The 56,146-nt window shown below is 62.0% G+C and carries 54 protein-coding genes and 1 pseudogene; 28 read left to right on the top strand and 27 right to left on the bottom strand.

What is annotated here, in order from left to right:
* The 6 genes from PQR67_RS35105 to PQR67_RS35080 form a co-directional block, all read left to right on the top strand.
* The coding region (locus tag PQR67_RS35105; protein WP_408467385.1) for a hypothetical protein at positions 1–299 on the top strand (299 nt) is incomplete at its 5' end.
* Positions 300–412: 113 nt separating this feature from the next.
* Entirely contained in the window at positions 413–1,960 is a 1,548-nt protein-coding gene (locus PQR67_RS35100) for an aldehyde dehydrogenase (RefSeq protein ID WP_408467384.1), read from the top strand.
* Between the two features lie 123 nt (positions 1,961–2,083).
* Positions 2,084–3,475, top strand: a complete 1,392-nt coding sequence (locus tag PQR67_RS35095) for an aspartate aminotransferase family protein (protein WP_408467383.1) — start codon at positions 2,084–2,086, stop codon at positions 3,473–3,475.
* 353 nt (positions 3,476–3,828) lie between these two features.
* On the top strand, positions 3,829–4,188 hold the full coding sequence (locus PQR67_RS35090; RefSeq protein WP_408467382.1) for a hypothetical protein: 360 nt from the start codon (positions 3,829–3,831) through the stop codon (positions 4,186–4,188).
* A gap of 202 nt (positions 4,189–4,390) precedes the next feature.
* Positions 4,391–4,732 carry a hypothetical protein gene (locus PQR67_RS35085; protein ID WP_408467381.1) on the top strand — a complete coding sequence of 114 codons (342 nt, stop codon included), beginning with the start codon at positions 4,391–4,393 and terminating at the stop codon, positions 4,730–4,732.
* A 2-nt stretch (positions 4,733–4,734) separates the two neighbouring features.
* On the top strand, positions 4,735–5,619 hold the full coding sequence (locus PQR67_RS35080; protein ID WP_408467380.1) for a 4-hydroxy-tetrahydrodipicolinate synthase family protein: 885 nt from the start codon (positions 4,735–4,737) through the stop codon (positions 5,617–5,619).
* 67 nt (positions 5,620–5,686) lie between these two features.
* Here the strand turns inward: PQR67_RS35080 and PQR67_RS35075 are convergent, their stop codons facing one another.
* Together PQR67_RS35075 and PQR67_RS35070 are read right to left on the bottom strand one after the other, a co-directional pair.
* Complete coding sequence (locus PQR67_RS35075; RefSeq protein WP_408467379.1) at positions 5,687–6,265, bottom strand: lytic transglycosylase domain-containing protein; 579 nt, start codon at positions 6,263–6,265, stop codon at positions 5,687–5,689.
* A gap of 160 nt (positions 6,266–6,425) precedes the next feature.
* Complete coding sequence (locus PQR67_RS35070) at positions 6,426–7,139, bottom strand: Crp/Fnr family transcriptional regulator (RefSeq protein WP_408467378.1); 714 nt, start codon at positions 7,137–7,139, stop codon at positions 6,426–6,428.
* Positions 7,140–7,230: 91 nt separating this feature from the next.
* On the opposite strand from PQR67_RS35070, the gene PQR67_RS35065 reads away from it, so the two are divergent.
* Complete coding sequence (locus tag PQR67_RS35065) at positions 7,231–7,770, top strand: Mpo1 family 2-hydroxy fatty acid dioxygenase (RefSeq protein WP_408467377.1); 540 nt, start codon at positions 7,231–7,233, stop codon at positions 7,768–7,770.
* 29 nt (positions 7,771–7,799) lie between these two features.
* Here PQR67_RS35065 and rarD read toward each other — a convergent pair whose 3' ends face one another.
* Entirely contained in the window at positions 7,800–8,696 is an 897-nt protein-coding gene (gene rarD / locus PQR67_RS35060; protein ID WP_408467376.1) for an EamA family transporter RarD, read from the bottom strand.
* Between the two features lie 605 nt (positions 8,697–9,301).
* Between rarD and egtD the strand changes: the two genes are divergently transcribed.
* Positions 9,302–10,285, top strand: coding sequence for an L-histidine N(alpha)-methyltransferase (egtD, locus tag PQR67_RS35055; RefSeq protein WP_408467375.1), 984 nt, complete (start codon positions 9,302–9,304; stop codon positions 10,283–10,285).
* A 65-nt stretch (positions 10,286–10,350) separates the two neighbouring features.
* Here the strand turns inward: egtD and PQR67_RS35050 are convergent, their stop codons facing one another.
* Positions 10,351–10,644 (bottom strand): acylphosphatase, encoded by a 294-nt coding sequence (locus PQR67_RS35050; protein ID WP_408467374.1) that lies wholly within the window; start codon positions 10,642–10,644, stop codon positions 10,351–10,353.
* A gap of 162 nt (positions 10,645–10,806) precedes the next feature.
* Between PQR67_RS35050 and hpnA the strand changes: the two genes are divergently transcribed.
* Together hpnA and PQR67_RS35040 are read left to right on the top strand one after the other, a co-directional pair.
* Positions 10,807–11,817 carry a hopanoid-associated sugar epimerase gene (hpnA, locus tag PQR67_RS35045; RefSeq protein ID WP_408467373.1) on the top strand — a complete coding sequence of 337 codons (1,011 nt, stop codon included), beginning with the start codon at positions 10,807–10,809 and terminating at the stop codon, positions 11,815–11,817.
* A 204-nt stretch (positions 11,818–12,021) separates the two neighbouring features.
* The gene (locus PQR67_RS35040) at positions 12,022–12,594 is read left to right on the top strand and encodes a hypothetical protein (protein ID WP_408467372.1); all 573 of its coding nucleotides are present in this window, start codon (positions 12,022–12,024) and stop codon (positions 12,592–12,594) included.
* Positions 12,595–12,686: 92 nt separating this feature from the next.
* On the opposite strand, the gene PQR67_RS35035 is transcribed toward PQR67_RS35040, so the two are convergent.
* Together PQR67_RS35035 and hpnC are read right to left on the bottom strand one after the other, a co-directional pair.
* Positions 12,687–13,859 (bottom strand): glycosyltransferase, encoded by a 1,173-nt coding sequence (locus PQR67_RS35035; protein ID WP_408467371.1) that lies wholly within the window; start codon positions 13,857–13,859, stop codon positions 12,687–12,689.
* Positions 13,859–14,725 carry a squalene synthase HpnC gene (gene hpnC / locus PQR67_RS35030; protein WP_408467370.1) on the bottom strand — a complete coding sequence of 289 codons (867 nt, stop codon included), beginning with the start codon at positions 14,723–14,725 and terminating at the stop codon, positions 13,859–13,861. The genes PQR67_RS35035 and hpnC overlap by 1 nt, the downstream gene beginning before the upstream one ends.
* A gap of 362 nt (positions 14,726–15,087) precedes the next feature.
* On the opposite strand from hpnC, the gene ispH reads away from it, so the two are divergent.
* Entirely contained in the window at positions 15,088–16,032 is a 945-nt protein-coding gene (gene ispH / locus PQR67_RS35025) for a 4-hydroxy-3-methylbut-2-enyl diphosphate reductase (RefSeq protein WP_408467369.1), read from the top strand.
* Between the two features lie 10 nt (positions 16,033–16,042).
* Positions 16,043–17,197 carry an adenosyl-hopene transferase HpnH gene (hpnH, locus tag PQR67_RS35020; RefSeq protein WP_408467368.1) on the top strand — a complete coding sequence of 385 codons (1,155 nt, stop codon included), beginning with the start codon at positions 16,043–16,045 and terminating at the stop codon, positions 17,195–17,197.
* A gap of 154 nt (positions 17,198–17,351) precedes the next feature.
* Here hpnH and PQR67_RS35015 read toward each other — a convergent pair whose 3' ends face one another.
* On the bottom strand, positions 17,352–17,957 hold the full coding sequence (locus PQR67_RS35015) for an MlaC/ttg2D family ABC transporter substrate-binding protein (RefSeq protein ID WP_408467367.1): 606 nt from the start codon (positions 17,955–17,957) through the stop codon (positions 17,352–17,354).
* Between the two features lie 212 nt (positions 17,958–18,169).
* Between PQR67_RS35015 and hpnN the strand changes: the two genes are divergently transcribed.
* Positions 18,170–20,785 carry a hopanoid transporter HpnN gene (gene hpnN / locus PQR67_RS35010; RefSeq protein ID WP_408467366.1) on the top strand — a complete coding sequence of 872 codons (2,616 nt, stop codon included), beginning with the start codon at positions 18,170–18,172 and terminating at the stop codon, positions 20,783–20,785.
* A gap of 2 nt (positions 20,786–20,787) precedes the next feature.
* The gene (locus PQR67_RS35005; protein WP_408467365.1) at positions 20,788–21,774 is read left to right on the top strand and encodes an MlaA family lipoprotein; all 987 of its coding nucleotides are present in this window, start codon (positions 20,788–20,790) and stop codon (positions 21,772–21,774) included.
* A gap of 342 nt (positions 21,775–22,116) precedes the next feature.
* On the opposite strand, the gene PQR67_RS35000 is transcribed toward PQR67_RS35005, so the two are convergent.
* From PQR67_RS35000 to PQR67_RS34970, 7 genes are all read right to left on the bottom strand, one after another.
* Positions 22,117–22,848, bottom strand: coding sequence for a phosphorylase (locus PQR67_RS35000; RefSeq protein ID WP_408467364.1), 732 nt, complete (start codon positions 22,846–22,848; stop codon positions 22,117–22,119).
* A gap of 3 nt (positions 22,849–22,851) precedes the next feature.
* The gene (gene shc, locus PQR67_RS34995; protein WP_408467363.1) at positions 22,852–24,888 is read right to left on the bottom strand and encodes a squalene--hopene cyclase; all 2,037 of its coding nucleotides are present in this window, start codon (positions 24,886–24,888) and stop codon (positions 22,852–22,854) included.
* Positions 24,885–26,156, bottom strand: coding sequence for a hydroxysqualene dehydroxylase HpnE (gene hpnE, locus PQR67_RS34990; protein ID WP_408467362.1), 1,272 nt, complete (start codon positions 26,154–26,156; stop codon positions 24,885–24,887). Before hpnE ends, shc begins: the two co-directional genes overlap by 4 nt.
* Positions 26,157–26,160: 4 nt before the next feature.
* Positions 26,161–27,009, bottom strand: coding sequence for a presqualene diphosphate synthase HpnD (gene hpnD / locus PQR67_RS34985; protein ID WP_408467361.1), 849 nt, complete (start codon positions 27,007–27,009; stop codon positions 26,161–26,163).
* A 249-nt stretch (positions 27,010–27,258) separates the two neighbouring features.
* Entirely contained in the window at positions 27,259–28,197 is a 939-nt protein-coding gene (locus tag PQR67_RS34980) for a sensor domain-containing diguanylate cyclase (protein WP_408467360.1), read from the bottom strand.
* Positions 28,194–28,817 (bottom strand): chemotaxis protein CheC, encoded by a 624-nt coding sequence (locus PQR67_RS34975; protein WP_120345190.1) that lies wholly within the window; start codon positions 28,815–28,817, stop codon positions 28,194–28,196. Before PQR67_RS34975 ends, PQR67_RS34980 begins: the two co-directional genes overlap by 4 nt.
* Positions 28,810–29,178 carry a response regulator gene (locus PQR67_RS34970; protein ID WP_120345191.1) on the bottom strand — a complete coding sequence of 123 codons (369 nt, stop codon included), beginning with the start codon at positions 29,176–29,178 and terminating at the stop codon, positions 28,810–28,812. Before PQR67_RS34970 ends, PQR67_RS34975 begins: the two co-directional genes overlap by 8 nt.
* A 679-nt stretch (positions 29,179–29,857) precedes the next feature.
* On the opposite strand from PQR67_RS34970, the gene PQR67_RS34965 reads away from it, so the two are divergent.
* A complete protein-coding gene (locus PQR67_RS34965; protein ID WP_408467359.1) occupies positions 29,858–32,146 on the top strand; it encodes a hybrid sensor histidine kinase/response regulator family protein in 2,289 nt (762 codons plus the stop codon).
* Between the two features lie 208 nt (positions 32,147–32,354).
* Positions 32,355–33,416, top strand: a complete 1,062-nt coding sequence (locus tag PQR67_RS34960) for a hypothetical protein (RefSeq protein ID WP_408467358.1) — start codon at positions 32,355–32,357, stop codon at positions 33,414–33,416.
* An 84-nt stretch (positions 33,417–33,500) separates the two neighbouring features.
* On the opposite strand, the gene PQR67_RS34955 is transcribed toward PQR67_RS34960, so the two are convergent.
* The 4 genes from PQR67_RS34955 to PQR67_RS34940 form a co-directional block, all read right to left on the bottom strand.
* Positions 33,501–34,055, bottom strand: a complete 555-nt coding sequence (locus tag PQR67_RS34955; protein ID WP_408467357.1) for an NADPH-dependent FMN reductase — start codon at positions 34,053–34,055, stop codon at positions 33,501–33,503.
* Between the two features lie 277 nt (positions 34,056–34,332).
* Positions 34,333–34,602 carry a DUF6723 family protein gene (locus PQR67_RS34950; RefSeq protein WP_408467356.1) on the bottom strand — a complete coding sequence of 90 codons (270 nt, stop codon included), beginning with the start codon at positions 34,600–34,602 and terminating at the stop codon, positions 34,333–34,335.
* 11 nt (positions 34,603–34,613) lie between these two features.
* Entirely contained in the window at positions 34,614–34,898 is a 285-nt protein-coding gene (locus PQR67_RS34945) for a hypothetical protein (protein WP_408467355.1), read from the bottom strand.
* 526 nt (positions 34,899–35,424) lie between these two features.
* Positions 35,425–35,556, bottom strand: coding sequence for a hypothetical protein (locus tag PQR67_RS34940; RefSeq protein WP_408467354.1), 132 nt, complete (start codon positions 35,554–35,556; stop codon positions 35,425–35,427).
* Positions 35,557–36,019: 463 nt separating this feature from the next.
* Between PQR67_RS34940 and PQR67_RS34935 the strand changes: the two genes are divergently transcribed.
* Positions 36,020–36,628 carry an RNA polymerase factor sigma-70 gene (locus PQR67_RS34935; RefSeq protein ID WP_408467353.1) on the top strand — a complete coding sequence of 203 codons (609 nt, stop codon included), beginning with the start codon at positions 36,020–36,022 and terminating at the stop codon, positions 36,626–36,628.
* The gene (locus PQR67_RS34930; protein ID WP_408467352.1) at positions 36,615–36,818 is read left to right on the top strand and encodes a zf-HC2 domain-containing protein; all 204 of its coding nucleotides are present in this window, start codon (positions 36,615–36,617) and stop codon (positions 36,816–36,818) included. Before PQR67_RS34935 ends, PQR67_RS34930 begins: the two co-directional genes overlap by 14 nt.
* Positions 36,819–36,921: 103 nt before the next feature.
* Here PQR67_RS34930 and PQR67_RS34925 read toward each other — a convergent pair whose 3' ends face one another.
* Together PQR67_RS34925 and PQR67_RS34920 are read right to left on the bottom strand one after the other, a co-directional pair.
* On the bottom strand, positions 36,922–37,212 hold the full coding sequence (locus PQR67_RS34925; protein ID WP_408467351.1) for a DUF1272 domain-containing protein: 291 nt from the start codon (positions 37,210–37,212) through the stop codon (positions 36,922–36,924).
* Positions 37,213–37,366: 154 nt separating this feature from the next.
* Positions 37,367–38,743, bottom strand: coding sequence for a GntT/GntP/DsdX family permease (locus PQR67_RS34920; RefSeq protein WP_408467350.1), 1,377 nt, complete (start codon positions 38,741–38,743; stop codon positions 37,367–37,369).
* Positions 38,744–38,967: 224 nt separating this feature from the next.
* Here PQR67_RS34920 and PQR67_RS34915 point away from each other — a divergent pair, with 224 nt between their 5' ends.
* Positions 38,968–39,951 (top strand): sulfonate ABC transporter substrate-binding protein, encoded by a 984-nt coding sequence (locus PQR67_RS34915; RefSeq protein ID WP_408467349.1) that lies wholly within the window; start codon positions 38,968–38,970, stop codon positions 39,949–39,951.
* Positions 39,952–39,980: 29 nt separating this feature from the next.
* On the opposite strand, the gene arsC is transcribed toward PQR67_RS34915, so the two are convergent.
* Positions 39,981–40,340, bottom strand: coding sequence for an arsenate reductase (glutaredoxin) (gene arsC, locus PQR67_RS34910; RefSeq protein WP_408467348.1), 360 nt, complete (start codon positions 40,338–40,340; stop codon positions 39,981–39,983).
* 327 nt (positions 40,341–40,667) lie between these two features.
* Here arsC and PQR67_RS34905 point away from each other — a divergent pair.
* The 3 genes and pseudogenes from PQR67_RS34905 to PQR67_RS34895 all read left to right on the top strand — a co-directional run.
* Positions 40,668–41,153, top strand: a pseudogene (locus PQR67_RS34905) (M24 family metallopeptidase); the annotation flags it as partial.
* A 543-nt stretch (positions 41,154–41,696) separates the two neighbouring features.
* Positions 41,697–42,359 (top strand): ParA family partition ATPase, encoded by a 663-nt coding sequence (gene parA / locus PQR67_RS34900; protein ID WP_028195981.1) that lies wholly within the window; start codon positions 41,697–41,699, stop codon positions 42,357–42,359.
* Positions 42,360–42,383: 24 nt separating this feature from the next.
* Positions 42,384–43,427, top strand: a complete 1,044-nt coding sequence (locus tag PQR67_RS34895; protein ID WP_408467347.1) for a ParB/RepB/Spo0J family partition protein — start codon at positions 42,384–42,386, stop codon at positions 43,425–43,427.
* Between the two features lie 81 nt (positions 43,428–43,508).
* Here the strand turns inward: PQR67_RS34895 and PQR67_RS34890 are convergent, their stop codons facing one another.
* A complete protein-coding gene (locus tag PQR67_RS34890) occupies positions 43,509–44,858 on the bottom strand; it encodes a replication initiation protein (RefSeq protein WP_408467346.1) in 1,350 nt (449 codons plus the stop codon).
* A 1,967-nt stretch (positions 44,859–46,825) separates the two neighbouring features.
* On the opposite strand from PQR67_RS34890, the gene PQR67_RS34885 reads away from it, so the two are divergent.
* Positions 46,826–48,031: a DNA-binding protein gene (locus PQR67_RS34885; RefSeq protein ID WP_408467345.1), complete on the top strand. Its 1,206-nt coding sequence runs from the start codon at positions 46,826–46,828 to the stop codon at positions 48,029–48,031.
* 88 nt (positions 48,032–48,119) lie between these two features.
* Here PQR67_RS34885 and PQR67_RS34880 read toward each other — a convergent pair whose 3' ends face one another.
* From PQR67_RS34880 to PQR67_RS34870, 3 genes are all read right to left on the bottom strand, one after another.
* Complete coding sequence (locus PQR67_RS34880) at positions 48,120–49,187, bottom strand: tyrosine-type recombinase/integrase (RefSeq protein WP_408467344.1); 1,068 nt, start codon at positions 49,185–49,187, stop codon at positions 48,120–48,122.
* Between the two features lie 64 nt (positions 49,188–49,251).
* Positions 49,252–49,650, bottom strand: coding sequence for a DUF2471 family protein (locus PQR67_RS34875; protein WP_408467343.1), 399 nt, complete (start codon positions 49,648–49,650; stop codon positions 49,252–49,254).
* A gap of 105 nt (positions 49,651–49,755) precedes the next feature.
* Positions 49,756–50,382, bottom strand: a complete 627-nt coding sequence (locus tag PQR67_RS34870) for a helix-turn-helix domain-containing protein (RefSeq protein WP_408467342.1) — start codon at positions 50,380–50,382, stop codon at positions 49,756–49,758.
* A gap of 175 nt (positions 50,383–50,557) precedes the next feature.
* Between PQR67_RS34870 and PQR67_RS34865 the strand changes: the two genes are divergently transcribed.
* Entirely contained in the window at positions 50,558–51,757 is a 1,200-nt protein-coding gene (locus PQR67_RS34865) for a glycine C-acetyltransferase (RefSeq protein WP_408467341.1), read from the top strand.
* A 13-nt stretch (positions 51,758–51,770) separates the two neighbouring features.
* Positions 51,771–52,802: an L-threonine 3-dehydrogenase gene (tdh, locus tag PQR67_RS34860; protein ID WP_028195988.1), complete on the top strand. Its 1,032-nt coding sequence runs from the start codon at positions 51,771–51,773 to the stop codon at positions 52,800–52,802.
* Between the two features lie 79 nt (positions 52,803–52,881).
* Here tdh and PQR67_RS34855 read toward each other — a convergent pair whose 3' ends face one another.
* Positions 52,882–53,532, bottom strand: a complete 651-nt coding sequence (locus PQR67_RS34855) for a YceI family protein (RefSeq protein WP_408467340.1) — start codon at positions 53,530–53,532, stop codon at positions 52,882–52,884.
* 109 nt (positions 53,533–53,641) lie between these two features.
* Here PQR67_RS34855 and PQR67_RS34850 point away from each other — a divergent pair, with 109 nt between their 5' ends.
* The 3 genes from PQR67_RS34850 (at position 53,642) to PQR67_RS34840 (ending at position 55,590) form a co-directional block, all read left to right on the top strand.
* The gene (locus tag PQR67_RS34850) at positions 53,642–54,343 is read left to right on the top strand and encodes a TetR/AcrR family transcriptional regulator (RefSeq protein ID WP_408467339.1); all 702 of its coding nucleotides are present in this window, start codon (positions 53,642–53,644) and stop codon (positions 54,341–54,343) included.
* Positions 54,344–54,356: 13 nt separating this feature from the next.
* On the top strand, positions 54,357–54,836 hold the full coding sequence (locus PQR67_RS34845) for a nuclear transport factor 2 family protein (RefSeq protein ID WP_408467338.1): 480 nt from the start codon (positions 54,357–54,359) through the stop codon (positions 54,834–54,836).
* Positions 54,837–55,071: 235 nt separating this feature from the next.
* On the top strand, positions 55,072–55,590 hold the full coding sequence (locus PQR67_RS34840; protein ID WP_408467337.1) for a hypothetical protein: 519 nt from the start codon (positions 55,072–55,074) through the stop codon (positions 55,588–55,590).
* Between the two features lie 366 nt (positions 55,591–55,956).
* Here PQR67_RS34840 and PQR67_RS34835 read toward each other — a convergent pair.
* A partial coding sequence (locus tag PQR67_RS34835) for a hypothetical protein (RefSeq protein WP_408467336.1) occupies positions 55,957–56,146 on the bottom strand: 190 nt, incomplete at its 5' end.

Below are 56,146 nucleotides of genomic sequence, written 5' to 3'. Positions count from 1 at the left end.
GTTCATGGCTCTTTATCCGTCTACCCATCGACGCGACACACGTTTTCTGTGCACGCGGCTCTTGCAACATGCCGTTCCTGACACCGCGAATCGTCGAGATGCAAGCGGCCTGTGGCGAACGACGGATGGAGCGTAGCATCGCGGATTTATTGAATAAAAATAGTTTTCCTACCTTATGGATAGTTTTTTTAGATGCAAAATTCTCCCCTTCCTCCTCGCCTATGAATGCGTGTTCGCAATCTGATCCTGCGTTCGAGGAACAGATCATTGAAAGAAACTGGAAAGGGATGCAACTCTGAAAATGGATAGGAAAAACAGATGCAATGAACAGCAAATATGTTCTTTCCCGTCCCTTTTTGTTAATCGACAGTAGGGCTTAGAACAGTAGCTGTCTCGATCATCGATACACGAGATGGACAGGCCTGCCTGCCCTTCTCCAGACCGGAGTCATTCCTTGAGTCATTCTTCAGCTGATATTCGCAACCATGCGGACTGGCGGCGCCTCGCCGCGGACATTCGCCCGCGAGCCCAGGCCCACATTGACGGCCGCTTCACGGACGCCCAGGACGGCGGCACCTTTGACGCAATCAATCCGGCGACCGAGACGGTGATTGCCAAGGTTGCATCATGTAGCGCCGCAGATGTGAACGACGCCGTTCGTGCTGCCCGTACTTCGTTCGATGCAGGCCACTGGTCGCGTTGTCCGCCGGCGGAACGCAAGCGCGTCCTGTGCCGGTTAGGTGCGTTGATTGCGTCCCACGGCGCGGAGCTTGCGCTGCTCGACTCGCTCAACATGGGCAAACGCGTGGCCGACGCGTTCGACATCGACGTGCCGGCTGCCAGCAGCCTGTTCTGCTGGTATGGCGAAGCGGTGGATAAATTGAATGGCGAGGTCGCGTCGACCGATCCGGGCAACCTCGCCGTTGTCACACGGGAGCCGCTCGGCGTAGTCGGCGCGGTCGTGCCGTGGAATTTCCCGCTCGATATGGTGGCCTGGAAAATCGCACCCGCACTTGCAGCAGGCAATAGCGTCGTGCTCAAGCCCGCGGAGCAATCACCGCTGTCGGCTCTGCGTCTTGCAGAACTCGCACTCGAGGCCGGGTTGCCACCGGGCGTGCTGAACGTCGTGCCCGGGTTCGGCGAGACGGCGGGACGCGCGCTCGGATTGCACCCCGACGTCGACGTCCTCGCCTTCACGGGCTCGACCGCTGTCGGCAAGAAATTTCTCGAGTACGCGGCGCAATCGAATATGAAACAGGTCTGGCTCGAATGCGGCGGCAAGAGTCCGAATCTGGTTTTCGACGACACGGACGATCTCGATCTGGCGGCCCGCAAAGCGTGCTTCGGCATCTTCTTCAATCAGGGCGAAGTGTGCTCGGCCAATTCACGACTGCTGGTGCAGCGCTCGATCCATGATGAATTCGTCGATCGCCTGATCGCCCATTCGCGCGACTTCATGCCGGGCGACCCGCTCGATCCTGCCAGCGGCATGGGTGCCATCGTCGACCGTACGCAGTTCGAGCGGATCAAGGAATGGATCGCGCGAGGACGCACGAGCTCGACGCTGGCGACCGGCGGCGGGACACGGCTTGTCGACGGCAAGGGGTATTTCATCGAGCCGACGATCTTTGTCGGCGTGAGCGCAAACGATCCGATTGCGCGGGAGGAAATCTTTGGGCCGGTCCTGTCGGTTCTCACATTCGACACCGAGGACGAAGCGATCGCGCTCGCCAACGATTCGATCTACGGGCTCGCCGCCTCGGTGTGGACCGGCGGCCTGTCACGCGCGCATCGCGTGGCGTCGCGCTTGCGCGCCGGCACGGTGTCCGTCAACACCGTCGATGCCCTCAGCGCGCAAACCCCGTTTGGCGGTTTCCGTCAGTCGGGGTTCGGCCGTGACCTGTCGCTGCATGCACTCGATAAATACACAGGGCTCAAAACGACGTGGATCAGTTACTGAGCCGGCGATCAACGCCCTGAGTCAACTCTGCATTGAGCCTGAGAGCACAGTCCGGGTGCGGGCGATCCGCCACACCAGGACGTGAGAGGCGAAATCTGTCCGTTACACAAAGGAACCTTGAACATGAACGCTCCTGATTTTCCGCACCGCGCCACTCGCGACTACCAACAAAGCGATGCAGCCCATCACCTGCACGCCTTCGTCGATCAGAAAGCCCTGAACGACGAAGGGCCGCGCGTGATGGTTCGAGGCGAAGGGGTCTATCTCTGGGACAACGACGGTAATCGCTATATCGACGGCATGTCCGGCCTCTGGTGCACCAACGTCGGTTACGGCCGCCAGGAGTTGATCGACGCAGCGTCGCGGCAAATGAAAGACCTGTCGTACTACAACATGTTCTTCCACACCACGCACCCCGCAGTGATCGAATTGTCGGAGCGGCTCTTCTCGCTGCTGGGCGATCGCTTCAGCCACGTCGTGTACACGAACTCCGGCTCGGAGGCGAACGAAGTACTCATTCGTACGGTCCGTCGCTACTGGGACATTCAGGGCAAGCCCGGCAAGAAGGTGTTGATCGGGCGAATCAACGGCTATCACGGCTCGACGGTCGGCAGCGCGTCGTTGGGCGGCATGGCCTTCATGCACGAGATGGGCGACCTGCCGATTCCGAATGTCACGCACGTCGACGAGCCCTACTGGTACGCGAACGGCGGCGACCTGAGTCCTGAAGCATTTGGCAAGCAGGCAGCGTTGTCGCTCGAAAAGAAGATTCTCGAACTGGGCGCGGACCGGGTCGGCGCGTTTGTCGCCGAGCCATTCCAGGGCGCGGGCGGCATGATCTTCCCGCCGGACGGCTACTGGCAGGAAATCCAGCGCATTTGCCGTCAGTACGACGTGCTGTTGTGCGCGGACGAAGTGATTGGCGGTTTCGGTCGAACCGGAGAGTGGTTCGCGCATCGGCATTTCGGCTTCGAACCCGATCTGATCTGTATTGCGAAGGGTCTGACGTCGGGCTATGTGCCGATGGGCGGTCTCGTGATGAGCCGGCAGGTCGGCGAGGCACTGGTTGAACAGGGCGGGGTCTACGCGCACGGACTGACCTACTCAGGTCACCCGGTCGCGGCGGCGGTCGCGCTGGCCAATCTCGATGTGCTCGCGAAGGACCGCCTGGTCGAACGCACGAAGAACGATACCGGCCCGTATCTGCAGAAGGCATTGCGTGATGCATTCGCCGATCATCCGTTGATTGGTGAGATCCAGGGCGTGGGCGCCGTGGCCGCAATACAGTTCGCGAAAAATAAGGCCACCCGCGAGCGCTTTAGTAACGAAGCCGAATTGACCTGGCATAGCCGGACTGTCGGCTTCGAACTGGGCGCCGTGGTGCGCTCGACGAACGGGCGGTTGATCGTCGCTCCGCCGCTTGTGATCGACCATGCGCAAATCGACGAACTGGTCGACAAGATGCGCCAGGCCGTGGATGCGACGGCACAGAAGGTACTCGGCAATAGCCGTTGATCCTGTTCCGCGCGTTCCCGTCACTGCGCCCCTGCTCCTTCGTGCAGGGGCGCAGGATCGCCAAGGATGAACGAGCAGCCGACTGATGCGTCCGCGTCGACGTGTAGAACCTGACGACCGTGCCCGGCGTCGTCAGGCACCTCTGGTGCACCCGCACCGCACCTCAAACCAGACCTCCTGCAACTCCTCCGCGGAAACCGCCTTCGGTGATTCAGGATCCCGATATGTATCCGCCGTTACGTTTTGTCACCAGAGCACCGTCAACTGCTGTCTTCCGGCCAGCGTTAAACCGGCAGCGCTGAGACATTTCAGCCGCGACACAAAGAACAACCGGTTCAACCAGGAGTTACATCATGAAGACGCTTTTCGCCGCACTCGCTTCCGCTCTCGTCGTGTCGACCGCATTCGCACAAACCGCAGCGCCGTCGGCCGCGCAACCCGCGCAAACGCAACCCGCCGGTCAAGCGAATCTGAAGGCGAGCACCGCCGTGCAAACCGGCGCCACGACCGAAGGCGCCGCGACAACGAAAGCGCCGGCCAAGGCGCATGTGAAGAAGGCCGCCGCCACGCATACGGCAAAGGCGCACAAGACCACCAAGAAGACCGCTGTTGAACCGACGGCCAGCAAGACAAAGACGGAGAGCGCGAAAGAGGCCAGCAATGCCCCGGCAAAAGCCGACGGCGCAAAAACCGACGCGACAAAGACGCAATAACACGTGATCGGTTTTCGGCACGCACCGGCCAGGCATGCGTAGTTAATCGAAGCCGAACTGTGCCGTTCAGGGAGGGCGAGTCTGATGACTCGCCTTTTTTTCTTTTTTCGTTAACCCCCCCAATTTTTGCACTGCGTTTACCCGTAGACGTCTAATCTCGAACTGTCTTGATCAACCATGGCGTCAACGAACGCCGCATTAAATGGCCCTCACGCAATCCATCGACAGTTTCGACACGCAGCCGCTCGGCGCGCCGCCGGTCCGACGCAACAATGTCATTCCCTTCCCCGCGGCGCGCGCCCGCTTGCAGGTCACCCTGCCCCACCCCACGCACGATCTTCCCGGCACCCAACTCCGCGCATTGCTTCATTCGCCGCTCGGCGTGTACGTGGTCAGCACCGAGGCCGTGCGCGAAGAAGTACGCGTACAACTCGACATCGCGCTCGACGATCTCGACTTCACCTTGCATACGCTGATTTCCACCCTCCCCGCTGCACTGATCGGACCTCTGAAGCGCCGCCACGCCGTCGCAAAGGCGAGCTAATCATGTTTTCAGGTATCTGGTTGCCTATCGTCACTCCATTCCGCAATGGCGAGGTCGACGTCGACGCATTACAGCGTCTCGCGGACTACTACCTGCGCACGGAAATCAGCGGTTTTGTCGCCTTGAGCACGACGGGCGAAGCCGCTTTGTTACAGGAATCCGAACGCCTCACCGTGTTGCAGGCGCTGACCGACGTCATCGGCTCCCGTTTGCCGATGCTGATCGGCGTCGGCGGTTCGAATACGCGCGACGTCCTGCACGATATTCAGCGCTATGAGCGCTGGGACTGTGCGGGTTATCTGGTGTCCGCGCCATCGTACGTATGTCCCGATCAGGCCGGCGTGCAATGGCATTTCGAACAGGCCGCACTCGCCACCGAACGCCCCATTGTTTTGTACGACGTGCCGCATCGGACCGGTGTGGCGATTGCGCCCGACACCGTTGCGCGCCTGGTCGAGTATGGCAACATCGTCGCGATCAAGGAATGCGTCAAGGAGCACTTCAGCAAACTGCGCGGCCTGCCGATCAGCGTGCTGTGCGGCACCGACGAAGCATTGGACGATTGTCTGCACAACGGCGGCACAGGCGGCATTCTGGCCAGTGCGCATGTTTGCGCGGATCTTCTGGTTGCGGTACAGGAATTGATCCGGGCCGATCGCGAACCGGACGAACGCAATCTGTTCGCCAGCTTGCTGCCTGTGTTGCGCCTGCTATTCGCCGCGCCCAACCCTTCCGCGATCAAAGCGATGCTGGCGTTCGACCACGCCATGACCGACGAAACACGCATGCCGATCACGCGCGCTTCGGCGCAACTCGTCGAGCGCCTGAGCACCGCGCGCGACAGGTTGCAAGACCTGCGCGCCGAGTTCGCCGGAGCGATGAGCTAAAGCGCCCAAGCGCTAAAGCAGCAACAAGAAGGTCCGGGAACGAACCCATGCGCCACGAATGCGTGAATCATTCGTGGCGCAAACTTGCGTCCAGGCGCTGCATCCGCAGCACGACACGGCGCGCGTAACCGCGGCCGCCGCCGCTATAGCGAAGCAGTGCGGCGTCGAGATCGCCGCCGCTCTCGTCGAGGTAGCCACGCAAAATGGTCGTGCCGATCCGCACGTTGATCGCCGGATCGGACAAATCGGTTGTGTCCGCAATCAATTGCGGATGCGCGGCCGGCAAGACCTGCATGAGCCCGCGCGCACCTGCGTTGCTGACCGCGTGGCGATCGAAACTCGACTCGACCGACATCACGGCAAGCAGCAATACCGGCGAGATGGCGTGACGGTCGGCTTCGATCAACACCGCGCGCGCAATTTTCATGGATTCCATGGGCGCCACGCGAAACTGCGCGCGCAGCATGGCGGTGATATCGCTGAGCGCCGGCAGGCCGGGCTCAGGTGTTGCGTCGCTCGCGGCAGTCGGAGCGGAAGACGCCAACTGCGCGTCGGCGCCTTGCGACGCTGCCGCAAGCGCGAAGACGATCACCGTGAGCATCGCCTTCAGGCCGAATTTCGGACCAAGGCCTTGTTGTGTTTGCACACCATCCAGAGCGCTATTTCCATGCATATTTTCGCTTCCTGACCGGGGTGGCTCGACCTTACCGGGCTTGGTGTAGCGAATCGCCAAAGAAATAGGGGTGCGCCGTAAAATGCTTATAAAGACGTGTAGTCGTGCGCGACCTCGACACGACGCGCTTCGATCATTCCGCCGCCGGATTCAGATCGGCTAGCGCGCTGAGCTTTTGCACATCGGTGATTTCGATTTCCGCATAGCGCAGCTTCAACGCGCCCTGCGTTTCGAATTGCTTGAGCACCTGATTGATCGTCTGCCGCGACAAAGCCAGCATCATCGCCAGGTCCTCCTGCGGCACCTTGAGTACACGCCGCATGGCGCCGGGTTCGCCGTAGCCGCCTGCCATCAGCAATAAGCGGCGTGCCACGCGCTGCGCGGCGGGCAACAAGGCGGCTTCTTCAATAGCGTCGAAAGCGAGTCGCAGTTTTTGCGTCAACAGCAAGCCGAAGGCGTGCCAATACTCGGGCGTGCGTTCTAGCAGCGCGGCAAGCGCGGCGCGCGGCACATGAAACAGTGCGGAATCGCGCTCGGCATACGCGTCATGGGTTCGCGGGCGATTATCGAACAGGGCGATCTCGCCGAACCAGTTGACCGGTTCGATGACCGCAAGCAGCGCTTCCTTGCCGGCCGAACTCGCCGCACCGATCCGCACCAGGCCGTCGAGCACACAATAGAGGCCATCGTCGGAATCGCCGCGCGTGAAGAGCCGTTCACCCGCCGCGAGGCGCTCGACACGCCCCGCCTGGATCAACTGCGCCTGCATGGCGGCGGGCGCCGAGCGAAACCACGCGCTGCGCTCAAGCAGGCGGCCAGGCTCATTCGACGAAAAACTCGCAGTCATAGGACGGCATCCGTGCCCAATTGTCGGCTACCCGATGGTTTCAATTTGCGCTGCCCGCGATTATGCTGACTTTGATTGAGGAGCGGCATCCATGAGAACGCTGACACAACAGCTTACGCAATACGCGGCCTACCATCGTGACCGGCGCAATATCGCCACGCATTTTGTCGGTATTCCGATGATCGTGCTGGCGCTGGCGGTGTTGTTGAGCCGGCCGGTTTTCGGCTTCGGCTCACTGCCTTTTACCTTGTCGCCCGCGTGGGTGCTGTTCGTTGCGGCAACCGTCTATTACCTCGTGCTCGACGTGCCGCTCGGCGTGATGATGGCCGTGGTATCGGTACTGTGCGTCGCATGCGGACAGTGGCTCGCCGCGCAGGCTACGCTCACCTGGCTTGCCTCGGGCATCGGACTCTTCGTGGTGGGCTGGGTGTTTCAGTTCATCGGTCACGTTGCATACGAGCATCGCAAGCCGGCATTTGTCGACGACGTGATCGGTCTGCTGATCGGACCGCTATTCGTGCTCGCTGAAGCGTTGTTCAGTTTCGGCTGGCGGCCAGCATTGCGCGAAGCGATCGAGGCGCAGGTCGGCGCGACGCGCATCAACGCGGATCACGCCGCGGCGCATCGCTGAATCGCGGTGCCTGATTCTGCGGCCCGAGGTCAACGCGGCGCAAGCCGAACGAGCTGCACACTATGCAACGCCGTCAGCGCAACCGCGATCCAGATCGGAATGTACGTCGCCAACTGCGCGGCATTGAGTGTCTCGCCAAGCAAGGTGATCGAGACAAACACGAGCAACACCGGCTCGACATACCCAAGGATGCCGAACAACGCGACCGGCAATAAACGGCTCGCCTTCAGATACGAAGCGAGCGCAATGGTGCTGAGCGCGCCGAGCCCAGGCAACAGCAGGCACCACATGTCGATGCGCCCGCCAATCATCGCCAGCGACCCGCCAATGAAAATGAACACAGCCGCCGCCGGCAACAACAGCGCCATTTCCACCGTGAACATGGCGAGCGAATCCTGATTGATTTTGCGGCGCAGCACGAAATAAGGTGGATAGCCGAGCGCGACGAGCAAGGTGGGCCACGAAAAGGCCCCCGTCATCCACAATTCGTGCGCGACGCCCAACGCGGCGCAGATAACAGCGAGCCACTGCAATCCGTCGAGACGCTCGTGATAGTAGAAACGACCCACCAGCACCATCACGAGCGGCAGCAGAAAATAGCCGAGCGAGACTTCGAGCATGCGCCCATGCAGCGGCGCCCATAGAAACACCCACAGTTGCGCGCCCAGCAGAACGGCGCTGACAACCATCGCCACGCCGAGCCGCGGCTCCGTCACCATGCGGTAAAGAAGTTGCCGAAGAATAGGCAGACGTTTGCGCAGCACGATCAGCACCAACGCGCCGGGCACGGTCCACACGACACGCCACGCGAAAATGTCGAGACCGCTCAACGGCGCGAGCAGTTTGACGTAAGCGGACAGTAAAGCAAACATCGCGGACGCACCGACGGACAACGCGATTCCGCGCTTTGGGTCATACTGGTTCATTGCGCGGCCCGTGATGCAATCGCCTTGGCGCGCGGTGCAGGTAGGTGCGGCGCAGCAACGGGCTGCGCGCCTCGAATTGTTGTCATTGGAAGTGGCGTCTCTCAATCTGGCACTGCGTCTGGCAATGCGTCTGGCAGTGCGGCTTGCTGGGCGAATCAGGCGCAGCGTTTTTATCTTCGATCGGCAATGCAAGCGGGCATTCTAGACGGGTTCACGACCAACGTGCCCGCTCGCACATGGCAATCAGCAGCAATTTTTCCCGTGCGCATCGTGCGCGAATGCACTAGAACATAACTTCACGCGCGCCAGGCGAGTCCGCAACTGCAACGCTGGCAATTTCCCGCGCAGTTGCTCAAGCGCGAAACTTGCTTCGAAGTCTCGCGACACCGTTTGCAACGTCATCCGGAACGTCCCGGAAATCCGGCGCAACGATCAGCCGTCATTTGCAACTGTCATCCGCAGCATCAACGAGCCGGGCCGGCAAAGGCAGTCCATGCGGACCGGACCAGCCCTTCTTTCCCGCGGCATGCATCAACTGCGTTTCACCGCGCATGCCGCCGCCCGGCCTGCAATCCCGCTCATCGAATGTGACTACTGGAGCCAGCATGACCCAGCCAGCCATCTCGCACGACGCATCGCCCGATCTATTCCGTGCAACCTTCGCCGCCGACGTACGCGCCGGACTCACGCACAGCCCGCAGAAAGAACTGCCGTCGAAGTATCTGTATGACGAAGTCGGCTCCGCGCTGTTCGAAGTGATCACCGTGCTGCCCGAATACGGCGTGACGCGCGCCGAAGAACGGCTGCTCGCCCGGCACGCGGCGGATATCGTCGCGCATCTGCCGCACGACGTGACCGTCGCCGAACTGGGCAGCGGCAGCGGCCGCAAAACGCGGCGCATTCTGGAGGCGCTGTGTAAAAAGCGCCCCACTTCTTACTGCCCGATTGAAATATCGCGCAGCGCGCTGCAGTTGTGCAGACGCGAACTGGGCGACATCGAGCGCATCTCGATCGTCGGTTATGAGCGCGATTACCTGGCGGGACTGGCCGAAGTAAGCAAGACCCGCGCGGCGGACGAGCGCTTACTCGTGCTGTTTCTCGGCAGTACGATCGGTAATTTCGGCAGACTGGCGGCGACGCGTTTTCTGCGCGATATCCGCAACATGCTGGCGCCCGGCGACGCGCTGCTGCTCGGCACGGATCTGATCAAGCCAACCCCGGTACTGGTGGCCGCCTACGACGACGCGATCGGTGTGACCGCGTCGTTCAATCTGAATCTGCTGGCGCGCATCAACCGCGAACTCGATGGCGATTTTCCGCTCGACGCGTTCGAGCACGTCGCGCGCTTCAATCCGGACGCGCGCAGCATCGAGATGCATCTGCGTGCAAAGCGCGATGTCACCGCGCATGTGGGCGCCGCGCAATTGACGGTCTCGCTCAAGGCAGGCGAAACCATCTGGACCGAAAGTAGCCACAAATATCGCGTGGACGAGATGCCCGCGATCGCCGATGACGCGGGCTTCGTGTGCAGCCATCAGTGGATCGAAGATGGCTGGGGCTTTGCGGAGAGCTTGCTGGTCGCGCGTTGAATGCGGTTCGGCCGCTCAGTGCTGCTCAGTGCTGCTCAGTGCTGCTCAGTGCTGCTCAGTGCTGCTCAGTGCTGCTCGAAACGTTCGAAGCGCTTTTCGGTGGCGCGCTCTTCGCCGGTCACCTCGGTGACGCGGGCCGCCGGCGGCCCGTGACGCAGCCATGACAGCATCCGGTCGACCTGGTTGGCCGAACCCTGCAACATGGCTTCGACAGAGCCGTCGTCGAGATTCGCCACCCATCCCTTGATACCGAGCGCGTGGGCCTGCCGCACAGTGGCATGGCGAAAGCCCACACCCTGCACGGTGCCATGCACCCGCACGTAATACGTTTCGATCCGCTGGTCCAGATCCGGGGCCATGCCGTCTTCTCCATACATTCTTTCAAGCCGGCATTCTAGTCGCGTCGCGACGAGAATGCTCGGCCGCGTCTCAGTTCGCCTGTGCGCTTAGGCCTCATGGCGCGACACGCGGCACGCGCGACACGTACAATCCGTCGACTGTCACGCAGGGAAGCAAACAGAATGACCGAACAGAATCGCGATCTCGTGCTCGTGACCGGCGCATCCGGCTTCGTCGGCTCGTCGGTGGCGCGCATTGCGCAGCAGAAGGGTTTCAAGGTGCGCGTGCTGGTGCGTGCCACCAGTCCGCGCAAAAACGTCGAGGCGCTGGACGCGGAAATCGTCGTCGGCGATATGCGCGACGAAGCGTCGATGCGCAACGCGCTGCGCGGCGTGCGCTATCTGCTGCACGTGGCGGCGGACTATCGTCTGTGGGCGCCGGACCCGAGTGAAATCGAGCGTTCGAATCTCGAAGGCACCGAGGCGACCATGCGCGCCGCGTTGAAGGAAGGGGTCGAACGCATCGTCTACACGAGCAGCGTGGCCACGCTGAAAGTCACCAGTTCCGGCCAATCCGCCGATGAAACCTCGCCGCTCAATGCCGATCAGGCGATCGGCGTGTACAAGCGCAGCAAGGTGCTCGCCGAGCGCGCGGTGGAGCGGATGATCGCCGAGGACGGCCTGCCGGCCGTGATCGTCAATCCGTCCACGCCGATCGGCCCGCGCGACGTCAAGCCGACGCCGACCGGGCGCATCATCGTCGAAGCGGCGCTCGGCAAAATTCCGGCGTTCGTCGATACGGGACTGAACCTCGTGCACGTGGATGACGTGGCCGCCGGCCATTTTCTCGCGCTCGAACGCGGCAAGATCGGCGAACGCTACATTCTCGGCGGCGAAAATCTGCCGCTGCAGCAAATGCTCGCGGATATCGCAGCGCTGACCGGCCGCAAGGCGCCGACGCTGAGTTTGCCGCGCTGGCCGCTTTATCCGCTCGCCGCGGGCGCCGAAGCCGTCGCCAAGATCACAAAGCGCGAACCGTTCCTCACCGTCGACGGTCTGAAGATGTCGAAGAACAAGATGTACTTCACGTCGGCGAAAGCGGAACGCGAGCTTGGCTATCGCGCACGGCCCTATCGTGAGGGCTTGAGCGACGCGCTCGACTGGTTCAGGCAAGCCGGATATTTGAAGCGCTGACAAAGCCCTGACGCGGGCCGGATAAACAGCGCAATCGGCACCGGGCCGGCTGGGCGGCATCAGCCAATCAGCCAAGGTCACGCAGGCCATGCCGGGTATTCCGGCGTGGCCTACACGCACTTTGTTACAACGTCACTGTGTTTGCGACAGGTAAAAGCCTACGCGCAGCAGGTAAAATCGTAGGTCTTACCAGAGAAACCTCGCATGAATCTTCACGAACAGCTCGGCGCGCTGGAAATGGGCGTCGATCAGCTCATCCAGGCTGTCGTGGCCCCGCAGGCCGAAAACACCCCCGAGACATCCGCAGAGGTCGCAGCGCAAGAAGCGCCGGCGGTCAATCACGTCGCGTCCGAATCGCAAGCGCAGAACAACGTTGCGCCTGAAACCGCAAGCGCGGCGGCAGAAGCCGCAGAGCCTGCACCTGCGCCCGCCGAAGAACCGGCCGCCCAGTTGCAAGCCACGCTCGAAATCAACCGCCCGGCACAGAACGAAATCACGATGACCATCGGCGGTCAGACAGTGGCGCTGCGCGCGGAGCAGATCGGACAGTTGATCGAGGAATTGTCGAACGCACGCGCCTCGATGACGCCAGAACCGCCGCCGGGCATCCCGCCGGGCTGGCACTTCGTCTCGACGAAAAATCCCGTCATGGCCGTGCAGAAACAGTCGAATGGCGATCGTCTGCTGGTCATGCGCCATACCGGCCACGGCTGGGTGCCGTTCACGTTCTCGCCCGACATGGTGATCCAGATGTACATGATGCTCACCAAGGCCTGACGCACAGGTCGACAGCTGCGGTCATGTAAAAAAAGCGGCGCTCTCTGAGCGCCGCTTTTTTATTCATCCGACAAATTGTGCACACAAGCGTCTCAACGCTCCTGCACCGGCGCCTGCACGCGCGCCTTCCATTGCCCGCCCTTGCCGCGCCAGTAGCGCACCGCCGAGGCAAACGTCGCACCGACATAGAACAGCGCCACCAGCGGCAGAAACGGCGCCCACAGCGGCGAGCGGCGGTAATAGCTGAGCATCGGCGCATACGCACAGCACATGAGCGCCCAGGCGAGCCATGCGGGCCAGCCCAGCGGTCCCAGCACCAGCGCGGCCACTGGCGGCATCAGATAGATGATCGTCATGCCCAGCAGCGTGCCCACCAGCAGCAGCGGCGAGTAATGCAACTGCGTAAAGGCCGTGCGCGCGATCATGTTCCAGATATCGCGCCAGCTATCGTAAGGGCGCAGCGACACGCTGCGCGCCGCCACATCCAGACGGATCGGATGACGCCCCGTGCCGCGATGCTTGATTCGCGCGGCAAGGCTGCAATCGTCGATCAGCTCGGCGCGAATCGATTCGATGCCGCCCGCTTCTTCGAGCGCACTGCGCCTGACCAGCATGCAGCCGCCCGCGGCTGCGGCCGTACGGTTACGCGGGTTGTTGACCCACGAGAACGGATACAGCTTGGCGAAGAAGAACACAAACGCCGGAATCAGCGCTTTCTCCCAGAACGAATCGCAGCGCAGACGGACCATCAGCGAAACGAGGTCGCGCTTTTCCGCATCCGCACGGGCCACGAGTTGTGCGACGGCGTCCGCCGGATGGCCGATGTCGGCGTCGGTCAGCAACAGAAAGTCTGCGGGCAGGCCGAGCGTGCGTACCGCCTCGATCCCTTGCGACTGCGCCCACACCTTGCCGGACCAGCCCGGCGGCAGCGGTTTCGCGCCCAGCACGGTCAGACGATCCGGGCATTGCAACTGCAACGCGGCCGCGCGGGCGGCGTCGGCGGTGCCGTCGGTGCTGTGGTCGTCGACCACGATCACGTGGAATTCGCCCGGATAGTCCTGCTCGAGCAGGGTGGTGACCGCTTGCGCGATCACATCGACTTCATTGCGCGCCGGCACCACGGCGGCAACCGCAGGCCACGTTTCACGCGGTTCGAGCGTAAGCGCCGCAGCGGGACGCGCCCGCCAGAAACCGCCGCGCGCGAACAGCAACACACACCAGATCAGCAGGGAAAGACATGAAAGAAGAAACAGAACCACCGCCATTAAGCATTACCCTCGAGTGAACCCGCTTCTACGCCGACGCGCCGCGACAGGCGCATCACCACCGTGCGTACCGCGACGACGCACCAGTCAAAAGTGTTGAGCACCGGCCGCACGCGAAACACATCGTAGCCGGCCTTTTCGATCCGCTCGAGGATGCGCAGGCCGCCGTGGATGGCGCCGCACAACTCGATGCCCAGCCGCCCGGGAATGCGCAGCGCGAGCGGCGCGCCGCGTACCAGCGTGGCCCGGACAAACGAAATCTCGTAGGTCATCAGCTTGACCCAGGCATCGTCGACGACACCTCTCGCGATCTGCGCCTCGGTCACGTTAAAGCGCCGCAGATCCGCGAGGGGCAGATACACGCGGCCTTTTTTCCAGTCGGCGGCGACGTCCTGCCAGAAGCTGATCAGTTGCGCAGCCGTGCAGATCGCATCGGCATCGGCGAGATTTTCCGGCGTGGCGGCGCCCACCAGATGCAGCATCAGGTGTCCGATCGGGCTGGCCGAGTGGCGGCAATAGTCGAGCAAAGCGGCCCGGTCCGTGTAGCGGTTGTTGTCGATGTCCTGACCGCAGGCGTGGAGCAGGTCGTAAAACGGCGCGAGCGGCAGTTTATACTGCGCGATCACGCCGGCGAGCTTGCCGAACAGCAGCGGGTGCACCGGCGCCACGCGCCGCTGCGCGACCGCATCGAGGCCGGCGCGAAAGTCGGCGAGGCGGGCATGCCGCTCGGCCGGGCTCCAGTCGCCTTCATCGGCAATGTCGGCGGCGGTGCGGACAACCTGATAGATAATGCCGATAGGCGCGCGCAGCGCCTTTGGCAGCAACGCGCTCGCGACCGGAATGTTTTCGTATTGATCGACGTCCATCCAGCGAGCCTCGAAACCATTTTGTAATGCGGCCGCAAACGTGTGCCGCAGGACCCCGTAGTTTAAGGGTTCCGCCAAACCAGTGCAGCGCGTAATCATTACCAACCGCGCGTTGCCACCTGCGCATTGCCGCATTCACCATGCATAGGGTCCCCGCCTTCGGGCCCGTGGCGCGGCGGCGGCCCAACACCCTGACAGGCCTGTCAGAGCAAAGCCGGCCTGATAGCGTTAGAATGCGCGTTTGGTTTTGCTGTACCGGCTCGTCGCCGGGGCTCAAGACGTCAACTAGATAGATGGTCGCGGCGATAAAGTCAGATTTACCGGCTTCTTCGAAACCCGCGTCAGTCGGAGTTCGCCAATTTATGCGAGTCATCCTTGCTCAACCCCGCGGCTTTTGTGCGGGTGTTGTTCGTGCAATCGAGATCGTCGATCGCGCGTTGCAGCAACACGGCGCGCCCGTGTATGTTCGCCACGAGATTGTTCACAATCGCCACGTGGTGGACAACTTGCGCCAGAAAGGCGCGCGCTTTGTCGAGGAACTCGATGAAGTGCCCCATGGCGCCGTGGCGATTTTCAGCGCGCACGGGGTTGCGCAGACCGTCGAGCGCGACGCGGAACAGCGCGGCCTCGACGTGCTCGACGCCACCTGTCCGCTCGTGACCAAGGTCCACGTGCAAGGGCGCCAATATGTGGCTGCGGGTCGTACCCTGATCCTGATCGGCCATGCCGGCCATCCGGAAGTGGAAGGCACGATCGGCCAGATCCCCGGCAAGGTGCTGCTGGTGCAGAGCGAGGCCGAGGTCGCGCATCTGGACCTGCCGCTCGACAAGCCGCTTGCGTACGTCACGCAGACCACGCTGTCGGTCGACGACACACGGGGCATCATCGACGCCCTGCTGCGCCGTTTCACCGACATCGTCGGTCCCGACACGCGCGACATCTGCTACGCCACGCAAAACCGCCAGGCGGCGGTGCGCGAACTGAGCAAAGAGGTCGAGGTGCTGCTGGTGGTGGGCGCCACCAATAGTTCCAATTCGAACCGGCTGCGCGAGATCGGCAGCGAAAGCGGCGTGGCGAGTTATCTCGTCGCCGACGGTTCGGAAGTGAAGCCGGAGTGGTTTGCCAACGTGCAAACCGTCGGCATCACGGCCGGTGCTTCAGCGCCGGAAGAAATGGTGAAGAACGTAATCGATGCGCTGCGCGCATTGGGGCCCGTCGATGTCACGACGATGGCGGGCCGTGAAGAGAAAGTCGAATTCAAGTTGCCATCGAAACTGATGCAACCACTCGCTGCACGCGAAGTTTAAGGAGGACGTCTTGTCTATTCCGCTGCTACAGAAAGTCCGGGTTGGCGCTTACATCATGCGTCAGCATCTCTCTGGCAACAAACGCTACCCGCTCGCCTTGATGCTGGAGCCGCTGTTCCGCTGCAATCTTGCCTGCAATGGTTGCGGCAAGATCGACTATCCGGATCCCATCCTGAATCAGCGTCTGTCGCTCGAAGAATGCCTTGGCGCAGTCGACGAATGCGGCGCACCGGTTGTGTCGATCGCGGGCGGCGAACCGCTCCTGCACAAGGAAATGCCGCAGATCGTGAAGGGCATCATCGCGCGCAAGAAGTTCGTGTACCTGTGCACGAATGCGCTGCTGATGGAAAAGAAAATGGACGACTACGAGCCGAATCCGTACTTCGTCTGGTCGGTTCACCTTGACGGCGACCAGCAGGCGCACGACCACTCGGTGTCGCAAGAAGGCGTGTACGACAAGGCTGTCGCCGCCATCAAGGAAGCGAAGCGCCGTGGTTTCCGCGTGAACATCAATTGCACGCTGTTCAACGACGCCGTGCCGGAACGCGTCGCTGCGTTCTTCGATACGCTCGGCCCGATGGGTGTGGACGGCATCACCGTCTCGCCGGGTTATGCGTATGAACGCGCGCCGGATCAGCAGCACTTCCTGAACCGCGACAAGACCAAGCACCTGTTCCGCGAGATTTTCAAGCGCGGCAACAACGGCAAGAACTGGTCGTTCAGCCAGTCGGGCATGTTCCTCGACTTCCTGGCCGGCAATCAGACGTACGAGTGCACGCCCTGGGGCAACCCGGCGCGCACGGTGTTCGGCTGGCAGAAGCCGTGCTACCTGGTCGGCGAAGGCTACGTGAAGACCTTCAAGGAATTGATGGAAACCACGGAGTGGGAAAAGTACGGTACGGGCAACTACGAAAAGTGCGCGGATTGTATGGTGCACTGCGGTTTTGAAGCGACGGCCGTGATGGATACGGTGGCGCACCCGTTGAAGGCGTTGAAGGTCAGCCTGCGCGGTCCGAAGACTTCCGGTGCTTTCGTCAAGGATATTGCTCTGGATAAGCAACGTCCGGCCGAGTATGTGTTCTCGCGCCACGTCGAGATCAAGCTGGAAGAGATTGGGCGTGCGGGTAAGGGCAAGAAGGTGCAGACGGCAGCGTCCGCACATTAAGCAGTCAGTGACGCGGGCCTGGGCGGCTTGCCAATGCCGCTCGGCGCAGCGCTGGTTCGCTCGCTGGTGCAGGTTTGGTCCGCTCCATGACCGGCATAGTGTAAAAAAAGCGCGGTGGCCTGATTGCCACCGCGCTTTTTCTTTGGGCGTGACTTCAGCCGTCGCTTCGCGCGTTATGTGCGGTCAGGAACTTGATCAGGCCGTCAACGCCGCCTTTGGAAATCTGGTCGGCGAACTGGGTCTGATAGACCTGAATCAGCCAGGCGCCCATCATGTTGATGTCGTAAATTTTCCAGCCGTTGGGGCCCTTGGTCAGCCGGTAATCGATGGCATCATCGCCGCCATTGCTGATCACGTGCGATTGCACGACCAGGTCCTTGGCACCGGCCGCCACGTTGACGGGCAAGAACTTGAACTTGACGTCCTGATCGCGCAACTGCGAAAGCGAAGCAGCATAAGTGCGCACCAGCAGCAGCGTAAACTGGTCATATAACTGCTTCTGCTGCTCCGGGGTCGCCGTACTCCATGCCTTGCCGACGGCGATTCGCGTGGTCCGCTGAAAATCGGTAGCCGGCACAAAGCGCGTTTGAACCAGCTCGGTAATCTTGCCCATATCGCCGCCGCGCGCCTGCGGATCGGCCTTCATCGCGGCAACCGTGCCTTCGACAGCACTCTTCACCACTGCATCAGGCGCGCTTTGCGCATAGGCTGCAGTGGACACCACGGCCGCAGCCAGAAAAGCAGACAGATAACGTTTCATACGCTCGCCAAAACCCCAGGAAGTAAGCGCCGGCAGGCTCACGAGCCCACGGCGAAAGCAGGATAGACCAGTATACCGATATTGCGTTCCCACCCCAGCTACGCTGCCCGGGAGCCCGCCTTGCTACCGAAGTGGAGCCGAGTCGCTCCGGCTCTGTATACTTGTGCACTTTCGTCAAAAACACCAATCGTGATAAGGCCACCTCCGCCTACATGCTGAAGTCATCTATCGTCCGTCTCGTCGCCTACTCGGTGCGCCATCCGTTACGGATCATCGCCCTGTCAGTCGTGCTCGCCATCTTGAGCAGCTTTTACGTCGCCCATAACTTCAAGATCAACACGGACATCAGCCGTCTCATCGAGACCGACCAGCAATGGTCGTCGCTCGAACATGCCATGGACGCGGCCTTCCCCGATCGCGGCAGCACCGTGCTGGTGGTGGTCGAAGCCCGTGCCCCGGAGTTTGCCGATGCCGCCGCCAATGCCCTGACGGCGGCGCTCAAAGCCGATCCGAAGGAGTTCGTCGCGGTTTCGCAGCCCGCCGGCGGCCCGTTCTTCGAACACAATGGTCTGCTGTTCCCGTCGACCGATGAAGTCCTCTCGACCACCTCGCAGCTCGTCCAGTCGCGTCCGCTCGTCAATGCGCTGGCGCACGATCCGAGCCTGACCGGTCTTGCCGGCACGCTCACCACGAGTCTGTTGCTGCCGCTGCAGCTCGGTCAGGTCAAGCTGGCCGACATGAGCCATTTGCTGTCGCAAAGCGCCACCACGCTCGATCGCGTGCTGGCCGGCCAGCCCGCGGCGTTCTCGTGGCGTGCGCTGGTCGACAAGGGCGTCGCCACGGACCCGGCGCGCGCCTTCGTCACAGTGCAGCCGGTCGTGAACTACGACGCGCTGGAGCCGGGCGCGAGCGCATCGAAAGCGATCCGCGCCACCGCCGCCTCGCTGCACCTCGACACGCGCTACGGCGCGACGGTGCGCCTGACCGGCGAACAGCCGCTCGCGGACGAGGAGTTCGCGTCGGTCCAGGACGGCGCCGTGCTCAACGGCATCGGCACCTTCATCGTCGTGCTGGTCATTCTGTGGCTGGCGCTGCGCTCGGGCCGCATGATCCTCGCCGTGTTCATCACGCTGTTCGTCGGGCTCGCGATCACCGCGGCGCTCGGCCTGCTGCTGGTCGGCGCGCTGAACATGATTTCGGTCGCTTTCATGGTGCTGTTCGTCGGACTCGGGGTCGATTTCGGCGTGCAGTTCGGCGTCAAATACCGTGAGGAGCGCAATCGCGACAACCGGCTTTCCGCCGCGCTGATGCATACGGCGCACAGCATCGGCGTGCCGCTGACGCTCGCTGCCGTGGCGGTTGCGTTGAGCTTCTTCTCGTTCCTGCCGACGGCTTACCGCGGCGTGTCGGAATTGGGTGAGATCGCCGGCGTCGGCATGTTCGTCGCGTACTTCACCAACATGACGCTCCTGCCTGCGTTGCTGAAGGTCTTCAACCCGCCGGTCGAGCCCGTTTCTCCCGGCTTCAAGCAACTCGCCCCCGTCGACGATTTTCTGGATCGCCATCGCAAGCCGGTGCTGATCGGTACGCTCATCGTCGTGATCGGTGCGACGCCCTTGCTCACGCATCTGCGTTTCGACTTCAACCCGCTGCATCTGAAGGACCCGCATACGGAATCGATGGCCACGCTGCTGTCGCTGAAAGACTCGCCGGAAGCGGCGGTCAACAACGTGAGCGTGCTGGCGCCGACGCTGGCCGACGCGGATCAGAAGGCCGCACGTCTGCGCGCGCTGCCGGAAGTGGGCCGCGTGACCACGCTGGACAGCTTCGTCCCGATCGAGCAGCAGCAAAAGCTGATGCTGATTGCAAGTGCGGCGCAGCAACTCTTGCCCGCGCTGCAACAGCAGCCCGCGCCCCAGGCCACGGACACAGTGCGGGTCGCCGCGTTGAAGCGCGCGTCGAACCAGCTTTCCCTCGCTGCCGACGACCACCCGGGACCGGGCGCCGCCGAAGCCAAGCATCTATCCGCCACGCTGCAAAAGCTGGCCGCCGCCGACGCCGCCACGCGCGAGCGCGCCGAAACCGCGATGTCCGAACCGCTGCGCATCGCATTGAAGCAACTGGCGGATCTGCTGCAGCCGACCGAGATTACGCACGACAACCTGCCCAAGGAGATCTCCAGCGGCTGGGTCTCGAAAGACGGCCGCGCGCTTGTCGACATTGCGCCGAAGGTCAAGCCCGGTGTCGATCCGAATGACGACGCCATGCTCGCCCGCTTCGCCCACTCGGTGAAGAAGGCGGAGCCGGGCGCGATTGGCGGCCCGATTTCGATCCTCCATTCCGCGGACACGATCATCAAGGCATTCCTGCAAGCCGCCTGCTGGGCTTTGCTGTCGATTGCAATTCTGCTGTGGATTGCGCTGCGGCGGCTCAGCGACATGCTGCGTACCCTGGTGCCGCTGCTGGTGTCGGCGCTGGTAACGTTGGAGTTGTGTGTGGTGTTCGGCATGCCGCTGAACTTCGCGAACATCATTGCGTTACCGCTGATGCTGGGCGTTGGCGTAGCATTCAAGATTTACTTCGTCATGGCGTGGCGCCACGGGCAGACCAGTCTTTTGCAGTCGAGCCTCACGCATGCTGTGTTGTTCAGCGCGGCGACCACGGCGACGGCGTTCGGCAGCCTCTGGCTATCGCACCATCCGGGTACGTCGAGTATGGGGCGTTTGCTGGCACTCTCGTTGTTTTGCACGCTGATCGGCGCGGTGGTGTTCCAACCCGTCCTGATGGGCAAGCCGCGCCAACGTCGCGCGAAGCAGAAAGGAATATAAGCATGAAGCTGCGAACCACCGTGCTGGCGCTGGCCGCCACCGGTCTGATCACGGGCTGCGCGACCGGCCCCGACCGCAAACCGGGCGACCCGTTCGAGCCGGCGAACCGTGTGATTTTCAAGTTCAACGACGGTGTGGACCGCTTCGTTGCCGTTCCGGTCGCCAAGGGTTATCAAAAGGTGACACCGCAGCCGTTGCGCACGGCGGTGAGCAACTTCTTTTCGAATCTGGGTGACCTGACTAACGCCGCGAACAACCTGTTGCAACTGAAGATCACGGACGCGACCGAAGACATCGTGCGCTTCGCGTTCAACTCGACCTTTGGGCTGGGCGGCCTGCTCGACTGGGCGACGCCGGCCGGCCTGCCGAAGCACCACCAGGATTTCGGTTTGACGCTGGGCCACTGGGGCATTCCGTCGGGCCCTTACCTTGTGCTGCCGCTCTTTGGTCCGAGCACGGTGCGTGACAGCATGGGTCTGGTGGTGGACGTGAAGTTCAACCCGCTGAACTACATCGAACCGGCGGAGCGCAATCCGCTGTACGTATTGCAATTCGTGAGTGTGCGTTCTGACTTGCTGGGCGCATCCAGCCTGCTGGACCAGGCCGCGCTGGACAAGTATTCGTTCGTACGCGACGCCTACACCCAGCAGCGTAAAGCGCGCCTGCGCGGCACGAGCGACAATGCCGCGCCGCTCCCGAACTACGACGACCAGAGCGGCGACTCCGGCGCCGCCGCGCCCGCCAACGGCGCCTCGGGGACCTCAGGCGCGGCGACGGGCATACCGAACTACACAGACCCGGGCGACGCCGCCGAAGCTCCGAACGCAGCCTCGGGAAGCGCTACAGGCGCCCCGACCTACACGGACCCGGGCGAGACGCCGAGCACCTCTGCGCCTGCTGCCGCGTCGGGCGCGGCAACACCGGCACCGAGCGAACAAACGGCACCCACCGGCAAGAAGCCAGCGGAAGCAGTACCGGCAACACAATAAGGGATTGAGATGACGCGGCGCGCGCGATTTGCGCGCCACGCAAGCGAATCGAAGCGGGCAGTTTTATGAAGTACCGCGTCGGCGCGCGCAGCGCCGCCGGAAGAATGACTGCTGTGTCACTGACGCGGAGTGTGCGAGAGCACGGATTCCAGATGAGCCACTACCGTGGCTGCGCGGGGGACCCGCTTAAGAGCTGGCGGTGTGAGCCGCTTTCTTTTGCCTACTTTGCTTTGCGGCAGGCAAAGAAAAGTAGGTGCCGCCCCGCACAGGGGCAACGCTAATAGACCACGAACAAAGCAAGGAAAGGCCAACACAGCAAAAAGCACCACCCAGCAACCACCTTCAGGCAACAGCCAACCGCAAAACCCCCGCCACCCCCATAGCATGCCGCGCCTGCACGAGTGAGCCACGCGCCGCCCGCGCATCCACGGCCACCTGAATCAGCGCTGCAAGCTGCGAAGGCTGCCGCAAAAGCTCCCGCAAAATCGGCCCCAACGCCGTAGTGCCATCATCCCGCAAGCCCGCAGTCGCGGCAGAAGGCAACGTCCGCCACGCCGGGTCAACAATCGCCCGGCACACCGCAAACGGCAGACCATGCGCAGCGGCCGCCGCACCGGCAATGTGCGATTCCATATCAACAGCCAAAGCACCCGTCGAGCGATGCAGCACGCGCTTATCGTCAGCGGTGACTAAAGGCGCGGTCACCGCCGCCATCAGGCCGCGCCGCAAACGCACAGTGAGCGGCCCAGTCGACAGCGCGGCAACAAGCCTGTCAGCCCATGCCCGATCGGTCTCGAGCCGCCCAAACGGCCCCTCGACGGCCTCCGCGACGATCAGCGTGCCCGGCGCGAGATCGGGCGCCAAACCACCCGCGGTACCGAAACTGACGATCCCCGAGCAACCACGCGCGACCGCCGCGCTCAACGCCCGCTCCAGCAGATCGGCGCGCGCCGCGTAGACCACCTCGACACCCTTGCCGCGCGCGATACGCGCTTCGAACGCCATACCCGTCACCACGATCACCGGCAAGGCGCCATGGCCGGCGCCGGCTGCCGGCGTTGTCGAAAACGTCATGCGTTACATCCCGACCGCGACACGTGTCAGCCCGTTGCGTTTCAGATGACGGAAGCGAGCCAGCGCCCACAACGGGAAGAACTTGCGATAGCCGTGATAACGCAGATAGAACACGCGCGGGAAACCGGTCGCGGTAAAGCGCGTTTCGTCCCACAGGCCATGTTCGCGTTGCTCGCGTTGCAAATACTCGACGCCGCGCGCCACCGCCTCGTGATTCACCTCGCCCACCGCCATCAGGCCCATCAGCGCCCATGCGGTTTGCGAAGCCGTGCTCGGCGCGCGCTCGTAGCCGCGATAGTCGAGCTTGTAGCTCTCGCCGCCCTCGCCCCATCCGCCGTCCTCGTTCTGGATCGACAGGAGCCACTGTGCGGCGCGCTTCATGCGCGGGTCGTCGTGCGGCAGGCCCGCGGCGTTCAGCGAGCACAGCGCGGTCCACGTCCCGTAGATGTAGTTCAGGCCCCAGCGGCCGTACCAACTGCCGTCCGGCTCCTGCTCCTTCAGCATGTAGTCGAACGCACGCTGCGCCGGTTCGCTGCCCTGCGGAAATTCGCCGAGTTGCGCGAGCATCGACAGGCAGCGGCCCGACACATCCGCGGTCGGCGGATCGAGCAAGGCGCCGTGATCGGAGAACGGAATGTTGTTCAGGTAGTACTGGGTGTTTTCCGGTTCGAACGCGCCCCAGCCGCCATCGCTGCTTTGCATGCCGACCACCCATTCGCGCGCCCGCGCAATGGCTTCGCGATCGACGTCCGATTGGGTCAGCGCCGCCGAGCGCTGCATCGCCATTGCCACGACGGCCGTATCGTCGACGTCCGGATAGTGCGCGTTGTTGTACTGGAACGCCCAGCCGCCAGGGCGCACGTTCGGGCGGCGTGAGATCCAGTCGCCGCGCACGTCGAGAATCTGCAGCGGACGCAGCCATGCAAGCCCGCGCTCGGCCGCTTGCTCGGCATGCGCTTCGCCGGTCTCGAGCAGCGCGTGCGCCGCGAGCGAGGTATCCCACACCGGCGACAGGCAGGGCTGGCAATAGGCTTCGTCGTCCGTAATGACGAGCAGCTTCTCGATCGACTGACGGGCAATCGCACGATTCGGATGATCGGCCGGATAGCCGAGCACGTCGTACATCATCACCGAGTTGGCCATGGCCGGGAAAATCGCGCCGAGGCCGTCTTCGCCATTCAGCCGTTCGTCCACAAAGCGTACGGCCTCGCGCACCGAGCGGTCGCGCGTCACTTTGGGGAACAAACCGTCGATCATGCGCAACATCACGTCCACACCGCTGAAAAAGCGGAACCAGCCCTGATGCTGATGCGGCGCCCGCTCGCGCATGCCGGTGTTGACCGGCGCGCCGCGGAACAACTCGTCGATACGCACGCGACGGGGATTGCGCGCGACCGGCCGCTTCGCGTTCAGCACCAGCAACGGCACGATCACCGTGCGCGCCCAGTACGACACCTTCGACAGATGGAACGGGAACCACGCCGGCAACAGCATGATTTCCACGGGCATCATCGGCACGGCGCGCCAGGACACCACGCCGAAGAGCGCAAGCAGAATCCGCGTGAACACGTTCACCGTTTCCGCGCCGCCGTTCGCCAGAATCGCTTCGCGCGCGCGGACCATGTGTTCGGCATCCGGTGAGTCGCCGATCATTTTCAGTGCGAAATACGCCTTCACGCTGGCGCTGATGTCGAGCGCGCCGTCGGTGAAGAGCGGCCAGCCGCCGTCCGCCAGTTGGATACGGCGCAGATAGCGGCCGATCTTCTGCTCCAGTTCCACGTTCGGCGTCTCGCCGAGATAGTGGACGAGGAGCACATATTCGGCGGGAATCGTCGCGTCGGCTTCGAGTTCGTAGACCCAGTGGCCGTCCGGCTTCTGCGCGGCGAGAATCGCGTCGGTGGCGCGCGTGATCGCGGCGTCGAGCGATGGCGCAGAAGCTTGCGTTGCAGCGGCGGGCGCAGCGTTCGCCACGGTCGGCGCCACATCGGCGAATTCAGGCAGGACGGCGTCCAGCGGCTGGGCTTGAGATAAATCGTTCATCGGCGTTCCATCGGTTGATTCAGCAGCGTGTCCGCGGCCTTCTGGCCGGAGCGGATCGCGCCTTCAATCGTCGCGGGCAGGCCGGTGGCCGTCCAGTCGCCCGCGAGCATCAAATTGTTCCAGCGAGTACGCGTGCCGGGACGCAGCGTTTCCTGATCCGGTACCGCGGCAAACATCGCGCGTCGCTCCGTCACGACTTGCCAGGCCGGCATCGGCTCAGCCGGCAGATTGGCGGCCTGGGCCACTTCGGCCCAGACGGTTTGCGCGAGCGCTTCATGCGGTGTGTCGAGCAAGCGCTCGGCGGCGTTGAGCGTGACCGACACGCGGCCTTCGAAGGCGAACATCCAGGCGGCCGTTGCATTGAGCAGCCCGGTGACCGGCGCCATACCCAGCGGCGGCTCGACGGCGAAATGCACATTGACGGTCGCCGCGAAGCGATTCGGTGAGCGCAAGCCGGGCACGAGCGTTTGTGCAACGTCCGGCGGCACCGCGAGCACCACGGCCTGGTTGGCATCGAGCGCGATGCTTTCGTCCGCGAAATTCAGTGCCGACACACGACCGGGGCCCATGTCGGCAAACACCATCTCCTGCAGGCGCGAGCCGAGCCGGATTGCCGCGCCGCCGTGCTGCAACAAACGCAGCGCCGGGTCGACAAAGGCGCTGCTCAGACCGTTGCGCGCCACCAGAGGCCGGCATGCCAGACCGCCGGCAAGAAGCGTTTCCCTGACCAGCGCGCCGGTCAGCTCCGCCGACGCCTCACGCGGCTCGACATTGAGCAGGGCGAGAAACAGCGGCCGCAACAGGCGGTCCCACAGCGGACCACTGCAGAGCATGGTCTGCGCCACACTGCGCCCGGGTTTGGCGAACAGCAGCGGCACCAGCGCCAGATAGTCGCCCGGGCCGGTATTGGGCACGCGCGCGTTCGCATCGAAGATCCACCAGGGCAGACGGCCCGGCGACAGGCGTACGGTCCAGCGCGCCCGCGTTGCCAGATCCACGAACGGATACTCGGGCAGGGCCGGCCCGGCCAGTTCGTCGGCGGCGCCGATCGCGCGCAAATAGTTGAGCGTGGCGACGTTGCCCGACAGCACCATGTGATTGCCACTGTCGAGGGTCGCACCGAGCCTGGCGTCGTAATACGAACGGCAACGGCCACCCGCCTCGGAGGCGGCCTCATGCAGCACGACTTGTGCGCCGCGGCGCTGCAATTGCACCGCCGCGGCCAGGCCGGCGAGGCCGGCGCCGATCACATGGATGAGCTTCGGCATCAGCTCAGAAGAGCGCGTAACGCGCGACGATCCACAGCATGCGCAGTTTCGGCTTGCGGACCTTCGTACGCGGAATGTCGAAACCGCGCTCGAGCGTTCGTTCGAGCAGCACGCGATAGACACCCGACATGATGCGCGGTGCGCGCACGTGAGTGCGCGGCTCGCGGTTCATGATCGCGTCGGAGGCGGCGAAGTGTTCCTTGGCCCGCTCGGCGAGCGTGGCGCAAACGCGCGGCAGCGACGGGTCGTCGGCGATCTGCAGCGGGCTCGTCACGGCGATGCCTTCGCGCGCCAGCAATTCGTGCGGCAGGTAGCAGCGGTTGATACCGGCGTCTTCGTCGATATCGCGCAGGATGTTGGTCAGTTGCAGCGCGCGGCCCAGGTGATGCGCGAGCAGCCGGCCCGGCTCTTCCTGCATCCCGAATATCCTCACCGACAGGCGGCCCGCCGCGCTGGCGACACGATCGCAGTACAGATCGAGTGTGGCCTCGTCGGGGCCGCAGATGTCCTCGGCGGCGTCCATTGCCATGCCGTCGATCATCGCGTGAAAATCTTCGCGTTGCAGGTGAAACGTATGAATGTGCCGCGTCAGCGCGCGCAAGGAAGCGCGCGGTGCGCCGGCGTAGCACGCGTCGATGTCGGCGCGCCAGCGCTCGAGCGCGGCGGCGCGCTCGACGCGCGGCATGTCGCTGTCGGCGATATCGTCGACAGCGCGGCAGAAGGCGTAGACCTGATACATCGCGTCGCGCTGCGCGGCCGGCAGGATGCGCATTGCGAGATAAAACGAGCTGCCGGATGTGGCGGCAGCGGCGTCGATTTCTGTATCGTCCACGACAAGATTGGAAACAGCCAAGACGATCTCCGCTGGAGGCGCCCGCTGAAAGGCGTTCAAGAAGTTTTAATGCCTACTGCGCAACGCAGACGGCCCGCGCGCGCGGACACGCGCGAAACACCCGGCAGGGATGCCGGAAACGGCGAAAAGTATAACAACGTTTGTGAGATGCCGCAGTTTTGGGGGTGAATAAGGGGCCGGAAGAAGGGCCAGGGCGCCTGGTGGCAAGCTCGCCCGCCAGGCGTCACACAACGGCACCGCGAGCAAAAATCAGGAGAATGCCACCGAGCGGTTGCGTCCCTGCCGCTTCGCGCTATACAGCGCCGCGTCGGCTTCGTTGATGAGCACGTCGTACGCCGGCACGCCCACGCGCGCCGCCGCACCGCCGACGCTGGCCGTCACCGGGACGCTCGTGCCCTGCACTTCGACCGGCGTATCGGCGATCGTGCAACGGATCTTTTCGGCGACCCGCATGGCGTCTTCGAGCGGCGTACACGGCAGCAGCAATGCAAATTCCTCGCCGCCGAAGCGCCCGAAGGTATCCTGCGCCCGCACCACCTCGGCGACCCGCTGCGCCATCACGCGCAGCACCGTGTCGCCGACGCCGTGGCCGAACTGGTCGTTGATTTTCTTGAAGTGATCGAGATCGAATAGCAGCACGGACATCTCGCCGCCGTAGCGCTGCCAGCGCGTGTACTCATCGCGCAGACGCGCTTCGAAATAGCGCCGGTTGGCGATGCCGGTCAAGCCGTCGCGGTCCGCGTATTCCTGCAGCTTGGCAACCGCTTCTTCCCGTTCGCGCTGCACGATGCTCACGTGCGTGACATCGGAGATGGTCACGCACACGGCCACCACTTCGCGATCGCGCATGAGCGGCATGAACGTGACGTCCTGCTGCATGAAATCGACGCCGCCGGTAATCGGCCGATCGTGATCGAATTTGAAGAGGTACGGCCGCTGCTCCCACGAACTGAACGCGAAACTGCCGAGCTGAAACACGCTTTCGATCTTGCGCGAAAGCCACACGCGCGGCAATTCCGGAAAGTGCGCGAAGAGCGATTTGCCGACCACCTGTTCCGGCGACAAGCCGCTGTGGTCCTGCATGAAGCGGTTCCACATGAGCACGTTCATCTCGCGATCGAGCACGAAGATGCCGAAACCGACACGTTCGACAACCAGATCGCTCAACGAGTCCACAGGCACATTCATAGGCTGGACAACAGCTCGTCGAGCGCCTCGTTCATATGGCTAATCGACTCTTCGGCCATCAGCATCACGAGGTGAGCGCGGAAGCTCTGGTCCTCGAGCGTGAAATTGACTTCGACCAGCAGGGCGACTTCCCACTGCAGCACGCCGGGCTGAAACACTTCGTCGAGCGTCATCGCTTCGCCGAGCAGTCCCGGCGCGGAGAAGACCGGCGTGCGGCCGAGCTGGTCGAGAATGCACGAAACACACGCACCCGTCAGCACGTTCGCGACGTCGAACACGAGTTCCTGCTGGCTCACCGCCTCGTAGCTCGAGCGCGAGTACGGATCGCTCACGAGCGAACACAACTGGTCGATGCTGTCGCTGCGGCAGATCACCAGCGCTTCGCCCTTGATGTCGGAACGAAACCCCTGGCGCACCGCGCTCACCGTGTCCTCGATCCCGGTCATCTCGCGCAGTGCCGCCGCCGCCTCGCTCACCGCGACCACCTTCACGCGCGGCACCGACAATTCGATAAACGCGTCGAGCAGGCGCGCGAGACGCGTCGCGGCCTGGCCCATCGCCAGATTGGCGACCTCCTGCAGCGCGTCGCGCCGGTCTTCGTTGAGGACTGGCTCAGACATACAACCCGTACTCCTTGAGGATGGGTAGTACCGCCTCGGGCGTCACGGGCTTGGCGATGAATGCGGCGGCGCCGAGCGCGCGCACGCGTGACTGCGCCATCGGTTGAACATCGGCGGAAACGACGATGACGAAGGTGTTCAGGTCCTCATGCTGCAACGCTTCCAGCACCTGGTAGCCGGTCATGTCCGGCATCGTCAGATCGAGGAACATCACCGACGCTTTGCCTTCGCGGTACAGGCCGAGCGCTTCGCGCCCGTTGGTCGCGTAGGAGACGTCGACATCCCAGTCCGGCGGCAATGCCTTGGTGAGCACCTTGCGGGCAAGCAGCGAATCGTCGGCGATCACAATAGGCAAAGACATGGGCGGGTCGGTAAGCAAAATTAGCTCTTGCGGGTTAACGGCGGATGGCGTCGGTTTCTTTAGCGCGCGGTCTGTCGAGCGGCGGTAAAGCAGGTTGAAGCTTGCGAGAATGCAGCTTGCAGACGAGCGGGGAGCGCGCGCAGAGAGGCGCGGTTGACGGAAGCCGTGGGCGCGCATGGATGCGTGCGAGCACGGTGAACGACGGCTATGACCGGCATGTTCGAAGCCTACCCCGTAGATGAATCCGCGCGGCTTCACGGATCGGGCTGGTCCCCTTGCCGCGCGCCTGTTCCCGCGAGCGCCTTCGTCACGCGTTGTGCGCGTTGTCCGGCGGTCCTCGCGGCAGATGCATCCGAACATGGCGGACGCATTATTTTTGTGATGACGTCGATTTTCGAAGCAAAACGGCGGAAAGGCAACACGCCAATTTCGCTTTGATTAAAGAGATTTCCCCATTAATCGCTATTTTGAAAAATATTTTGATAGATCTGGAAGGCTTTCTTTTACATTTATACTTTTGTGTACGTTTGCGCTACTCGATTTGTCACTGATTCAAACGGCCGACAAATCAGGGGCCGACCATTCGCCACAGTAACCCAGAGCGGCCGCTGCGTGTCTATGCTTTTGTATGGAACCGGCCGCCGGCCCTTTCGTCCCGAACGACTTAGCGTTATCGACCATGACACCAGACCGGTTCGACCCGTCCGACGCGAGCCGCCGCACCACCGGCCGCCAGGACGAGGCACGGTTCCCGGCCGTGCCGGAACAGAATTTCCACGTCCGGCGCATCACGCTGATCGCGCTGCTGATCATAGCCGTCGTGCTGCCGTGCGTGTATGTCGCGGCCATGGCCTTCACCGATCTGCGCGGGCGCATGGCCGAGGCGACCGACGTGACGCTGCGCACGGTGCGCGTGGCGGAAGAACACGCGCTGAAAGTGTTCGACATGAACGAAACGCTCGACTCGCGCATCGTCGATCTGACGCAAGGTCTGGACGACAACGGCATTCGCGCTAGGGAAGGCGAAATTCACGAGAAACTGCGCGTCATGGGGGGCGGTTACCCTCAGGTGGCGGCCGTGTCGATTTTCGGCCGTGAGGGCGATCTGCTCGCCACCAGCCGTTTCTATCCGGTGCCGGTGTCGTCGATTGCAGATCGCGACGATTTCATCGGCATTCGTGACGGCAAGAGCCTCGAGCATGTCTCCAAAGTCATGACGGGACATGCGGTGGGCGAGCAGGTGTTCAACACCGGCGTAGAGCGCCGCGCCGCGGACAACGCGTTTGCCGGGGTCGTCTCGGTGGCGCTGCGGCCCAGCTATTTCGACGCGTTCTACCGCGAACTGCTCGGCGGCAGCGACGGCACGCCGATGACCATGAGCCTGCTGCGCGCCGACGGCGCGGTCCTCGCGCACTATCCGCGCCGCCCGGGCGAACCGGCGGCGATAACGCCGACGTCGCCACTGGCGGCGGCGCTGGCGCAAGGGCGACGGGCCGGCGTGGTACGGATGCATTCCGACATCGACGCGGACAACGTGATCCTCGCCTTCCGGCGCATCGGCGCTTATCCGGTGTACGTGTCGTGCGCCTATCGCACCTCGGCGATCTGGAGCGCCTGGTACCGGCACCTGAGCGTGCTGATCCTGTCGATGTTCACGCCGTCCGTCGTGCTGTGGTGCGTGATCTGGCTGTCGCTGCGCCGCCTTGGCGCCGAAGAGGAAGCGTGGGAGCGCTGGCAGGCCGAGGCTTCGATGCGCCGCTCGATCGAATCCGCGTACCGCCAGTCGCGCAAGATGGAGGCACTGGGTAATCTGGTCGGCAGCGTGGCGCACGATTTCAACAATCTGCTCATGGTCGTCTCGGCCAACGTGCAGATCGCCCGGCGGCGCGGCACACCGGGGCTCGACCGCGAGTTATCGGCGATCGAGCGGGCGCTCAAGAGCGGTCAGTCACTCACCCGGCAATTGCTCGGCGTCGCGCGCAAGCAACCGCTGCACAACGAGACGCTGGCGCTCGAGCGCTGGCTGCCGGCCTGCCGCGAACTGCTGCGCGCGTCGCTCGGCGCGAAGATTTCGCTGGTCATCGACATCGGCGTCAATATCTGGCCGATGCGTGTCGACGTCGCCGAGCTGGAACTGGCGCTGATCAACATCGCCGTGAACGCGCGCGACGCGATGCCCAACGGCGGCCGCTTCACGGTTCGTGCTTCCAATATCAGCTTCCGGCGCGAGGACGGTTTTCCGCTGACCGGCGACTTCGTGCAACTCTCGCTGGAAGACACGGGCGGCGGCATGCCGCCTGAAGTGCTCGCGCGCGCCTTCGAACCGCTTTTCACGACGAAGTCCAAAGGCATGGGCACGGGTCTCGGGCTGCCGCAGGTTTTCGCTTTCTGCGAGCGCTCCGGCGGCCTTGCTGCGATCGACAGCGCCATCGGCGCGGGCACCTCGGTGCGACTCTATCTGCCGCGCGCCACTGCCGCGCCCGCGGACGAATTGCCGGCAGAGCCGGGCGTCGAGGAAAGCAGCGCGCCACATGGCTTGCGCATTCTGCTGGTCGAGGACAACGATGAAGTTGCCGCCGGCACCGAAGCCCTGCTGCAAATGATGGGTCACCAGGTCACGAGCGTATTCAACGCCGACACCGCGCTGCGCCTGTTCGACGACGCCCACGCCAAGCAGGCACGCACCGGCGAGCCGCTGCCATTCGATCTGGTGCTGTCGGACATCCATATGCCCGGCACGATGAACGGCATCGACCTGGCCGAAGCCGTGCTGGCTGTCGACACCCGGCTACCGGTCATCCTGGTCACCGGCTACGCGGAAGAGCTCGACCGCGCGCGGCATGTGAACGTGCGGGTGCTGCCCAAACCTTTCGATATCGCGCTGCTGGAAACGCTCCTGCAAGGCATCCAGCGCGAACTGGCGGAGACAGGCGCCGATCCGGCTGCAGCGCCGCATCAGGCCGGGTAAAGCGAGGCGGGCCAGCGTCGCCGCCAATTACCGACGGTTGTAAAAGCGCCAGGGTATGCCGCGATTTCTACGTAGCCCGATCGGCGCTGCCGGCCAGCAGGAGGCGCGCGGATGCGCCGTGAAGGTTCCGGCATGATCGTTGCAGCGGTTTGAAGCGGCCGACACGCTCATGCGCCGTCTGCTCCAGCAAAACCGTCGGGAGGCAGCCATGCGACACACAGTGATTGGTTTATTCGAGACCTATTCTCAAGCCGAAACCGCGCGCGACACGCTTGTGCAGACCGGCTTTGCTCACGAAACAATTGAGTTGCAGGCGAATCCAGAACCCTCTGTCGGCTCCGCAACCGACGAAGTTGCCAGTTCCGGCGTGCTCGCCAATATCGAACGCTTTCTCTCCAGTCTGTTTACAACCGGCGCGCGCGCGCCGGAGACAGCCCGTTATGCCGAGGCGGTGCGCCGCGGCGCGGTATTGGTCTGCGTGAACGCGGCAAGCGAATCGCACGCGGAACTCGCCCGCAATACCTTGAAGAGGCTGGGCGCGACCGATATCGGCGAGCGTTCACCCGATTGGGACACGCCGCCGGAATCGAGCCGCGATCATTCGATACTCGACGAACTCGGTATCGGCGCAGTCACGCCCGGCACGCCTCATACATCGAGCGTGACGACGTCCGGCGTGGCGCCGCGCGAGATGGTGACGCCCGGCGCAGGGACGTCCGGCGTAGGGACGCCCCGGTCAAGCACACGGCCTGCCGCCCCGTCCGATCCGCTCTATCCGCCGCCGCTCATGGGCACCGACGCCGAGCCTTTCGTCCCGCCACCGCTGGCTGAGTGGCCGCTGCGCGAGCCAGTCAGCACGCCCGCCGATCCACTGGTCGACGATGCGGGACGTACCGCGATCGCCGCCGGTTCGATGCCCGGCTCGGGCGCGATCTTGCAGCCGTCGGAGGTGCGTCCCGAAACGGCCCAGCCGACCGCGGGTTCAGGCGGCCAGATTCCGAACGAATATCTGGAATACGAAGAGGATTTCCGCGCCCACTACGACGAGCAATACGCGGCCGAGAACTCGCGCTATGAGGATTACGCGCCGGCCTATCGCTATGGCGCAGAGATCGGCCGGGACATGGATTATCGCGACCGGCCGTGGGACGACGTCGAGCAGGCGGCCCGCCGTCATTGGGAAACCACCTCGCCAGACAGCACGTGGGAGCGCTTCAAGCTCGCCGTGCATCATGGCTGGGAAAGGGTCACGGGACATCGCCACGTCTAGTGGGACGCAGCGGCAGCGCCGGCGTGCCGTGAGGTCATGGCAACGGCGGCGCTTCCTGGTCTGGACGTGTACGCGAATGGGCGCTCAGGCAGCGGCGTGACGTTTGACCCACGCGACGTAGCGGTCGACGAAGGTCTGCAGGAACTGGCGGGTGCCGTCGTTCGTTATCTCGCCTTTCTCGTTGATAGCCGCCGGGTCGTGCTTGATAAACACTTCCGGCTGGGCGAGCGTGGCGACATCGAGATAAGCCAGCACATTGCGCAGATGCTGTTGTGCCAGCGCCGTGCCGGTCGCACCGAGCGAGGTGCCGAGCACCGCGCCGGGCTTGTTGCCCCACGAATTGGTGCCCCACGGCCGCGAGCCCCAGTCGAGCGCGTTCTTCAGGACACCTGGAATGGAGCGGTTGTACTCGGGCGTGACGAACAGCAGGCCGTCGGCGGCTTCGACACGCTGCTTCAGGTGTTTGGCGACTTCGGGATAATCGGAGTCGTACTCCTGGCTGTAAAGCGGCAAGGTGCCAATATCGATGAATTCGAACGTGAAGTCCGCGGGCGCGAGTGAAATCACGGCTTGTGCCAACCGGCGGTTGAACGACTCGCGGCGCAGGCTGCCGACAACGACTGCGATGTGATAGGCCATGTTCGCTTCCTTGAGGTAAGGCGCTTGACGCGCTAAAGGGTACGAACTGTCCATCATAGGCAAAAGCCGGGCGAGATGGCGACGGCGAGTAAAAAAACCGCAGCATCCGGCTGCCCGGACCCTCGTCGCGAAAGTTGCGACCAGTGGATAACCCGGTAGCACCCAAAGTTATCCACAGATTCACTGAATAACCTTGTGGATAACTGGTACTTTTGCCTTGTCAATCAAGCATGCCTTCGGCCTAGGACGATTTGAGGCAAACGCGTGTTCGCCGCCGTCATTCCGGCACCGCGATGTCGCCATCCACAAGCTGCCAGCCATACGTCTCGGCAAACAGTTGAGCGGCATCGGCAGTTTCAAAGAGCGGCATGTCCGCATGACCCCGAAAGGGGTAGATCACGCGCTCGTCGCTCAACCGGATCACTTTCAGCGTCGGCACCGTCCCGCTGGAGGTTCGACGCGACGACACCGCGACCTGATAGTTTGCGCGGCCGGTGAGGGGCGGGGAATTCGCGCCCTGCGAGCGCCTGGAAACATGACTTGCCATCGGTGCGCGCATCAAAGGTCGACGATCGACTGGCCGGCAACCATGCCGTCGATCACCCGTTCCGCGTAACTCGTCGATGCAATGCGCGCATCGCCGGCCGCGCCAAACGGAGAACGACTCGGCACGTGAAAGATACGGCTGCTGGTCAACGTGTCGTCGGTACCGCGCCGGCAAATCCGCACGGCGGCGTCGAAGCCCGCATCATAGTGACGGGCGCCATCGGGAGAGCGCGGCTGGTGTGGATAAACCAGCGGATAAATTTCAAGCCCCCGATAGCTTCTGATCGTATTGTTCATGGTGGTCGTCTCCGGTGAAGGATTTCGCCTGGAACATGTCGTTGATGTGCGGCGTGACGCCGGGCGAGTCGCGGCGTTGCTGCGAAAGCACCGTGTTGATCGGTGATGCGCGTGACGAGCGGCCGCTTTTGTCAGGCCACGCCAACGGCATCGCAAAACACGGTAGAAGGAAAGGACCCCGTTCGATTCAGGGCGCTGTAATGAGAGGCAGATGCCTGAGGGACCGCGCAAGGCGCGCAGGAGAACTGCAAGCTGATGACTCACTGTAACACGTTAGAACCTTGAGCATTCGACGCATTTGCGCACCAGGCGCGGGTGTTGCTTCGGAGTGCCGCGTATTGTGTACCGCCCGGTGTACCGCCCGCCGTTTGGCGACGCTCGCACGTCGAAACCTTGCACTTGGGCGTCGAACGTAGCGAGATTAAATGCAAAAAGGGCGCCTTCATCGGCGCCCTTTTCTGACTTCGAAACCTGTCTCGTTTGCGGATTCGCGCCGGACGCGTGTCCGGCTCCGCGTCTCTGACAATTAGTTGCCGAAGAACACGTTGCAGTACGATGCCGGGCCGCTGCACTGGGCCGGTGCGGCAGCCTGAGCGGCGCCCGAAGCAGCGGCAAACAGAGCGATGGAAGCGATCAGGGTGGAAAGAATGCGTTTCATGGTGCGAGTCCTCTTCAGTGCGTTGATTTGCGATCGGATGCGATCGATGGACTGAAGAATAGCGATTCAGTGTCCGCATAAAAACACCGAAGAGAAGAAGACATTTTTTCAAATAATGAAATAATTCAGGCGTACATTGGCGCGGGTTTGAGGCCTGCTTTGGGACGTGTAGGACCGCACGTCTAACCTGCGCTGCGATTTGCTGCTGCAGCGTAGATTTCATTTTGCGCAATAATGTTTTTTGCTTTCATCAGTCCCGTCATAAACCCCGTCCCGGCACGACAAAGCCATCAGGTCATCGCTTGCTGGCGGGCACATGTTCAATACCGATTCGCTTACGCAGGAACGTGCGGGAGAATGGCGCACACGTCCGGGAACTGCGCAAGGAAACCCATCCGCCTATGAACCACAACGATTCAGAAGAAAACGTGCGGCAGCCGCAAGCGCGGCGACGGAGCCTGCCATGGCGCAAATAAACGGGCCGGCGCTCGACGATCCCGTCTATCTGACGCAGTTGCGGCGCGACCTGGTGCGCTTCGCCCGGTTGCAACTACGCGATGCCGCTGCCGCCGAAGACGCCGTCCAGGAGGCGCTCGCCGCAGCCTGGACGCAAGCCGACCGGTTTGCCGCGCAATCGGAGCATAAGACCTGGGTGTTCGGCATCCTGCGGCACAAGCTCGTCGACACCTTGCGCGCCCGGCAGCGCACCGTGAACCTGTCGGCGCTGGAGTCCGAAATCGATGGCGAAGCGCTGCTCGATCGCGAGCTCTTCAAGGACAACGGCCACTGGTCGCGCGAAGCCAAGCCGCAACCCTGGCCGACGCCGGAAACCGCGCTGCGTCAGCAGCAATTCTGGACCCTGTTTGAGATGTGTCTGGAACACCTGCCCGAGCACATCGGGCGCGTATTCATGATGCGCGAGTTTCTCGATCTCGACACCGACGCGATCTGCACTGAACTGCAGATGACCGCGAATCACTGCAGCGTGCTGATCTACCGTGCGCGGCTGCGCCTGCGCACTTGCCTGAGCGAAAAAGGCCTATCCAGAGAGGATGCGAATGGGGAAGTGTAAGAACATCACGCGCCTATTGTCGGACGCGCTCGACCGCCCTCTGACGACCGGCGAATGGGTCGCGATCCGGTTGCATCTGCCGACCTGCAGCGGCTGCCGCAATTACCGCAAACAGATTCGCCTGTTGCGCGTGGCTGCGCATGCGGTGAGCGGGATTGCGACGCCGGGGGCGAGCGGTAGCGACGACTGAAACGGCGTCGGGGTTTGAACGCGCGCTGAACCGCACGTCAGGCGATGGCGGGGTGGCGGGGGAAGGCGCTGCATTGAATCGTCACCCCCAACCTTTGGCTTCTTTAGCGCTCGCCGGGCGGCGTGTTCCGGTAGCGCTCGAAGAAGCCGGCGTGCGACGCTTCGTCGACGGAAACGGGATGCGCTTTGGCGCTAGCCGGGTGTTTGGCCAACTGCGCATGCGTACGGATCGGCCGATGCTGGAAATTGCCGCCGCAGTTCGGACAGACGTTGCGCAGCGTGCTGAGCGCACACACTTCACAGAAGGTGCATTCGTACGTGCAGATCATCGCGTCGGGCGCATCTGGCGGCAGTGATTTGCCGCACCCTTCGCAGGACGGTCTCAGTTCAAGCATGGTGGCTCCACGTCGGCAGGGGAGCGAGGTGCGGGACTGCAACTCGCCCATGCCGAAGCAGTGTAAGCGGACAAGGCCACGCGGAATTGACAACCGGACGTCAATTCCTGCCACTGCTGTTTGCCGTCCCTATGCCGGGCCCAGGTTGCCGAACTCAGGTCAACACGGTCCACAACGCGAACGTCAAGACGAGGCCGACGACGGATACGATCGTCTGCAGCACCGACCAGACCATCACCGTCTGCTTCAACTGCAAGCCAAAGTACTCACGCACCATCCAGAAGCCTGCATCGTTCACGTGGCAGAAGAACACGGAACCGGCGCCGATCGCGAGCGCCATCAGCGAATTGTGCGTCGCGCTGAGACCCGCGACGACCGGGGCGACGATACCGGCGGTCGTGGTGGTCGCCACCGTTGCGGAACCGGTGGCCTGCCGCAGCGCGACGGCAATCAGCCACGCCAGCAGTATCAGCGGCACGTGCGAACCGACCGCGATCTTGCCGATCGTCGTGCTGATGCCCGCCACCACGAGCGCCTGCTTGAGGCCACCACCCGCGCCGATGGTCAGCAGCAGCGCGGCGATCGGCGGCAGGCTCTTGCGCAGAATGCCGCCGACGCGGTCGCGCGCCATACCACGCGACCAGCCGAGCGCGACCACCGCGAACAGCACGGTGAGGCCGAGTGCGACCAACGGCTCACCGAGAAAATTGAGCGCGTTGAACAGGAAGGTCTCGGGTTGAAGCAGCAGTTTGGCGACCGTGCGGCCCAGCATCATCACGACCGGCAGCAGGATGGTGATGAGCGAGATCGCGAAACTCGGCGGCTCACCGGTGTTTTGCGACGCAGTGAAAAGCTTGCCCATTTCTTCCGGCTCGACCACGTGCATCCGTTTCGACAACCAGATGCCGTAGACCGGGCCCGCGAGAATGACCGCCGGAATCGCGACAATCAGGCCGAAACCGAGGGTCAGGCCGAGATCGGCATGCAACGCGCTCACCGCAATCAGTGGCCCCGGATGCGGCGGCAGCAGTGCATGCAGCGTGGTCATGCCGGCGAGCGCGGGAATCGCAATACGCAGGATCGGCTGCTGCGAGCGGCGCGCCATCACGAAGATAATCGGCACCATCATCACCAGACCGACTTCAAAGAAGAGCGGCAAGCCGACGATGATCGCCACCAGTGCCATCAACCACGGTAGCGTGCGTGGCGTGGAGTGCTTGAGGATGGTCGAGACGAGCCGGTCGGCAGCACCTGATTCCGCCATCAAGGCACCGAGCATCGCCCCAAGCGCGATGATGATGCCGACGTCCCCAAGCAACGCGCCGGCGCCTTTGCTGAATGCGCTGGCCACCGCTTCCAGCGGCAGGCCGGCCGCAAAGCCGGCCGCGAACGTGCCGACCAGAATCGAGAGAAACGGCGCGAGCTTCAGCACGCTAATGAAGACGATGATCAGTGCGAGCCCGAGCACGCACGACAAGATCAGTTGAGTGTCGTGGGATGACCACGGCGTGAGTGTTGTCGTCAGATTCACGATGTCCCTTTTTTCAATTGCCGCAGCCGCTACTGCCCTCGGATGACGGATTGTAGCGGGGCACGGCGACTTGCCGCTGCGAAGCCCGCAGCCAAGGGCGTGGATGGGCGTGTGCCTTGCGCGTGATTTGCTTATGCGAATTTATCGGTTCGTCCAGGCTTGCAGACGAATTATCGTCGGAGCCAATCGGTCCGTTTTGCGTCCGTTTCTTAACGAGCACTTTTATGTCCCGTCATCCGCTGCTCAATCGCCGCGCGTTCATCGCCAGCGTGGGCGCCTCGCTGGCCGCCGCGGCCTTGCCCATTGTCTCCACGTCGGTCTTCGCAGCGGACGCGCATGCGAAGGAATTTCGCATCGGTTATCAGAAGGCGGCCAACACGCTCGTGTTGCTAAAGGCGCACGGCACGCTCGAAAAGCGGCTCGCGCCGCTTGGCATCACCGTCAAGTGGACGGAGTTTCCCGCGGGGCCGCAATTGCTCGAAGGATTGAATGTCGGCGCGATCGACTTCGGTTATGTCGGCGAGGCGCCGCCGGTATTCGCGCAGGCGGCCGGCGCGAATTTCGTCTACACCGCTTATGAAATCCCGACGCCGCATGCCGAAGGCATCCTTGTTCATCAGGACGCGCCGATCAAAACGCTGGCGGATCTGAAGGGCAAAAAAATCGCATTCAATAAGGGCTCGGACGTTCACTGGTTTCTGGTCGCCGCATTACAGAAGAACGGCGTGAAATACAGCGATATTCAACCCGTCTTTCTGGCACCCGCCGATGCGCGCGCAGCTTTCGAACGCGGATCGATCGACGCATGGGCAATCTGGGATCCTTTCCTCGAGGCGGCAAAACGTCAGTCGAATGCCCGCCTGCTTGCAGACGCCGAGGGTATCGTGAGCCACCACCAGTTCTTCCTGAGCGCGCGGCCGTTTGCGGAGCAAAACGGCGATGTGATCGCGATCATGATGGACGAGGTGGGTAAAGAGGGAGCGTGGGTGCGCGGCCACTACAGCGAAGCAGCCGCACAGCTCGCGCCGATTCAAGGGCTCGACGCAAGCGTGATCGAAGCGGGTTTGCGGCACTACGCGCATATCTACAAACCCATCGACGCGAACGTACTTGCAGAACAGCAACGTATTGCCGACACGTTCAGCGAATTGCGCATCATCCCGACAAAGATCGTGACGAAAGACGCTGCGTTGCCGGCCAAGGTTTAAAGATCGCCCGGGCCGTGACGTTTCCACGTCTAGGCAAATAGCGCCTCGACATTTTCCGGCGGGCGGCCAATCACGGCTCGCCCGTTTCGCACGACGATCGGTCGTTGCAGGAGGATGGGATGCGTTGCCAATGCTTCGTATAACTGAGCGTCGCTCAATGAGAGGTTGGCGAGATCCAGAGCCTTGAATTCGGCTTCGGTGTCGCGAATCATCTCGCGGACTGTGCAGCCTAACTGCGCGTGGAGTTGTTTAAGCTGCGCGACCGTGAGTGGCTGCTTCAAGTATTCGACGATTTCCGTTGGCTCGCTTGTGCTGTTGTAGGTGCTGGCAACCAGGTCGCACGTGGCGCGAGATTTTGAACAACGGGGGTTGTGATAGATGGTGATCATGGCTGTTTGGTAGGGGTGTTGGTACTGAGTTGCGTGGCGCTTCTTGCGGAGATTCTAGCGGGTGCGGGGGGATCGCGTGGGGCGCTGGGCGAGGCGGAGTGATGAGGCGTTTCCTTTGGTTGGGAGAGGGGGGGGTTGGCGGGTGGGCTCGTTCGGTTTATGCGCATAAAGTGCCGGCTGGCGTTTTGTCGCCACGAGATGGAGGACGGCATGGGCGGCTCGGCGTGATGCTTCAATTCGAATCGAGTGGGGTGACATCGGTAAGCATAAAAACGGGGCTTCGCGTATCGCGCAGCCTCAGATGAGCGTAACCGTAACCAAGCCAACAGGACCGGCGCTACGTTAGATGCCGTCGGCAATGCGATCCAGAAGGTGGCGCACCGTGACGGCTTCCCGATCGTGCGCGACCACTGCCGCCACGGCATCGGCATCGGCATCGGCATCGGCATCGGCATCGGCATCGGCATCGGCATCGGCATCGGCATCGGCATCGGCATCGGCATCGGCATCGGCATCGGCATCGGCATCGGCATCGGCATCGGCATCGGCAAGGTTGATCACGAAGATCCGCAGGTGTTGCGCTACGGTCAGCCGGGGCAGGGCGCGCGCCTGAAACTGGGTATGGTCTTCGCGATCGAACCGATGATCAATGCGTGCCGCGCAGACAGTGCGATGCAGCGTGACGACTGGACAGCCATCACCAAAGACCACTCGCTCCCCGCGCAATGGCAGCACATGATTGCCGTGACCGAAGAGGGCTACGAACTGCTGACGCCGCGGCCGGACAGCATCAGCGCTTACGAGGCGCCCTGAATGTGGTAGTCAGCGCACCTCGCGAAACGGCTAGCAAGGCGGCGCTCATGTATCGCCTCCGCGCGGTCAAACTCCGCGGCGACTCGGACCGTGAGCCGTGTCCGAAGAGTTTATGCGCATAAAGGTGGTGTCCACGCGAAACGGCGCGCGGCGCTCGATAGTGATGCGCATCTGCCCTTTACCTCCGCCAGCCTGGCCACGTCCAAAAAAGAGATAACAAGACCAGAGCTGGGTCAGCAAAGGTCGCGTCGAACCTGGAATGGCTGCCGCGCCCAAATCATGTCCAAACGCGCCACCACCGCGCTATGTCCCGGCCGTTTCATTCTCATCCTCCAAACCGCCCGACGTCTCTGAGACGCCACCGACGTGTCGCACCTGATCGCGTGACGGTTGCTGCCGCGCCTTAACAAGCCATGCCCTCATCCTTTATGCGCATAAACCTATCCCGAACGGCTAATTCTTCTCGCGTTTACACAAAAACGATTGAAATGAAAATCCATCCAGGTAAAATCCATTTGCGTCTAAAAAGAGGAGGTTAAGATTGTGGCAGCAGAAATCATCGCGGTAACTCAGCAGAAGGGTGGGGTCGGGAAGAGCACAATCGCGATGCATCTCGGGGCTGCATTCCATGAGAAAGGCAAGCGCGTCCTTGTCGTAGACGCAGATGGTCAAAACACGCTGATCCACTGGGCCAGTGCATCATCCGACGGCGAAACCGGCATCCCTTTCCCGGTCGTCAATCTTTCCGAAGCCGGCAGCCAGATCCATCGCGAGATCAAGAAATTCGTGGCGGACTACGACATCATCGTTGTCGACTGCCCGCCCTCCATCACCGAGAAAGTGTCCGGCGTCGTCTTGCTCGCAGCGAGCGTAGCGATCATGCCGACGTCGTCGTCGCCCGCCGACTATTGGTCGAGCGTCGGACTGGTGAAGCTCGTACAACAAGCGCAGGTCATGAACGAAGACCTGCGCGCAGTCTTTCTGCTGAATAAGACCGAAGAGAAACGGATGCTGACGCGCGAACTGAAGCGCGCGCTGGAAGAACTCGGTTTCCCACTGCTCAAGACCCAGATCCCAACGCGCGAAGCCTACAAGCAAGCGATGGCGTTGGGACAAACAGTGCTTCAGATGAACGATCGCGGCGCCAAACTCGCCGCCATCGAAGTACGGGCGTGCGCCAATGAGATCGCAGCCCTGCTCCCCTGAATTTATGCGCATAAAGGACCCTGAATGAAACCCTCCCAATTCGCCAAAGGCTTTCAAGCACGTCCTGATACGACCAGCAGTGAAAAGCGAACCGCCCTCGATCGCCTGAATGCGATCGACAGCATGGTCAAGACCGGCGATGTACCGAGCCGCATCACTCAGCCCCTGATGTCGCAGGAGGCCGCCGAAGTCGAAGCCGCCGAGATCGCCAATGAGTCAGCGGCCTATCGCGCATGGCGGATCGAACACGCTTATCGCCCGGGCCAGGTCATCGAGCTTGCGCTCAAAACGATCAAGCCGAGTCCGTTCAATCCGCGCCATTTCTATCTGAAATCGTCGATTGCCGAACTCGCCGTCAATCTGGCGAAGCAAGGGCAGCAGCAGGCGATTCACGTCATTCCTGATTACGACAATCCCGGCAGCTACTTTGTCAGCGATGGCGGCCGACGCGTACGAGCGCTTAAAGAAGCGAACAAGGAAGCCGTGAAGGCGATCGTTATCGATCTGCCGATCGGCCTCGAAAGCTACAAGCTCGGCTACGACCTCAACGTCCAGCGCGATTCGCAGACGGTGTTCGATAACGCCGTCGTCTGGAAACGCTTTCTCGACGATCGGCATTTCCAGAGCCAGAAGGAGCTCGCCGAACATCTCGGTCTGGACGAGTCGACCGTCGCGGTCGCCCTGTCGATCGCAAAGCTGCCCGAGACGGTGATGCATGAAATGGTCGCGCGGCCTGACCGCTTTGGTTCAAACATGGCCTATCAGGTGGGCCGATATCACACCGCCCGCGGCGCCGACGCTACGCTACGCCTGATCAACAAGATTCTCTCGGACGACCTGAGCACGCGACAAGTCGCGGATATCGTAAAGGGCAGGGCAAGCGCCCAGGAAAGTACCAAGCCAGCGGGCCGGCAGCGCTATGCGCAACGTCTGGAAATCAAGCTTGGCGGTGTCGCCGTCGGTGATCTGAAATCGTATGGCGACGATCGGATCGAACTTCGTTTGAAGGGTCTTACGCGTGAGAAGCGCGACGACATTCTTCGCCAGATCGAAAAGATGCTGAAGTAACGAAAGGGAAAGCAGCAGCAGCAGGAAAAAAACGGCGGCACACGTAAGTGGCCGCCGTTTTTCCTGGTGCGATCTTGACGATTACGCCGCGCGCGATTGGCTCAGCGTGAAGGCGAGCAGGTCGCCATCGGTGGGTTCGCCCCACGTTTTGCGAGCCAGCCAATCGAAGAATGCCGTTTCGACAATCTTCGAGTCCAGTCCGCGGCGCCGCCAATCGTCCCGCATATGGGTGCCGAGATCCGGCAGCTCGTCATCCTCAAAGGACTTCCGCGCGATTTCCCGCTCGGACTCACCTTGCTCTTCGTAAAGCCCCCGCGCTTCCTTGCGACGAACCGCCGAGTATTCGCCAAGCAGACGCGCTTTCAGATCGTCTGCGGGCGCCGCCCCGCCGGCTTTGCCACCGTTTCCGGACGGCAGCGCCTCGACCGGCGGTGCATAGCCCTTCTTCAACGCATCCTTGAACAGAGCCGGTGCACTGCGCACAGCAGGTAACGACGTGCTGCGCATGCGTTGCTCGGTCATCTGAAGCGCCGCGCGAATCCGGTTTTCTTCGCTATCGGCATACAGGGTCTGCGCTTCCTTCAGCGGAATACCGATCTTCACCATCCGGTCGACCAGGGTGCTGTCGAACACATTCGGGTGTTCGTCGAGTGCAAGCATGGGCTGCTTGCGCTCGGTCACACGGAACTGGATCTCCGCGACCCGCCGCCCTTCCCGATGCTCGATCAATTCGACAAAGATGTTGGTGACCGCATTCACTTCGGCGATGGCCGGCCGCAGGTAATCGCGCTTGAAGTATTTGTACTCGCGCTTCGCCTCGTCGCCCGCTTCAGTGTCCGGAGTGCCGGAGAGGATGGGGCGCCACCATTCCCATGACTCGCGCATCGTCAGATGGCTCGGGTTAGTCAGGTAGCGAACGCAAATTTCGTAAAGTGCGAGACCCGCGCTGCTGCGCAACTGGCTCTGAAACTGCAGACTCAGCCGTGCATACTGAACCGGATCGAGCAGCTTCTTCTTGATCTTTGGCGCGAACGAAAACTCTACCCAGACGCGGCGAGTGGTGGGGTCTTCAAGAATTTCCGCGTCGGCAATCAGCGTGGAGATACCCCATTTCCGGCCCGGTTTCTGGCTGGATGTGCCGGTACTCCATTCGACCTGCACCGACACCATACGCCGCAGGTGCTCTTTCACGAGCGCCGTGTCATTCGAATCGAATGCGGAATTGGCGACGATGTCGGACAGTAAGGCCCGATAAGTGTCACCGGACTCGTCAGCCTGCTGAGCGACGGCAAGGAGAACGTTGAACAGCTTGCGGGTGAGGAGCGTGATCTTGCCGCTCTTGGGCTGGATTGCAATCGCCTCGACGGCCTTGCGCAATTCGGCCGAGCTCGGGCTGACTACGTCTGTCTTCTTCGCGCGCTTCGTGGCCATGCGTCTGGTCGAGGAGGGATTTGGCGAGAGCATACCGGCTGTGGTGATACACGTCTATAGCATAGGTCTCACCGTTCCCGGTGAAGTGAGCTTACGAGGCGTGACTCACCTCGAGCCGCTCCCGAAAACCCTCACCTCACTCGTTTCGCACCAGGTTCAGGGCATCCTTACAGGTCGCGGCCTCCCGAAATGCCGACCGAATTTGGCCCCCGGCGATTGGCGGCTATTCGATCCCGAATCCTCTCACCTCAAAAAAATTCTCTTGAATTTTGGCTAAGCGCACGGTGCGAATGGGCCGCTGTTGCACTGAGCCAATGGCGCGAAAGCGCGTCGGCCTGTTTCAGCGAAGAGGGGGGGGTAAGCCCCCGGCCATGGCACAGGGCCTCCTATCCATGTGTGCGCCGCAGCGAAGTTCGCCGGCGTATGCATCCCTTGATTGCCCGCGTCCAGCCCCCTCGTCGTGCGGAGATACATACATATCGCACCCGCCACACGTCCATTCGGATAAACGGATGCCGCGCCTGGCGAACCGACAAACAAGCAAACAGCGCCCGGCAACGCAAGCCTGATCTCCGACCCGGGACAAATACCCCCGAAAAAGCTCACCTTAATCAGGGCTGAGCGCTCGGAACGACGAGGCCTCCAGACCTGATGGTCTAAAAAAGCACCGATAAATACTCCCGAAAAGTCTCACCAATGAGCTGGAAAGAGGGTTGTCCGGGTCCCGAAAACGGTCCCCCGAAAAACCTCACCTTTGCGCAGCGCACAAAAAATATCCAATGATTTCATTGAGTTAGGAACTCGCGGCAAGCCAGACCATGCGCGCATGCTCCCGTATATCCTCACCTTAAGCAGCTTTTCACCGAAATCCGACGTTTCCGACTGCACCCAGGAGAGCCCCGAAAAACCTCACCTTAGCAATTGAGCAGCTTGAAAATCGAACCGGCTCCGACAGCGTCTGTAGGGCTTTTCCGGCCCATTGCGAGGATTTCAATCCTGTATTTCCTCACCTTAGCGATCGCGAGCGTCCCAAAAGGCTCCCGAAAAACCTCACCTTTAGCCAAAAACAGGTTATCCGGCGGGCCCGCATTCGCCTCGACCTGCATCTCCCGAATTCGCTCACCTTTCCTGAAGCGTGGTCGAAAACCCTCGACGCAGACGACTGAATTTCGGCCGAAATCCGGCTCGGCTCCTGAAAACCCTCACCTTAAGCATCGAAATGCACAAAATTGAGGCAAAAATGACACCCTCGCCCCGGAAAGCCTCACCTTCAGTTCGCGTTTTCTCCCGTCTCGACTCACCAATGGGGTTTACGAGGCCTAAATAAGGTCAAAAATTGAGGTTCAAGGTGGTCCCGAAAGTGCTCACCTTTGTGATTACCGCACTCAGCACCCATTTTTGAGCGCTGCCGGGCGATCCCAGACGCTCAGGTCCCGCAAAATCTCACCTTTAGCCAAACCGCACTTTTGGGCCCGCTCCTGAACCCGCTCACGTTCTGTCCCGGACCCACTCACCGAGGCCCCCGAACCTCATCACTCAAAGCTCCCGCAAGACCTCACCACCTCTCCCGCAAAGCTTCACCTTGCCTCGCTGAAACTCCCGCCAGGTAAGGGTTTGCCATGGCGTTAACGTTTTTAACATGGGTTCAAAGGTGTTTACTTTTATTACTCTCTAGAATTGCCCCCGCGTGCCCTTCGGACAAAACCGTTCCACCACCCAGCTCACATTACGCGTTCGTGAAACAGTGCGCGATCAAGAAAAAATCATCGAAAGCGCTTTATTTACAAAGACTTATTAGCTAGTCTTCGTTTTGTTTCACGGAAAAACCAGGCGGGCACCGATCTCATCACCTGCTAACTGCCCTAAAACACGCCAACTGCCCAACTGACACCTGCAACCAACAAATACGTAGCAAATAATACGTAAATTGTTATGATTCAACCAATTCGGGCTAGATCGAGGTGTACATGAATTTGGACCAGGAGCGGCAAGCGATCCGTCACGAGCTTGAATCGCTGAGGGCAAGTGGAGCGCGACGCCAGGAACTGTCGTTGCATGCTTGCAAGCGACTTTTTTTTGATTTGGGAATTCGCCCGTCCATGGCTGCCGTTCGCGACCTGACCCAAACAGGCAGCGCAAGCGACATTCCGAAAGACATCGATCACTTTTGGGAACGCATCAGGACGGTGTCGCGGGTAAAAGTAGGTGCCGGCGCAATTCCGAAAGCACTGGAAGACCGAGCCGGAGAATTGTTGGGAGCCCTCTTTGAAGAAGCCGTCGTCCAGGCTCACTCGACCCTCGATAGCGAACGCGAAGAAATTCGGGCCCAAATCACTGCGGCCGAGCAACGCGCACGGGAAGCCGAAATTCGCTGCGACGTATCGGAAGAGGCGATCAGGCGCAGCGAGTCGAGAGCAGAAGCCGCGTGGGAACGTGTCCGCGCACTCGAAACTGAGTTATCCAGCACCACAACACATGGGGCCGCTCACCAGGAAGGCATGCTGGCAACGGTGCGCCGGCTCGACAGCGAAAACGGAGCACTGCGTCAACGCATCGAAACCGAACAGACGACCAACGCCACGCTTCGCGACCGAATTGATGCCCTGCATATCGAATTGCGCCAAAGTACCGAACACTATGCGCAACAGATCAAAGACGCCGTCGCCGAAGCCGAACGGCGTGTGAAGCCGATGCTGGTCGAACTCGATTCGTTGCGCAGCATGGCTGCGACCTATCAGTCAGGGGTGCGTGACGCGAGCCGCAAGGAATTCGAGTTTATCCAGCAGATCGCCGCAGCCAAGGCACGCGGCGACCGGCTCGACGCGCAACTGCGCGAGCAATCGGACGAAGTGGATACGCTGACAAAAGAACTCACGATGCTGCGCGGCCAGCAGGGCATCGACCCGGCGATCGCGGGCCTGCTGTGTTCGCTGGTTGAAACCGGCAGGCTCACGACCGCCGAGTTGGCCGTGATCGGCACCGCAGCAGACGGTCACGTGACGCTGCCGCTGCGCTGCCCGAAATGTGACGAAGGTGAGCCCGAGCTATCGCAAGTGGATCACCGCTTCGAACTGCAGTGTCCGGAGTGCGATCACTCGTCGGGCCTCGGTGACTCAAGGCTGGAGGCGGTTAGCCGGTTTCTGTCGAGCGGCTCGATTGCGGCGTCGGCATGACCGCTTGCCGCGGACGTCATAGCGGCTAAATCGCCAAAGGTGAGGAAATTCGGGACCCCAAGGGTGAGTATTTTCAGGGCTCACCCGATCACCCTTTCCTCGTCAAACGCCCGTCACGCCTAGGCGTGGGCAATGGCGGAGCGGCCGGATCCGGTTCATCGACGACCGGCGAATCCTGCTGATCGATCCACCTTTGCCACGCCCGATACAAACGGTTGGCGGACACTGCCTGTACAAATCCCAACCATTGCCCAACCAGTTCCGCCTCAACCCCGTTTTCGAACAGGTCTGCCGCAAAGGTGTTGCGCAAGGTTTGCGGACTCGCGCGTGAGGCTCGCGACGCGGCAATACCCGCCGCGTCGATTAATGCGTCGACTGCGCGCAGCATGGTTGCCTTGTGCATTGGCCGCCCGGAAGGTGAAGCGGGAAAGACCAGATTGCCGGCCAGTTCGGACAGGCGCCGTTCAGCAAGCCACGCGTCGAGAATGGCGGCCGCGAAAGGCGCGAGCCGCGTACGTCGCGTGAGCATCGGATTCGCGGATTCGATCGTGACCCAGGGTGAGCCGGCATTCACGCAACTAACCGTAAGCGCAGCGGCCTCGCCAGTCTTGAGTCCACCGCCGAGAAACACCGCAATCAATGCACGATCGCGCCGCTCTCTCCAACGCTGCGCCAAGGACAAGGCCGGCAACGGTGAAAACAGTTGTGCAATGAGCGCGGCCCGCTCGGCATGATTGAGAAAACCAGTCGGCTCGTTATCGCGTGCATTTCGCCATGCTGCTTCCCCATCCTGAGCAATGAAACGTGCAGGATTGGTCGATGCGGATTCGATTTCGCGCACGTGGTCCAGTACCCGTTCAATGAGCCGCAAATACCTGACGCGTTGTGGCTTTCGGATCGCAAGGCCACCCACGAACTCAGCGATGGTTTGCGTATCAACGGTGACCAGACTCTTTTGGCGGACGGCAAGCCAGTCGAGGAAAAGCCCCCACTGCGCTTGATAGACTTCAGCGGAAGAGCGCCTGAAATGCTGCTTGGCAAGCCATGCATCAAAGGCGATTTGAGGATCGCGGCGCCAGTCTTCACGTTCCCGATCGAAGAGATCAGCTGAGGGTGCAGGCCGCGGGACGGGGTCGGACAGATGGGGAGGTGACATGCGTTATCTTTCCGTTAGTTGCGCATATTGTAGGTGGCAACCGATGAAAGTACAGCGCCTGAGATTAGTCGCCCCAGGCCCGCGCATGCTTTAGCGGAGCGTCTTTAGACGCAGGTTGCGCGGCGCGGCGTGCCGCCTCTTCATAGGCTGAGACGGCAAACGCAAACACCGCCGGCAACGCGGTGGATGTGCCGAAGTCCACCGCCTCGTCCGTTTCGGGATAGGGCAGCTCGGACGGCCGCTGGAACAGGCCGAGCAGGATGGCGTCGTGCCGGCTGGCAAACCCGAGATCCGCCAGCGCTTCTGCTTCGATTGCATGGAGCAGGCGCCACGAGAGCGGCACCTGCTGGACGATGTAGCGTGCTGCAATGTTGCGCACGATGTGTTCGAGATCACGCGCGGCGGTTTGATAGCGCAGCGCGGCCAGAGCATGCTCCGCTTGGTCGGTCGTCAGGTCGTTCATTATCGGCTCCAGTCGATACCCTGTACTGTACAAATATACAGTGTCTCGTGCAACCTCGGCCGAACGGACAATTCCGCCAAAAGCCCGCAACGGTGCGCCCGCCCGTCAGCCGTGAATCACCACTAGCAGCGCTTTCGCCTCGCCTTTGCCTGCGTTGCGGATCGCGTGCGGCTCGTCGGCGACGTAACGCGCGGTGTCCGCGGCCTTGAGCCGTTTTGTCGTGCTCGCCGCCTCGATCTCGATCGATCCCTGCAGCACCGTCAGATGCTCACGCGTGCCTGGCTCGTGCGCATTCGACACCAGCGCCCCGCCCGGCTGCAGCGTCAGTTCGTACCATTCGAACTTGCCGGCTAACTCGATCGGCCCCCAAACACGTAACTGATACTTGGCCTCGTGTCCGCTCAACGTCGGGATGTCGTGCGGACCGGAGACGGCGATCGCCTCCGGCGGTTTTTGCGGCGCGAACAGTGAATCGAGGCTGACGCCGAGCGCGTTCGTCAGCCGCCACGCCACCGCGATCGTCGGATTGGCCTTGTCGCGTTCGATTTCCGAGAGCATCGATTTCGATACGCCGGCCGCACGCGACAGGTCGTCGAGCGTCATGCGCCGTTCGGCGCGCAGACGCTGAATCTGCTCGCCGACACGCGGCGGCGCCGCGATCGCCGGTACCGTGCCCGCGCTGGAAGATGCTGCCGGGTTGGCTGCTGCACGGCGGTTTCCCGAACTTGCCATTTACTGACCTATCGTTTAGAGTTGTTCGACATACCGGATTTTAGTTCGGAAAAACGAAAATATCCGATAAAACTGACAGCCGACTATATCAGCCCGCCTCGACGTCGAACATGCCGCAGATACCAGCAGATGCCTGACATGTCGGAGCGCACCCCCCTTTTCAGGAGTCTGGTTCATGCGTGACCTTTACCTCGCCCATCTGCGCGGCACTCTCGAGCAGATCCGCGCTGACGGCTTTTACAAGAACGAGCGCGTGATTGCCAGCCCGCAGTCGGCTGACGTGCGTCTCGCCAACGGCACGGAAGTGCTGAATTTCTGCGCGAACAACTACCTCGGCCTCGCCAACGACGCGCGGCTGATCGAGGCCGCCAAGCTTGGTCTGGATAACGATGGCTTCGGCATGGCGTCGGTGCGTTTCATTTGCGGCACGCAAACCGTGCACAAAGACCTCGAAAAGGCGTTGGCCGCATTCCTGCAAACCGACGACTGCATTCTCTACTCCAGTTGTTTCGATGCGAACGGCGGTCTGTTCGAAACGCTGCTCGACGAAAACGACGCCATCATCAGCGACGAGCTGAACCACGCGAGCATCATCGACGGGGTGCGGCTTTCGAAGGCGAAGCGTTTTCGCTACAAGAACAACGACCTTGCCGATCTCGAAGCCAGGCTGAAAGAAGCCGATGCGGCTGGCGCGCGCTTCAAGCTGATCGCCACCGACGGCGTGTTTTCGATGGACGGCACCATCGCCGACCTCGCCGGCATCTGCGATCTGGCCGACCGCTATGGCGCGCTGGTCATGGTCGACGATTCGCACGCGGTCGGTTTCGTCGGCGAACATGGGCGCGGCACGCCGGAACATTGCGGTGTGCTCTCGCGCGTCGACATCATCACCGGCACGCTCGGCAAAGCACTGGGCGGCGCATCAGGCGGCTACGTCGCCGCGCGCCAGGAAGTTATAGATCTGCTTCGCCAACGTTCGCGCCCCTATCTGTTCTCGAACACGCTGACGCCGAGCATTGCCGCCGCGTCGCTGAAAGTACTCGAATTGCTCGCCAGCGAAGAAGGCGCGCAACTGCGCGCGCGTGTGCGCGAAAACGGCGCGCATTTCCGGCGCGCAATGAGCGCGCTCGGCTTCACGCTCGTGCCAGGAGAACACCCGATCATTCCGGTCATGCTGGGCGACGCGCAACTCGCGTCGAACATGGCCGACGCGTTGCTGAAGGAAGGCGTGTACGTGATCGGTTTCTCGTTCCCCGTGGTGCCCAAGGGCCGTGCGCGAATCCGCACGCAAATGAGCGCCGCGCATACGCCGCAACAAATCGATCGGGCCGTCGACGCGTTCGCGCGTGTCGGCCGTCAACTCGGCGTCATCTGAAGCGGAGGCGCACATGAAAGCATTGGCAAAACTCGAACGCGCACCGGGCCTCACGCTGACGGATGTGAAGAAGCCCGAAGTCGGTCACAACGACGTGATGATCCGTATCACGCGCACCGCGATCTGCGGCACGGACATTCACATCTGGAAATGGGACGACTGGGCACAAAAGACGATTCCGGTGCCGATGCACGTCGGTCACGAATACGTCGGTGAAATCGTCGAAATGGGCCAGGAAGTGCGCGGCTTTGCGATCGGCGATCGCGTGTCGGGCGAAGGGCATATCACCTGCGGCTTCTGTCGCAACTGTCGTGCAGGACGCCGTCATTTGTGCCGCAATACGGTAGGCGTCGGCGTGAATCGTGAAGGCGCATTCGCCGAATATCTCGTGATTCCGGCGTTCAACGCATTCAAGATTCCGCCTGAAATCTCCGACGATCTCGCCGCGATCTTCGATCCGTTCGGCAATGCCACGCATACGGCGCTGTCGTTCAACCTGGTGGGCGAAGACGTGTTGATCACGGGCGCGGGGCCGATCGGCATCATGGCGGTGGCGATTGCGAAACACGTGGGCGCGCGCAATGTGGTGATCACCGACGTCAACGACTATCGCCTCGAACTCGCGCGCAAGATGGGTGCGACGCGTGCGGTGAACGTCTCGCGTGAATCGCTGCGCGACGTGATGGCGGATCTGCACATGGCCGAAGGCTTCGACGTCGGGCTGGAAATGTCAGGTGTGCCGAGCGCTTTCACCAGCATGCTCGAAGCGATGAACCACGGCGGCAAGATCGCACTGCTTGGCATTCCGCCCGCGCAGACCGCGATCGACTGGACTCAGGTCATTTTCAAGGGCCTCGAAATCAAGGGCATTTACGGCCGGGAGATGTTCGAGACCTGGTACAAGATGGTCGCGATGCTGCAAAGCGGTTTGGATTTGTCGCCGATTCTCACGCATCATTTCAAGGTCGACGATTATCAGGAAGCGTTCGCCACGATGCTCTCAGGTGAGAGCGGCAAGGTGATTCTCGACTGGACGGCTGCGTGAACTAAAACAGCACCTGCGCTCAATCGCAGCCGCAGCCGCAGCCGCAGAAACGAAGCTTAACGAAACGCCCGCACCGCGCTCACGCGCCTGCGGGCGTTTTAACGAACTCGGCCTGAATGCGCACATGAATATCGTCGCCGACAGCCGGGTACCATGTTGCCAAACCGAATTTCGCACGGCTGAAATGACCGTCCGCGGAAAAACCGAGCGTGTCTTTTTTCGTGAGCGGATCGGGTGCGAAACCATTGAAAGTCACCTCGAGCGTCACGGGTTGCGTGACGCCGTGAATCGTCAGATCGCCGCTCAACGTGCCGCGCGATTCGCCGGTGCGCTCAAAGTGCGTGGTGGCGAATCGCACCTCCGGATAGCGTGACACATCGAGCATGTTCGCGCTTTTAACCATCTTGTCGAGTAGCGGCACATTCGTGTCGATGCTCGCGGCGTCGATCGTGATTGTCGCGCTACTCCGGTCCAGCCCTCCTTCATTCCAGTCGAGCTGCCCCTGCTTACGGTCGAAGCGCATGGTAAATCGTGAATACTTGAAGTGATCGATGTCGAACGTAATGCTGGTGTGGTCCGGGTCGATGTCGTAGTGTCCGGGCGGCACGCGCGTTTCATTCTGGCTGACCGTGTGAGTGAGCACGCGCACAGGCGTACAGGCCGCCACCGTCAGCAACGTTGCACTGAGCAGAGTGGGTAAAAACATCGCGCGGAGGGTAGAGCGACTCATGAGATTCGTTCCGGTTGATCGATCGTCAATACGATAACAGCAAGCGTACGCGATCCGCTGAAGCGCACAAAAACTTGACGAAGGAGAATGATCGTTCTACCCTTCGCACATGGCTACTCAAAACCCAACCGAATCGGCTGCGCTCGGCAGCGCGCGTGAAAGGCTGCTCGATACCGCGGAGGCGTTGATCTACGCCGGCGGCATCCACGCCACCGGCGTCGATGCAATCGTCAAGCAGTCCGGCACGGCGCGCAAAAGTTTCTACACGCATTTCGAATCGAAAGACGCACTGGTTGTCGCCGCGCTGGAGCGGCGCGACGAACGCTGGATGAACTGGTTTATCACAGGCACGCGAAGGCATGGCAAGACGGCCGGCAAACACCTGCTCGGCATGTTCGATGTGCTGCGCGAATGGTTTGCGTCGGAGGATTTTCATGGTTGCGCGTTTTTGAACGCCGCTGGCGAAATCGCCGCCGCGGACGACCCGATCCGGATCGTCGCGCGCAAACACAAGGAGCGCCTGCTCGCGTTCGTGCGAAGCCAGTGCGATGAATACGCGGCCGAATCGGGCGTGGACGGCCGCCGCGCCGCGCGCCTGTCGCGCCAATGGCTGATCCTGCTCGACGGCGCCATTGCCGTGGCGCTGGTGAGCGGCGAGGCCGACGCCGCGCTCGACGCGCGAGCCGCCGCGCAAGCGCTGCTCGATACCGAGTCCGCAAGCGAATCGGACCCACTCGCAGGTCGATCAGCGAGCGGGTCTCCTGGCAAAGCGCCACGCAAACGACCGCCATCCCGGCGCACCGCAACCTGACTGAGGAACCACTATGGCCGAACCGATCGAAACCCGCCCGCCACTCCCACCGTTCACGCGGGAAACCGCGATCCAGAAAGTGCGTGCCGCGGAAGACGGCTGGAATACCCGTGACCCCGAGCGCGTGTCGCTCGCGTACACCCCCGACAGCGTTTGGCGCAACCGTGCCGAGTTCACGCATGGGCGCGCGGAGATCGTTGGACTATTGCGCCGCAAATGGGCGAGAGAACTCGACTACCGCCTGATCAAGGAGCTCTGGGCGTTCACGGAAAACCGCATCGCCGTGCGCTTTGCCTACGAATGGCACGACGACTCGAATAACTGGTTCCGTTCCTATGGCAATGAGAATTGGGAGTTCGATGAGCATGGACTGATGGCGCGCCGTCATGCCAGCATCAACGATCTGCCGATCCGCGAAGCCGACCGTCTTTATCATTGGCCGCTCGGTCGCCGTCCGGACGACCATGCGGGTTTGTCCGACCTCGGCCTCTAGACCCCTCTCTAACGTTGAAGATGAAGTTGAAGGTGACCATCTGCCGGATGTTCACCGCTCTGCCATCGGTTGTCCGTTATGGTTGCGTCTGCGCCGCGTGGCACGTGCTGTGCCCGCGTGTCCGAGCGTGTCCTCCACATCGCCCGTGCGGGTTGAGGTACAGTGCGCGACGGACGGCAAGCGGAAATAACCAGAACATAGATGACACCGGCGCTCGACCGGTGGCGGAGAACACATGCATTTTCGGCAGATCAAGAAGAACATTCGGCGTACCGCCGTGGCGCTGGTCGCGAGCCTGGCTGCGGCCAGCGCGGCGCATGCGGGCAACTGGTGCGAGGGCGGCGTATGGGTCGACGCCATGCTCGGTTCGTATCACATCAATCCCGACCCCAATACCCATTTCGAGCAATTCAATCCTGGCCTTGGCGTCGAATGCTGGCTCAACAATCAATGGGCGCTGACTGCCGGTGGTTTTCGCAACTCGCTGCGGCGGCCTTCGTATTATGGCGGCGGCGTCTGGGCGCCCGAGTTCGCGCACTGGGGCATCGTGCGGATCGCGGCGATGGGCGGGATCATCTCGGGCTACAACTACGGCAACTGGGGCCTGGGTCGCAATCACACGATCGGACCGGTGGTCGCGCCGATCGTGATGGTCGACTACAAGCGCGTCGGAGCGAACTTCATTGTGATTCCGCCGATCCCTTCGGACAATCTTCCGTTCACGATCGGGTTTCAGGTGAAGGTGAAGTTCTGATCCGCGTGTAGCGGGACAATAAAGTTGCGACTTCTGGAAAATCGCCTGAAGCGGACAATAAAGTTGCGCCTTTTGATGCCGCATCGTGAAACGTGACGCCGCCGAGCTTGCCCTGCCGGGCATCCGTACTCACGGCCCTTCCCGACAAGCACTGAAACAATCACCCGCATCTCGATTTAATGCGCTGCGCAGTTAAATAGGATTCCAGATTATAAGTTCCGACTTTCGCTTTCCGGCGGGATCATCGGGCGAAATTTACGATGCATACACCCCCATGGACGGTGAGGCCCTTAAAGAAAAGCTGCTCACCATAAGGTAGTATATAGAATGATAGGGACAGTAAAGTCGTAGCGACTACCGGATAGCCTAGCAGGCGTCACACAGGACGGTATTGTCTCTGATGTTGTTTGTAGGCTTGGACTTCGAGCGATTTAAATCAGTATAGGCTTTGCGACGGATCTGGCTAAGGTGAGGTTTTTCGGGGGCTGAGGCGACGGTTTGAAAGGCAGGCACTTGGGCCGATTTAGAAGCTGTTGCGAAATTAAATTTTGGGTCT

It is taken from the genome of Paraburkholderia fungorum (assembly GCF_046026025.1).
GTDB classification, from domain to species: Bacteria; Pseudomonadota; Gammaproteobacteria; order Burkholderiales; family Burkholderiaceae; genus Paraburkholderia; species Paraburkholderia fungorum_E.
This window is presented reverse-complemented; position numbering and strand designations above follow the sequence as displayed.

Coding starts and splice junctions, on each gene's coding strand:
- rarD (WP_408467376.1), bottom strand. CDS start 8,696: ATGAACCAGTATGACCCAAAGCGCGGAATCGCGTTGTCCGTCGGTGCG.
- PQR67_RS35100 (WP_408467384.1), top strand. CDS start 413: ATGGACAGGCCTGCCTGCCCTTCTCCAGACCGGAGTCATTCCTTGAGT.
- shc (WP_408467363.1), bottom strand. CDS start 24,888: ATGAACGATTTATCTCAAGCCCAGCCGCTGGACGCCGTCCTGCCTGAA.
- PQR67_RS34885 (WP_408467345.1), top strand. CDS start 46,826: ATGAATTTGGACCAGGAGCGGCAAGCGATCCGTCACGAGCTTGAATCG.
- PQR67_RS34915 (WP_408467349.1), top strand. CDS start 38,968: ATGTCCCGTCATCCGCTGCTCAATCGCCGCGCGTTCATCGCCAGCGTG.
- PQR67_RS34890 (WP_408467346.1), bottom strand. CDS start 44,858: ATGGCCACGAAGCGCGCGAAGAAGACAGACGTAGTCAGCCCGAGCTCG.
- PQR67_RS34840 (WP_408467337.1), top strand. CDS start 55,072: ATGCATTTTCGGCAGATCAAGAAGAACATTCGGCGTACCGCCGTGGCG.
- hpnN (WP_408467366.1), top strand. CDS start 18,170: ATGCTGAAGTCATCTATCGTCCGTCTCGTCGCCTACTCGGTGCGCCAT.
- PQR67_RS34935 (WP_408467353.1), top strand. CDS start 36,020: ATGGCGCAAATAAACGGGCCGGCGCTCGACGATCCCGTCTATCTGACG.
- PQR67_RS34975 (WP_120345190.1), bottom strand. CDS start 28,817: ATGTCTGAGCCAGTCCTCAACGAAGACCGGCGCGACGCGCTGCAGGAG.
- PQR67_RS35070 (WP_408467378.1), bottom strand. CDS start 7,139: ATGACTGCGAGTTTTTCGTCGAATGAGCCTGGCCGCCTGCTTGAGCGC.
- PQR67_RS34980 (WP_408467360.1), bottom strand. CDS start 28,197: ATGAATGTGCCTGTGGACTCGTTGAGCGATCTGGTTGTCGAACGTGTC.
- PQR67_RS35005 (WP_408467365.1), top strand. CDS start 20,788: ATGAAGCTGCGAACCACCGTGCTGGCGCTGGCCGCCACCGGTCTGATC.
- hpnE (WP_408467362.1), bottom strand. CDS start 26,156: ATGCCGAAGCTCATCCATGTGATCGGCGCCGGCCTCGCCGGCCTGGCC.
- PQR67_RS34950 (WP_408467356.1), bottom strand. CDS start 34,602: ATGGCAAGTCATGTTTCCAGGCGCTCGCAGGGCGCGAATTCCCCGCCC.
- PQR67_RS35095 (WP_408467383.1), top strand. CDS start 2,084: ATGAACGCTCCTGATTTTCCGCACCGCGCCACTCGCGACTACCAACAA.
- PQR67_RS34960 (WP_408467358.1), top strand. CDS start 32,355: ATGCGACACACAGTGATTGGTTTATTCGAGACCTATTCTCAAGCCGAA.
- PQR67_RS34945 (WP_408467355.1), bottom strand. CDS start 34,898: ATGAACAATACGATCAGAAGCTATCGGGGGCTTGAAATTTATCCGCTG.
- PQR67_RS34880 (WP_408467344.1), bottom strand. CDS start 49,187: ATGTCACCTCCCCATCTGTCCGACCCCGTCCCGCGGCCTGCACCCTCA.
- PQR67_RS34865 (WP_408467341.1), top strand. CDS start 50,558: ATGCGTGACCTTTACCTCGCCCATCTGCGCGGCACTCTCGAGCAGATC.
- ispH (WP_408467369.1), top strand. CDS start 15,088: ATGCGAGTCATCCTTGCTCAACCCCGCGGCTTTTGTGCGGGTGTTGTT.
- PQR67_RS34925 (WP_408467351.1), bottom strand. CDS start 37,212: ATGCTTGAACTGAGACCGTCCTGCGAAGGGTGCGGCAAATCACTGCCG.
- PQR67_RS35090 (WP_408467382.1), top strand. CDS start 3,829: ATGAAGACGCTTTTCGCCGCACTCGCTTCCGCTCTCGTCGTGTCGACC.
- PQR67_RS34970 (WP_120345191.1), bottom strand. CDS start 29,178: ATGTCTTTGCCTATTGTGATCGCCGACGATTCGCTGCTTGCCCGCAAG.
- PQR67_RS34850 (WP_408467339.1), top strand. CDS start 53,642: ATGGCTACTCAAAACCCAACCGAATCGGCTGCGCTCGGCAGCGCGCGT.
- PQR67_RS35085 (WP_408467381.1), top strand. CDS start 4,391: ATGGCCCTCACGCAATCCATCGACAGTTTCGACACGCAGCCGCTCGGC.
- PQR67_RS35080 (WP_408467380.1), top strand. CDS start 4,735: ATGTTTTCAGGTATCTGGTTGCCTATCGTCACTCCATTCCGCAATGGC.
- PQR67_RS34930 (WP_408467352.1), top strand. CDS start 36,615: ATGGGGAAGTGTAAGAACATCACGCGCCTATTGTCGGACGCGCTCGAC.
- PQR67_RS34965 (WP_408467359.1), top strand. CDS start 29,858: ATGACACCAGACCGGTTCGACCCGTCCGACGCGAGCCGCCGCACCACC.
- PQR67_RS35000 (WP_408467364.1), bottom strand. CDS start 22,848: ATGACGTTTTCGACAACGCCGGCAGCCGGCGCCGGCCATGGCGCCTTG.
- PQR67_RS34875 (WP_408467343.1), bottom strand. CDS start 49,650: ATGAACGACCTGACGACCGACCAAGCGGAGCATGCTCTGGCCGCGCTG.
- PQR67_RS34940 (WP_408467354.1), bottom strand. CDS start 35,556: ATGAAACGCATTCTTTCCACCCTGATCGCTTCCATCGCTCTGTTTGCC.
- PQR67_RS34855 (WP_408467340.1), bottom strand. CDS start 53,532: ATGAGTCGCTCTACCCTCCGCGCGATGTTTTTACCCACTCTGCTCAGT.
- PQR67_RS34845 (WP_408467338.1), top strand. CDS start 54,357: ATGGCCGAACCGATCGAAACCCGCCCGCCACTCCCACCGTTCACGCGG.
- PQR67_RS35015 (WP_408467367.1), bottom strand. CDS start 17,957: ATGAAACGTTATCTGTCTGCTTTTCTGGCTGCGGCCGTGGTGTCCACT.
- PQR67_RS34955 (WP_408467357.1), bottom strand. CDS start 34,055: ATGGCCTATCACATCGCAGTCGTTGTCGGCAGCCTGCGCCGCGAGTCG.
- arsC (WP_408467348.1), bottom strand. CDS start 40,340: ATGATCACCATCTATCACAACCCCCGTTGTTCAAAATCTCGCGCCACG.
- PQR67_RS35040 (WP_408467372.1), top strand. CDS start 12,022: ATGAATCTTCACGAACAGCTCGGCGCGCTGGAAATGGGCGTCGATCAG.
- PQR67_RS35035 (WP_408467371.1), bottom strand. CDS start 13,859: ATGGCGGTGGTTCTGTTTCTTCTTTCATGTCTTTCCCTGCTGATCTGG.
- egtD (WP_408467375.1), top strand. CDS start 9,302: ATGACCCAGCCAGCCATCTCGCACGACGCATCGCCCGATCTATTCCGT.
- PQR67_RS34870 (WP_408467342.1), bottom strand. CDS start 50,382: ATGGCAAGTTCGGGAAACCGCCGTGCAGCAGCCAACCCGGCAGCATCT.
- hpnC (WP_408467370.1), bottom strand. CDS start 14,725: ATGGACGTCGATCAATACGAAAACATTCCGGTCGCGAGCGCGTTGCTG.
- hpnA (WP_408467373.1), top strand. CDS start 10,807: ATGACCGAACAGAATCGCGATCTCGTGCTCGTGACCGGCGCATCCGGC.
- PQR67_RS35065 (WP_408467377.1), top strand. CDS start 7,231: ATGAGAACGCTGACACAACAGCTTACGCAATACGCGGCCTACCATCGT.
- PQR67_RS34895 (WP_408467347.1), top strand. CDS start 42,384: ATGAAACCCTCCCAATTCGCCAAAGGCTTTCAAGCACGTCCTGATACG.
- tdh (WP_028195988.1), top strand. CDS start 51,771: ATGAAAGCATTGGCAAAACTCGAACGCGCACCGGGCCTCACGCTGACG.
- PQR67_RS35050 (WP_408467374.1), bottom strand. CDS start 10,644: ATGGCCCCGGATCTGGACCAGCGGATCGAAACGTATTACGTGCGGGTG.